The sequence below is a fragment of the Streptomyces sp. NPDC099050 genome (assembly GCF_044759865.1).
Taxonomy (GTDB): domain Bacteria; phylum Actinomycetota; class Actinomycetes; order Streptomycetales; family Streptomycetaceae; genus Streptomyces.
The window spans coordinates 1-55,932 of the sequence record NZ_JBIWAE010000022.1 but is presented as its reverse complement, the minus strand read 5'-3'; the positions used below and the strand labels follow the sequence as shown (position 1 = coordinate 55,932).

The window sequence follows — 55,932 nt, the reverse complement described above, 5'->3', positions numbered from 1 at the left end:
AGCCGGGCCCCGAGCCGGTGCGGCGGTGGTGCACGGCCTCCAGCCGGAGGTGCTGCCCGAAGACCTCCCGCCACGGTGCGAGCAGCTCGGCCGCCCGGTCCGGGCGGCCGTCGGCGAGCGCCCGTACCGGCTCGGAGGCCGGTCCCAGCAGTACGGTCAGCCCTTCGGCGTGCTGCTGGACCGCGGGCCAGGGGACGATCGGCTGCCCGCCGCCGGCCTGCTGCCGGGCGGCCCAGGCGGCGGTGATCAGCGCGCACAGGTTGGCCCAGCCCGCGCCGTCGCGGGCCAGCAGGGTGACCCGGGGCGCGGAGTCGGCGACGAAGGCACCGCCCCGGGCCGGGGCACGGTCCTTCGACGGCGCCGGGCCGGCCGGGTCGAGGAGCGGGACCGCGAGGTCCGCGCCGAACAGCGGCCGGATCCCGGCCTTCGCACAGGCCTGCGCGAACCGGACCGCGCCGGACACCGTGTCCCGGTCGGTCAGCGCCAGCTCCCGCAGGCCCTGCTCCGCCGCCCGCTCGGCCAGCCGTCCGGGCAGCGCCGCGCCGTAGCGCACCGAATAGCCGGAGGCGACATGCAGGTGCGCGAACATCGCGTCACCACCTCCAGCTCCTGATCAGCCCCCCGATCGTCGATGCCCGGCTCCCCGTCCGGTCTCTCCAGCGTAGACCGTATTCGATAGTCTGTTCGACATGCACGTCAAGGCATTACGCCAGGTGGAGCAGGCACTACAGACCGTTCCCGCCCGTTCCGCTTACCGTTGCGCAAGCTGCTCGCCGCTGCTCGCCGGGGTCGCGGTGGACGGGGCCGGATCACCAGCACCTGCCCGTCGAGGCGGCGAAAAGCGGGTGCCGGGTCATGGGCCGTGCGGGCAGGATGCCCTCATGTCCGATGGGAGGCAGTCGTGATCCAACCCGACGTCACGCTCAACGAGCTCGCCCAAGGGCTGCGCCCGACGCACACACCCGCGGTGCTGATCGTCCGCGGACCGATCCGGCACCAGCTGGCGAAGATCATCGCTCTCACCCCCCTCGACGAACGCCGCAAGGCGTTCCGGCTGTTGGTCGCCCTCCTGGGGATCGCCGACGAACGGCGCCGCGAACGCTTCTGCTCCGGCGGATGCGGCCACTGGTGGCACCAGCTGTCCGCAGCGGAATGAGACGGATCCGGAACCAGCACCGGTAGCGGTCGGCCGGTCGGTCGGTCGGTCGGTCGGGGAGGGGCGACGCGACCGCCGGTCGTCGGGCGTGCTCAGGTGGTGGCGGCGCCGAACCACTTCGGCAGGTGGGCGTCGAGGTCCCGCTGGCCCTCGCCGACCCATGCGACGTGGCCGTCCGGGCGCAACAGCACGGCGGGCACGTCCAGTTCCTCAGTGGTGTCCACGACGTGATCGATCCGGTCGGCCCACCCGGAGACGGAGAGCCGGCCGGTCTGGTCGAGCAGGAGTCCGCGGCCCGTGTGCATCAGCGCGTAGAGACGCCCACGCTTCAGTTCCACGTCCCGCAGCCTGCGGCCGAGCAGTTCGTGGCCCTCGCCGAAGTCGTAGCGGACCCCGACCGCGGTGATCAGCCCCGTCACGTACCGGTTCACCTCCTCGAAGTCCATCAGCTTCGCGAACAGCCCCCGCAGCGCGGTGGGACCCGCGTCGCTGCCCATCAGAGTGATCTGGGCGCGGGTGTTGTCCAGTACGGCGGCGCCCACCGGGTGGCGTTCGGAGTGGTAACTGTCGAGGAGGTCCCGCGGGGCCCAGCCGTTGACCGCGGCCGCGAGCTTCCAGCCGAGGTTGAAGGCGTCCTGCACACCGAGGTTGAGGCCCTGGCCGCCGGTCGGCGGGTGGATGTGCGCCGCGTCGCCGGCCAGCAGGACCCGGCCGACCCGGTAGCGCTCGGCCTGCCGGGTCGCGTCGCCGAAGCGGGACAGCCAGCGCGGCGAGTGCACGCCGAAGTCGGTTCCGCCGAAGGCCCGTAGCTGCTGCTTGAACTCCTCCAGGGTCGGTGCGCTGCGGTCCTCGGACACGCCGTCGGCCGGGACGATGATGCGGCACGCCCCGTCCTCGCCCGCGTGGACGCCGAAGCGGAGCTGGGTCTTGTTGACCTCCGCGACGACCGCGGCGATCGTCTCCGGATCCGCGGTCACCTCCATGTGGCCCAGCAAGGTCTCGACCGTGGCGAGTTCGCCGGGGAAGCCGACGCCGAGCAGTTTGCGCACCGCGCTGCGGCCGCCGTCGCACCCGACGAGGTAGCGCGAGCGCAGCCGTGTGCCGTCCGCCAGCTCGACGGTCACCCCGTCCTCGTCCTGCCTCAGGCCGACGGCTTCGCAGCCGCGCCGGATCTCGGTACCGACTTCGAGGGCGTGCTCGCCGAGCAGTCGCTCGGTGACGGGCTGCGGGATGGCGAGGCCGTACGGGTGCGCCGTGTCCAGCTGGTCCGGCCACGGCTTCATGATGCCGCCGAACAGGCCGCCGACCTGGAACTTCTCGCCGGCCGCGAGGAATCGGTCCAGCAGGCCACGCTGGTCCATCAGCTCCACGCTGCGCGTGTGCAGGCCCTGGCCGCGGGACTCTCCGCTCGGCTCGGCCAGCTTCTCCACCACGACGACGCCGACACCGTGCAGGCGCAACTCGGCAGCCAGCATCAAACCGGTCGGTCCACCGCCGACGACGATCACATCGGTCGTGTTGGTCGCGTCGGTCGTATTGGTCGCGTCTGTCGTGTCGGGTACTTCAGTCATCACGCAGTCACCGTTTCCGCAGGTCTCGCCGTAGGCCAGCGATTCTGCGTCACCACAAGGGCCTTGCCGCAAGCCCCCCGGTGCGCTATAAGTTGAGAGTGGCAAGGAGTGAGGAAACCTCCTTGCCATTCTGCGTTCCGGGAGAAATCGGCTGGCCAGCGGGTTCCCTCGTGGACCAGCATGGAGCGCATGAACGATCAAGGCGAGCGATGGACCCGGTCGACCATCTACCCCGACATGTGGGCGGACCCGGACGACGACCCCCGCAACAGTGGTGAGAACAGCTCCGAGGGCGAGCTCGCGACCCTGCGGGACTTCCTCTCGGACTACCGCCTGACCCTGCGGATGAAGTGCGAGGACCTCGATCCGGAGCAGCTCGCCCGCCGGTCGGTCCCACCGTCGACGATGTCGCTGCTCGGTCTGCTGCGGCACCTCGCCGAGGTGGAACGGGACTGGCAGAACTGGATCACCGACGGCGATCCGCTGCCGAACCTGTACGGCGAGCGCGACGGGGACTTCGACGGAGCCGTCGCCGAGCAGGCCGTGGTCGACGGCGCGTACGCCGATCTGGAGCGCGAGCAGGGTGCGACCGACGCCGCGTTGGCGGCGCATCCGGATCTGGGCGAGCGGCTGGGGAAGGACCGGATCTCGGTGCGCGAGCTGATGGTGCACCGGATCGAGGAGTACGCGCGGCACTGCGGGCACGCCGACCTGCTGCGCGAGTGCGTCGACGGGAGGGTCGGCCAGTGACCGGGGACGGCGGCCGGATCGGGAACGGGCCGGTCACGGACGGGCCCGTCCGGGGCGGCCGGGTCGGGAACGGGCCGCGGGCTGCTGGATAGGCTTTCGCCCCATGAGCGTCATGGGCTGTGGGGACGAGCGCGCCGGGGCGACGGCCCCTCCGCGGTCGCCTTCGGTGCGGTCAACCTGCTCCTGAGCTGCGTGCTGCTCTCGATGGCGATCGGCGTGGTGGTCCACCTGCTCGCTCTGCTCCCTCCGCCCGCCGTACCGATCCTGGCCCTCCTAGCCCTCTGAGGGGTGCTGGCGCAGCCCGTGTGACCATGGCTTCCTTCGTACATCAGCACCTCATGGGGGGACCATGCGCACCCGTACCACCACCGCCCCGGCCGGCCTCGCCGCCCTGCTCGCGGCAGCCCTCTTCCTGTCCGGCTGCTCGGCTTCGCCCGGTGGGAGCAAGCCCGGGAAGGGGGCGGGGACCGGCGCTTCGGCGCCGGCGTCCCCCGCGGCGGTGCCGGGCGGCGGGTACGAAGGGCCGCGGCCGCAGGACCAGAACCTGCTGGCCTGGACCGGGGATCCGAACGACGCGGGGCACGTCACCGCCCAGTCCGCGGCCGGGGTCGGCGGACGGGTCACCCTGGTCCGGATGGTGCTGCGCGAGCAGCTCACCTGGTCCAACATCTGGCTGGGGCTGGCCGGCATCGACCCGAACGCCCGGCTGTCCGACTGCTACCTCGGTGTGTACGACGCCCGGGGCACCCTGGTCGCGTCCACCGCCGACATCTCCCCGCAGCTGATGACGGACGCGATAGCCAAGCCGTTCCCCCTCGCCAAGCCGTTCACCGCGCCCCCCGGCACCTACTTCGTCGCCCTGCTCCTCAACGGCGACTGGGCCACGAACGCCCTCACCCTCAAGGCCACGGGCGCCGGGATCTCGGTGAACGCGGGCCTGAACCCGCCGAGCCTGCGCTACAGCACCGTCCTGACCGGTCAGAGCTCGCTCCCGGCCGCGGTGAACCTCGCCGAGCAGTCCACCAGCACGATCAACACCGGCTGGGCCAGCCAGTGGTACGCGATCTCCTGAACCGCCGTGAACGACCCGCTCCGAAGTCTGGTAGGAAAGTTTCCTGTTTGCTAGCATCCCGCTTCGGCGGCTCGGCGCGGTGCCCGTACTCATGGGCATGACGCGCTCAGCGAGAGCTCTGACCCGGCCGCCGTGACCACGCCCGACCCTGCCCGCACCCGGGCAGGGTCACTGGGTCTCGTACCGGTGCCAGCTCTCGCCACCCACCAGGCCAGGGAGTCAGGAATGCGCCTGAACACCCCCAGCACACCCCATGTTTCCGCATCCCCCCGCACGGTCGGCGTGGTCCTCGCCGCCGTACTCCTTCTCGTAGGCGGCCTGTTGCTCGCCTACCCCGAGCGGGCCGGCGCCGCCGCCGACCCGCTCATCTCGCGCGGCAAGACCGCCACCGCTTCCTCCAGCGAGAGTTCGGGCCTCGGCCCGCAGAACGCCTTCGACGGCAGCTCCACCACCCGGTGGGCCAGCGCCGAGGGCAAGGACCCGCAGTGGATCCGCGTCGACCTCGGCGCGAACTCCAACGTCACGCGGGTCGCGCTGCGTTGGGAGACCGCGTACGCCAAGACGTACCGGGTGGAGATCTCCGCCGACGGCGCCACCTGGACCCGGCTCGCCAACGAGACGGCCGGGAACGGCGGCAGCGACGACTGGACCGGCCTGTCCGGCAAGGGCCGCTACCTGCGCGTGTACGGAACCGCCCGCGGCACCGCCTACGGGTACTCCCTGTACGAGGTGGAGGTGTACGGCACCCCCGACGGGGGGACTCCCCCTCCGGGCGGCGCCTTCACGGTGGTCGCCGCCGGTGACATCGCCGCCCAGTGCACCGCCTCGGACAGCTCCTGCGCCCACCCCAAGACGGCGGCGCAGGCCCAGAGGATCAACCCGAAGTTCTATCTGACGATGGGCGACAACCAGTACGACGACGCCCGGATCTCGGACTACCGGAACTACTACGACACCTCCTGGGGCGCGTTCAAGGACAAGACCCGCCCGGTGCCGGGCAACCACGAGACCTACGACCCGGCCGGACCGCTCGCCGGCTACAAGGCCTACTTCGGGGCCGTCGCCTATCCCCAGGGCAAGAGCTACTACAGCTTCGACGAGGGCAACTGGCACTTCATCGCCCTCGACTCCAACTCCTTCGACCAGAAGGCCCAGATCGACTGGCTCAAGGCCGACCTCGCCGCGAACTCCAAGGGCTGCGTCGCCGCTTACTGGCACCACCCGCTGTACTCCTCGGGCGGTCACGGCAACGACCCGGTGAGCAGGCCGGTCTGGAACATCCTCTACGGCGCCAAGGCCGATCTCGTCCTCGGCGGGCACGACCACCACTACGAGCGGTTCGCCCCGCAGGACCCGAACGGGAAGGCCACCGCGGACGGCATCACCGAGATCGTCGGCGGCACGGGCGGCGCCGATCCCTACGACATCGAGGACGTCCAGCCCAACAGCCAGAAGCGGATCAGCGGTACCTACGGGGTCCTCAAGCTGGACTTCACCGACTCCGGCTACAGCTGGAGCTACGTCGCCACCGACGGGACCGTCAAGGACACCAGCCCGAAGTACACCTGCCACTGATGTACCTGGCCACCACGGGCCGCCGGGCCGCGCCGGCCCCGCCCCCCACCACGGGGGCGGGGCGGCGCGTCCCCGCCGCCGTCCTGGCGCTCGGTACGGTCAGTCTCGTCACCGATGTCTCCTCCGAGATGGTCAGCGCGGTGCTGCCGCTCTACCTCGTTCTCGGACTCGGCCTCTCCCCCCTCCAATTCGGCTTCCTCGACGGGCTGATGGGAGCAGCCGGCGCGGTCGTACGGCTGCTCGGCGGGCACCTCGCCGACCGCGGCCACCGGCACAAGCACGTCGCGGGGATCGGCTACGCCGTCTCGGCCTGCTCCCGGCTCGGCCTGCTGCTCGCGGGCGGGGCCACCGGCGGGATAGCGGCGGCCCTGGCCGCCGACCGGATCGGCAAGGGCATCCGTACGGCGCCCCGCGACGCCCTGATCACCCTCAGCAGCCCTCCCGAGGAGCTCGGCCGGTCCTTCGGCGTGCACCGGGCCATGGACACGACCGGCGCCCTGCTCGGCCCGCTCGCCGCCTTCGCCCTGCTCTGGGCGACCGCCGGTGCGTACGACGCGGTGTTCGTCGCCAGTTTCTGCGCCGGTCTGCTCGGCGTGCTGATCCTGGTCCTCCACGTTCCCGGCCACCACCGCCCGGCCGCGCCGGTCTCACCGGCCTCCCCGCCCGGCCCGGCTCCGGCCCGGGGCAAGGCCTTCGAGGCGCTGCGCGACCCCGCCTTCCGGCGGATCCTGTGGGCCGCCGCCCTGCTCGGCGGCGCCACCATCGGCGACGCCTTCGTTTACCTCCTGCTCCAGCGCCGACTGGGCCTGGACCCCCGCTGGTTCCCGCTGCTGCCGCTCGGCGCGGCCGCGGGCTATCTGCTCCTGGCCGTGCCGGTGGGCCGGATCGCCGACCGGGTCGGGCGCCGGCTGCCGTTCCTGTACGGACACCTCGCCCTGCTCGGTGCCTACCTCGTCCTGCTCGCCCCGGCCAGCGGGTCGGCCCCGCTGCTCCTCGTGGCCGTCCTCGCCCTGCTCGGGGTGTTCTACGCGGCCACCGACGGGGTGCTGATGGCCCTCGCCGGGCCGGCGCTGCCCGCCGGGGGCCGGGCGGGCGGGCTCGCCGTGCTCCAGACCGGCCAGGCCCTGGCCCGGATGCTCGCCGCGGCGGGCTTCGGCGCCGCGTGGACGGTGTGGGGGCCGCGCCCCGCGCTGTGGGGGGCCGCGGCGGTACTGCTCGCCGCGCTGGCGGGCGGCCGGGCGCTGCTGCCGCGCGACCCGGGAGCCCCGGTTCCCCGGGGAGCCCCCGGGGACACGGCCGCCCTGGCAGCCCCCGCGGAACCGGCAGGATCCCCCACCAGTGAGCGGAGCACCTCATGACCACACAGCTCACCGAGCCGGCGGCTCCCGCACGCCGGCTCGGCGCCCGGGCCCGTACCGCCGTCACGGTCGCCGCAGTCGTCCTCCTCGCGGGCTCCACCGCCGGGTACGCCCTGCACGCGGGGAACCGGCCGGCCGGCCAACAGGCCGTCGGCAACGCCTCATTCGCCCTCGCGGGTCCCGCCCTGTACTTCCGGGACGCCGCCACGGGCCGGGTGGCGCACCAGCCCCTCACCGCGACGTCGGGCGGCGCCGAGCGCACCGCGGGCGGCCCCGTCTGCGACCGGTTCCACGCCGCCGGGGGCACCGCCCTGTGTCTGCGCGCCGAGCCGGGGGTGCTCCCGAAGACGTACGCCGTCGTCCTGGACCGGCAACTGCGCGAAGTGAGCCGGACGACCGTGCCCGGGGTTCCGACCCGGGCCCGGGTGTCCGCGTCCGGGCAGATGCTCGCCTGGACGGTGTTCGCTACCGGGGACTCGTACTCCACCACCGGCTTCTCCACCCGGACGGCCGTACTCGACCTGCGCACCGGGTACTTGGTGAAGTCCCTGGAGGAGATGCCGCTCACCATGGACGGCGTCCGGTACCACTCCCCCGATGTGAACTACTGGGGCGTGAGCTTCGCCCGGGACGACAGCCGCTTCTACGCCACCGTCTCCACCAAGGGGCGTACGCACCTCGTCGAGGGGAACTTGTCCGACTGGTCGGCGAGGACGCTGCGGGAGAACGTGGAATGCCCGTCGCTGTCGCCCGACAACACCCGGGTCGCCTTCAAGAAGAAGGTGTCCGACGACCCCGCCGCACCCTGGCGGCTGTACGTCCTCGACCTGCGGACGATGACCGAGACCGCGCTCGCCGAGACCCGCGGCGTGGACGACCAGGCGGCCTGGACGGACGACGGGACGGTCGCCTACGCCCTGCCGGGCGCGGACGGTCGCGCGAGCGACGTCTGGACCGTCCCCGCCGACGGCACCGGAGCACCCAGGATGTCCGTCGCGGGCGGGTCGTCGCCGGTGGCGGTGGCCGACGCGGTGTCCGGCGCGGACGGGGCCCTGGCGAGCCGGCAGGCCGACACCGGTTCGGTCCACCAGCGCTGGCAGATCAGCTGACCCCGGGCGGCGGTCCGGTTTCCGGTCCGGTTTCCGGTCCGGCCGCTCTCGCCGAGGCCAGCCGGGCCCCGGTTCCGGTCAGGCGGATCCGCAGTTCCCGCACGGTGAGGGGCTCCACCCGGTGCACGCGCCGGACCCCCACCGTGTGGCCGGAGGCGATGAGCCGGCCGTCCGCCCAGACCTCGTGGGCGTCCACGCGCTGCCCCCGGGTGAGGTCCTCGCGCAGTTCCACGTGGTCCACGCGGACGGGCCGGCCGAAGTCCGCGAGGAGGTCGTTGCCCTCGGCCGTGAGGGTGGCGGAAACGGGATCGCCGAGGCGCCGCTCCAACTCCGCCGCGAACGCCAGGAGTCGGTCCCGGTCGGCGTCGTCGACCAGACCGCGCCGGTCGGGCGGGACGCCCAAGAGCAGGCCCGCGCCCAGCCCGACGGAGGAGTACCAGATCTCCAGGAGCTCCTCGCGGCTCTTGAGGCTGTCGTGGTTCCCGGGCTGCCAGAACCAGTCGCCCCGGATGGGGACGTCGCATTCGGGCGGCAGGTAGGCGGCGGAGTCGAGCTCGGCGCGCCCGTCGTCGTACAGGCTGATGCCCGTGGAGTGCGTGACGTAGCGGCAGGGGTCGGCCGCGAGCCCCTCCTCGTTGCCGACCCAGCGGATCGTGGGGCGGCCCATGTTGAAGACCATGGCGTCCGGCTGGTGCCGGTCGATCACGGCCATGACCGCGTCCCAGTCGTACGTACGCCCCTCGGAGCCGGCGCCGTCGAACCAGAGTTCGCACAACGGGCCGTAGCGGGTGCAGAGTTCGGTGAGCTGGCGGAGGTAGAAGGAGTCGTAGTCGGCGGGCTGCCCGTAGCAGTCCGCGTTGCGGTCCCAGGGCGCGAGGTACAGCCCGAGACCGAGGCCCGCCTCCCCGCAGGCCTCGGCCAGTTCGGCGACCACGTCGCCCGCTCCGTCCTTCCAGGGTGAGGAGGCCACGGAGTAGGCGGTGGTGTCGGTCGGCCAGAGACAGAAGCCGTCGTGGTGCTTGGCGGTCAGCACGACGTACTTCGCTCCGGCCTCGGCGGCGGTACGCACCCACTGGCGCGCGTCGAGCCGCGCCGGCCGGAAGGTGGCCGGGTCCAGGGTCCCGTCGCCCCACTCGACGCCGTTGAAGGTGTTGATGCCGAAGTGCAGGAAGATCCCGAATCCGGCCTCCTGCCACGCGAGTTGTCCCGGCGTGGGCACCAGGGGCGTCTCGGTGCGGCCGGCGAGGGGTGCTGAGGGACCGAGCGTCATGGTGGGCTTTCGTGGTTCGGCGGCAGGGGCGAGGGCCGCGGAGGCGAGGGCCGCGGAGGCGGGGGCGCTCAGGCCGAGTGGGCCAGGCTCGCCGGGTGGACGGCGTAGGCGAAGGGCATTCCTCGGGCGTACCGCTCCAACTCCTCGGCCGCGCAGGCCACGAGCCGTCCGAGCTCGTTGCCGAGGGATCCGGCGATGTGCGGAGTGAGCAGCACGTTCGGCAGGTCGTAGAGCGGTGACGCGGCCGGCAGGACGTCGGGGTGGGTGACGTCGAGGACGGCGTGCAGCCGGCCGGAGACCAGCTCCGCGGTGAGCGCCCCGGTGTCGACGAGCGTTCCGCGAGCGGTGTTGACGAGGGTCGCGCCGTCGCGCATGAGGGCGAGGCGGCGGGCGTCGACGAGGTGGCGGGTCTCGGCGGTCTCGGGCGCGTGCACGGTCACCACGTCGCTGCGGCCCATCAGTTCGTCGAGGTCGACGGGCTCGACCCCCAGGGCCCTGGCTTCGTCCCCGTCCAGGTACGGGTCGTGGACCAGTACGTGGGCGTCGTAGGAGTGCAGCATCTCGATGACCCTGCGGCCGATGCGCGAGGCGCCGATGATGCCGACGGTCCTGCCGTAGTTGCCGATCCCGGGGTACAGGGTGAGCGGGTTGAGCTGCGTGCGGGCCTCCCGGTAGGCCCGGGCGGTGGTGAGGACGCGCTTGTTGGCGAAGACGATCGCGGCGACGGTGAACTCGGCGACGGGCCGGGCGTTGGCCTCGGCGGCGCTGGTGACGGTCAGCCCGCGCCGCCAGGCCGCGTCCGTCATCAGCCCCTTCACGGTTCCGGCGGTGTGCACCACCGCGCGCAGGGACGAGAGGAGTTCGAGGGCCTGCTCGGTGAGGGGCGGGCAGCCCCAGCCGGTGAGCAGGACCTCCGCTTCGCGCAGCCGCGCGGGATCGGCGGAGGCGAAGTCGGTCACCAGGTGCGCGGGGTCCAGGAGCGCGGTGGCGGCGAGCCGGGTGAGGGCGGGCGCGTCGAGCAGGGCCGCCTTCGTCTCCGGGCTCATGACGAGGAGGGTGCGGGGCTTGCGGGGCCCGCCGGGTGCGTGGTTCGGGTCGGGATTGCCGGCCGGGTCGAGGCCGCGGGCCGGATCGGGGTCGCGGGCCGAATCGAGGTTCGTCACTTGACCGCTCCCGCCGAGAGTCCGGAGCGCCAGAACCGCTGCAGTCCGACGAAGGCGAGGGCGAGCGGGACCACGGCCACCAGAGATCCGGTGATCGCCAGGGAATAGAACTCCGGTCGCTCGAGAACGACTTGGTTCCAGCTGTAGATGCCGAGCACCGCCGGATACAGGTTCTGGTCGTTGAGCATGACCAGCGGACCGAAGAAGTTGTTCCAACTCCCGGTGAAGGAGAAGAGGAAGAGGGTGACGAAGCCCGGCATCAGCATCGGCAGGGAGATCGACCGAAAGACGCGCAGCTCGCTCGCTCCGTCGATGCGGGCGGCTTCGAGGACCTCACCGGGGACGTAGCCCTCGGAGAAGACCCGGGCCAGGTACACGCCGAAGGGGTTCACGAGCGCCGGGATGAGGACCGACCAGTAGGTGTTGACGATCCCGACCTCGGAGGCGAGGAGGTACTGCGGGAGGCTGATGATGACGGTGGGCACGAGCGTGCCCGTCAGGACCAGGCCGAAGAGCGCGCCCTTGCCGCGGAACTCGTACTTGTCGAAGCAGTAGCCGGCGGCGACGCTGATCAGCGAGGACGCCAGTGAGCCGACGACGGAGTAGAGAAGGCTGTTGAGCATCCAGCGGCCGAAGATGCCGTCGCCATACGTGAAGACGGCCCGGAGATTGTCGAAGAAGTGGAAATCTCCGAAGGCGAAGCCTGCCGTCCCGAAGAGGTCGGCATGGCTCTTGGTGGCGGCGATCAGCAGCCAGGTCAGCGGCATCAGGGTGTAGAGGACCGCCATCAAGAGCACGGCATTGACCGCGGCCTTGGAGGCCAGGGCGCCGGTCCGGCGCCGCCTCCCGGCCGGCTTCCGTTCGGCCTGCCGGGCGGCCGGGGCTCCGGGTGCGGGCGCCGGCGCGCCGCCGGGCGCGGTCTCGGCCCGGGCCGAGGGGGCGGTCTGGGTGCTCATGCCGAGTCACCTCGCTTTCCGATCCGGGTGACGACGTAGGAGAGGGTGCCGGCGACGAGGGCCACGATGAGCGAGGCGGAGGAGGCGAGGCCGTAGTCGTGCCGTTCGAAGGCCGCCTTGTAGATGAACATCATCGGGGACCAGTCCGAGCCCATCGAGCCGGCCCGCTTCGAGAGGAGCATCGGCTCGCCGAAGATCTGGACCACGCCGACACAGGTGAACAGGAGGGTGAGGAAGACGGCGGAGCGGATCATCGGCAGTTTGATCCGCAGGGCTATGCGCAGTTCACCCGCGCCGTCCATGACGCCCGCTTCGATGACCTCGCGGGGCACGGCCTGGAGCGCGGCGAAGAAAATGATCATGTTGTAGCCGATCCACTGCCAGGCCGCGACGTTCACCAGCGAGGGCAGGACGCTGCCCGGGGCGAAGAAGTCCCAGTGGCCGCCCGCCGCTTCGATCCAGTCCAGGACCGGGCTCAGGCCGGGGGTGTAGAGGTAGATCCAGACGATGGCCGCGATCAGTCCGGGCACGGCGTGCGGCATGAAGACGGCGAACTGTACGAGGCGCTTGGCCCTGGCCGCGGCCGAGTCGACGAGCAGGGCCAGGGCGAGCGCCGAGCCGATCATCACGGGGATGTAGACGGCGCAGTACGCGGCCACGTGCAGGAAGGAGGAGGTGAAGCCGTGGTCACCGAACGCCTTGGTGTAGTTCCCGAGCCCGCTGAAGACCCGTTCGGTGCCGCCGAATCCGAGACCGGAGGACTGCTCGGTGAAGAAGCTCATCCAGAGCGCGTACGCGACGGGCAGGATCAGGACCGCGGTGAAGAGCAGGAAGAACGGGCCGAGGAAGACCAGCACCGCCCTGCCCTGGCCTGGCCGGCCCCCGGGCGCGGTGCCGCGCGCTGAACGAGTGAGGGGTGCTGCCACCGGATCTCCTTGGTGGGTGCGCTACGGAGGAACGGACGGGAAGGGGATTCGGAAGGGGCTTCGGAAGGGGCTGCGGAAAGGGGCTGCGGAAAGGGCTCCGGAAGGAGACGGGGCGGGGCGCGCGGGGCCCGGGCGCCGGGAAGGCTTCGGGCCCCGCCGCGGCGCCCTACTTCACGAGGTTGAGCCCCCGGCCCTTGATGGCCTCCTCGGCGGCCTTCTGACCGGCCGCGAGTCCGTCGTTCAGGGTGCTCTTGAGGGCGGCGTCCTGGATGGCGGTGTTGGTGGCCGTCTGCACCGGGCCCCAGACCCATCCCGGGACGATGGTGTCGACCTGCGCTCCGGAGATCTCGTAGACCTTGTCGCCACCGAAGAAGCCCTTGTCGTCGAAGGACGCGGCGGCGATCGGACGGAGCTCGGGGCTGGCCGGCAGGCTGCTGCTCGGCGCCTTCAGGCTGCTGAGGCGGGCCTTGACGCCTTCGGGGCTGGTCGCCGCCCACGTGGCGAACTCCGCCGCTTCCTTGACGTGCTTGCTGCCCTTGGTGACGGCGTAGCTGGTGCCGCCGAACATGCCGGTGGCCGGGGTGCCCCAGTGCGGTAGCGGGGCGACGCCCCACTTGCCCGAGTCCTTGGCCAGAGTCGTCATCGTGCCGCCCGCGCTCCACGAGGCGCCGATGAAGCTGGCCATGACCCCGTCGGCCTTGGCCTTCGCGAACTCCGGGCCGTTGATCTTCAGGTTCATCACCAGGTCGTCCTTGACCAGGCCCTGCCAGTACGAGGCCACCTTCTGCGAGGGGGCGTCGTTGATGCCGACCTTCCAACCGTCGCCCTCGGTGCCGTACCACTTGGCACCGGCCTGCCAGGAGAGCGCCGCGAGCAGGGGCGCGTCGTCGTTGCCCCAGCCGCCGATGCGCACGTTCTTGTCGGAGGCCTTGATCTTCTCGGCGGCCGCCTTGTACTCGTCCCAGGTCTTGGGGACTTCGACGCCCGCGTTCTTGAAGAGGTCCTTGCGGTAGTAGAGGAGGTTGGGCGTGGCGTCGTACGGCACGGCCCAGGTCTTGCCGCCGAGGGTCACCCGGTCCTGGATGCCCTGGGGGAACTTCGCCTTCACGGTGGCGCCGGCCGGGGTGGTGATGTCCGCCAGATATCCCTGGCTGACGAACTCCGGGAGGGTCGGGTATTCGATGCCCGCGACGTCGGGAGCGTTCCCGGCCTTGATCGCGTTGCTGATCTTGGCGTACCCGTCCGGTCCGCCGGTGATGGCCGAGAAGGTGACCTTGATGTTCGGGTGGGACGCGTTGAACGCGTCCACCACCTGCTGGGCACCGCCGGTCCAGCCCCAGTAGGTCAGGTTGACCGGCTCTTTGGGGGCGGCGTCGGCCTTGGGCGCGGCGCCCTCGCTCCCACCGCAGGCAGTGGCGAACAGGGCCAGCGAGAAGGCGGCGAGGGCGGCGCGGGAGGTACGGGAAGTGAGCTTCACTGCTCTGCTCCTCAGGTGCGAGCCGTCGATGCGGCGAGGTGATGCACATCATTCGGCCAGAGGAGAAGCGAGTCAATAGAAAAGGAAAGCTTGAGAAAGAAAAACGAAGTAACGGTTAGGCCTCGCTCGAAGCGCGCACCCTGAGCTCCGGAAGGATGGCGATCCGCCGTCGGGGCCGACCCGGCTCGCGCAGCCTTCGTACGAGCAACTCCACCCCCGTGACCCCGACTTCGTGCTTCGAAGGCGCCACCGCACTCAGCGGCAGGTCCGCCAGGGAGGCCACCTCGTCGTCGTACGAGACCAGCGCGACATCGCCCGGCACGGACAGCGAGGCGCCGCGCAGCCGCTGCATCAGCACCATGGCCTCGTGGTCGGGATGGACCAGGGCGGCATCGACGCGACCCTCCCGCACCGCTTCCACGAAGGCCGCCATCACCTCTTCGTAGGCGGCCTCGCCCGCACCGTACTCCGCGAGGTCGAGGAAGAGCGCGTGCCCGGCGGCGTCGGGGCCCGCCTCGGCCATCGCCGCGTCGTAACCCTCCTTGATCCCCGGTGCGGTGGGGGTCCCGCCGCGCATCACGAGGGCGATCCTGCGGCGCCCCGTGTCCAGGAGGTGGCGCACCGCCAGCCTGGCTCCGTACCCGTGGTCCGTGCCGACGTGCTCGGCGGCGGAGGCCTGCTGTTCGGGGCGGCGCTCGATCAGGACGACGGGCACGCCGAGCTCCTCGTACCACTGGCCGCCCGGTTTGCCGTCGCCGGCGGAGGGCGCGAGCAGCAGCCCGTCTACGCCGTCCGCGACCATCCGCGCGGCCTGTGTCTTCTCGGTGTCCACGTCGTACGTGGACACGGCGAGGGTCAGCCGCACCCCGAGGGCGTCCGCCGCTTCCCGGGCACCCTTGATCACCTCGGGGTAGTAGTAGGCGGACGAGGGCACGATCAGCCCGAGGACCAGCGACCGGCCGGCTCCGGCTGCGGCCCCGGCTCCCTGAGCGGCTCCGGGAGCGGCCGAGCCGGCGCGGGCCGCCGCCGGCGCGGCGGTCACGGGGGCGGTCTCCGCCCAGTCCTCGGGCAGCATCGCGCCGCCGTGCACCCGCGCCAGCAGGCCTCGCTCCGCCAGGACTTCTACGTCCTTGCGCACCGTCACCACGGACACGCCGAGCTCCGCCGCGAAATCCGTGACGCGCATCGATCCCGCTTCGCGGACCCGTCGCAGGATCGCCTGCTGTCGTTCCTCTGCGTGCACGGTGGAGCTCCCCTCGACTGCGTCCCTGGTCATGGTCAGGGTAGCGCGCGCAAGCGAAAACTTCCGTTTCCTTTCGAACGAAAGGATTGCACAGTGGCCACGATCACCGGGACCCTGGCCGGCTGACCCGGCCGGTGACGCTATCCGGCGTCCGTGTCGCCGGCGCCACCGCAGTCGGGGTGGCCCCAGCGCGAGCCGAGCTTGCTGATCTTCTCCCCCGCCCCGTACTGCTTCCCGCACGGACAAGTGCCGGGGAACTTGGCCTTGATGGTCACCCCGCCCCGGCCTGCCGTACCGGCCCTGGCGCCCGTCGCACCCGTGCCCGCCGCGGCTGTTCCGCTCGTACGGCGGGCGGAGGCGCTGCGGGTCGAGGTGCTGCGGGCCGGGGTGCTGCGGGCCGGCGCCGGAACGGGCATGGACGCGTGCCCCAGCGCGGTACCGGCCGGCTCCTGGCTCACGGCCGCGTCGCTGGCCGCCTGGTCGGCGATGGCGTTCAGGTGGTCACCGTCCTCGCGGTGCGCGGGGACGTAGCGGAACTCCACGTCCCGGTCGGTCAGCAGGGCGTCGATGCTCTCGACGAGCTCGCGGTTGGCCACCGGCTTGCCCGCGGCGTTCTTCCAGCCGTTGCGCTTCCAGTTCGGGAGCCACTGGGTCACGGCCTTCATGGCGTACTGGGAGTCCATCCGCACCTGCACGGCCGTGCCGGGGGCCAGGGCCTCCAGCAGCCGCTGCAGAGCGGTGAGTTCACCCACGTTGTTGGTGGCCCGGCCGAGCGGCCCGGCCTCCCAGCGCTCGGGGTGCCCGTGGACGTCGGCGATGACCCAGGCCCAGGCGGCCGGCCCGGGATTTCCCTTGGCCGCCCCGTCGCAGGCGGCGATGATGCGATCAGACATCCCCCGATCATGCCTCACCGCGACCGCTGCCCGTGCCCACGGCCGCGGCGGCCGGTCCGGCTGCGGCTCCGGCCGCCGGTCAGGCTCCGGCCGCCGGTCAGGCTCCGATCCCGGCCCCCGCCCCCGCTCCGGCCCGTGCCGCGCCCGGCTCCTGCGACGCGTCCGGCCGTTCCCCGTCGTCCGGCCGCGGCAGCAGCCGGTCCAGGAAGGGCGGCAGCCACCGGTTGGCGCCCGGCCCATCAGGAACATCGCCGACGGGACCAGCACCAGCCGCACCACGGTGGCGTCCAGGATCACGCTGACCGCCAGGCCCACCGCGAGCATCTTCACCACAACCGTGGGCGAAGCCGCGAAGGACAGGAAGACCGCGGTCATGATGAGCGCCGCACTGGAGATGACCCGGCCGGTGGCCGCCAGGCCCGTACCGACGGCGAGGGTGTTGTCGCCGGTGCGGTGCCAGGAACCGGCGATGGCGGAGAGCAGGAAGATCTCGTAGTCCATCGACAGGCCGAAGACGTGTCAGGACTGACACGAAACACCTTGGCAGAAAATGGCATGACTGACAATTGTCAGTCCTGCCGATTGACGGGGGTGACGCCATCGCTAGGCTTCGACGGTGAACCACGATCCGGCCGCGCCCGTCTCCGCGCCCCCGCCCGACTTCGAGCCGGAGGCGGCTCCGTCCGAGCACGGCCGCGAGCACGGCCTGCGCGAGCGGAAGAAGGAGCGGACGCGCACCCTGCTGCGCGAGGGCGCCGCCGCACTGTTCGCCGAGCACGGTTTCGCGGGCACCACGGTCGCGGACATCGCCGCCTGCGCGAACGTCTCCGAGCGGACCTTCTTCCGCTACTTCGACAGCAAGGAAGCGCTGCTCCTGCCCGACAGCGTCGACCTGTTCGCGTACGTCGAGGCCGAGCTGGCCCGGCGCCCGCCGCACGAGGACCCGCTCGACGCGGTCTGCAACGCCCTGATCTCCGCGGTGGCCCCGTTCGCCGCGTCCAGCCTCACCGCCCTGACCCACTCCGTGGCCATCGCGGGTGACGAGCGCGTGGTGGCCGCCCAACTCGTGCAGCTCTTCGCCGAATTCGAGAACCGGCTCACGCTCATCGTGCTGAACCGGCTCCCCGCCGACACCCCCGAGGCCGATCTGCGGGCGGGGGTGATCGCGGGCGCCGCCCTGTCCGCCGTCCGCGCCGTCCTGCGCACCCAGCGCCGGCGCCGCGCGAACGGCACCCTCACCGACACCCCGCCCTCCGCCCTCCTGCTGGAGGCCTTCGGAATGCTGAAGCAGATCGGATCCGCCGCACCATGAAGCTCCGACGCACCCCCGTCCTCGTCGCCGTGGGCATGACCACCGCCCTGATCGGCACCTTCGTCGCCGACCTCGCGGTCGAGCACACCGCCCAGGACCGCATCGCACGGGCGGCGGGCTGCCGCCTCCAGGCCCGCGGACCCGTCACCGCGGAACTCTCCGGCGCCTTCGCCGGACTCCGCGCGCTGACCGGCCAGGTGGGCTCCGTACACCTGGCGGCCGAGGACGTACGACGCGCCGGCGTGGACATGGACGTGGACGTCAAGGCCGACCTGTACGACGTCACGCGCGACGGCGGCATGAGCGGCGGCCGGGCGACGGTCACCATCCCTTACGAAGCCCTGCAGAAGCGCCTGGCCGACTCGGGGGAAGCCGCCGCGGGCGTCGAGGGCCTGAAGGTGGGCGGCGACGCGAAGGGCCTCACCCTCACCGGGATCGTGGGCGGCCTGGGCCTCCCCGTCACGGTGCACGCGAGCACCAGCACCACGGCGAGCGGTCTCACGATCACCCCGGACACGGTCACCGTACTGGGCCGCGAACTGCCGATAGCCACCGTGAGCGGGCTGCCCGGAGCGGGCGGCCTGGCCGAGCGGCTCGCGCCCCGGACCGTGGAGGTCGGCGATCTGCCCGAAGGGGTCAGCTTCACCGGCGCCCGGACCACCGGCACCGGCCTCACCCTGGACGCCACCCTCGCGAAGTCCTTCACACCGGACGCCGCCGGAAGCAGCTGCAAGTCGGCGTAGCCAACCCCACCATTTCCGCTTAGCAAACGCCGCTATGTGCCCATTCTCCCTAGACGACCCCCGCATACTTAAACAGAATTGACTTTACGAATTCTTTAACTTTACCCTCCAGTCATGCGCAAATCCTCCGCCACCACTCACTCCGCCCTCGCCCTGGCCGGCCTGGCGCTCGCCGCCGCCGGCTGCTCCGCCGCCACGACCGACAAGGCCGTGGAGCAGGTCGACAAGGCGGTGAACGAGACCTATGAGGTCACCTACGAGGTCACCGGCAAGACCGTCGACTCCGTCTCCTTCCACGACGGAGGCGGCACGGCCACCGCGCCGAACCTCGTGACCGTCGAGCAGCCCGGCGCCACGTGGACGAAGACGGTCACGCTGCGCGGCATCATGCCCCCGGCGGTCTCCCCCAGCTCGGTCGACAACACCGCCGACCTCATCTGCAAGGTCATCTACAAGGGCAAGGTCATCAAGGAGGCCACGGGCGAGGCCGCCATGGCCGGCGGCTGCGTGGCCGTGTCTCCGATCACCAGCCCGTAGGGGATCCGCAGACGATCCGTAGGCGATGCGTAGGCGATGCGTGATCCGGCCACCGGGGCACTTCGTACCGCAACACGCTTGACCTCAACCGCCCTTGAGGTGTGACCATGATCCTCATGACCACGGAATCACCGTCCCGCGCGGCGGACATCGAAGCGATCGGCCGGCTCGTCGCCACCGTCGAGCACTCCCAGCGGACCAAGGACCCCGAGGAGTTCCTCGGCCTCTTCCACCCCGACGCGATCTGGACGACGGCACACGGCAAGGTGCTCATCGGTCTGGACGCGATCTCCGAGTTCACACGCAAGGTCCTGCCGGCGGCGAACTGGGACGGCCAGGTCACCTACGAGGTGGTCCACGTGCTCTTCATCCGCCCCGACGTCGCGGCCGTCAAGGTCCGCCAGCGCTACCTCTCCCCGGGCGAGGAGAGCGAGGGCGCCCCCCTGTACGTCATCTCGAAGCAGCCGGACGACCGCTGGCTGCTGACCGCCTGCCAGAACACCGGGGTGATCGTCGAAGGGCCCTGAGACGGGCCCCGCCCGAGACGGGCCCCGAGGGGACGCGCCTTAATCGGCTCGCGCACGGCGGTGGCGGACGGCGAGGATGGCCCGGCCAGTCCGACGTTCGAAGGACCTCCGATGAACAGCCCGCCGTACGCCCGTTCCGCCCGCGCCTCCCTGGACGGGCTGGTGACCGGCGATGCCTTCGGCGACAGCTGGTTCACGCTCTCCGGCGATAACGTCGAGGAGCAGTGGGCGGCCCGCACGCTCCGGCCCACCCCGTGGCGGTGGACGGACGACTCTGCCATGGCGTTCGTCCTCTTCGCCCATCTCACGGTTCACGGGGAGGTCCGGCCCGGCGCTCTGGCGCGTGAGTTCGCCGCCGAGTACGCCCGGGATTCGGGGCGCAAGTACGGAGCGTCCATGCACGAGGTGCTGGAACGGATCGGCGCGGGCGAGGACTGGCGGAGTGTCACCACCGGGCAGTTCGACGGCCAGGGTTCCTACGGCAACGGCGCCGCGATGCGGGTCGCGCCGCTCGGGGCCTGGTTCGGGGGCGATCCGGAGGAGGCCGCCGGCCAGGCCCGGCTGTCCGCGACGGCCACGCACGCCCACCCCGAGGCGGTCGCGGGAGCCGTCGCCGTGGCGGTGGCCGCCGCGCTGGCGGCGGCGAGCACGGGCCACGACGCCCCGGTCCGCGCGGAGTTCCTCCGGGAGGTCGCCGGGTACGTGCCGGACAGCGAGGTCGGCTCCGGGCTGCGGGTGGCCGCGGACCTCCCCGCCGGTACGCCGGTGGGCCGTGCCGCGTCCGTCCTGGGCTCGGGATGGCGGATCTCGGCCCCCGACACCGTGCCGTTCGCCCTGTGGTCCGCCGCGGGGCACTTGGACGACCTGCCGGAAGCCTTGTGGCAGACCGTCGGCGGCTGGGGCGACCGCGACACCACGTGCGCGATCGCGGGCGGGGTCGTCGCGGCGCGCACCGGCACCGGCGGCGTCCCGGCCTCCTGGCTCGCGGCGCGCGAAGCCGTTCCCGAGTGGAGCGGGTGGACGCCCTGGCCGGCTCCATGACCCCCTATCCCCTATCCCCCTATCCCCGTAGATCATGTGACTACTAGGCTGCGGCGATGGAGCGTGATCAGCATCTAGGTCAGGATCAGGGCCAGGACCGGGGCCAGGGCCGGGCGAACCATTACGACGGCTTCGCCGAGGCGTACGCGGCGGAGAACGAGAGCAGCCTCGTGAACGCCTTCTACGAGCGGCCCGCGATGCTGGCCCTCGCGGCGGACGTGGCCGGCCGCCGGATCCTGGACGCGGGGTGTGGCTCCGGCCCCCTCACCGCTGCCCTGCGCGATCGCGGTGCGGTCGTCACCGGCGTCGACTCCAGCGCCGGCATGCTGGCGCTGGCCAGGCGGCGGCTCGGTGACGACGCTGCCCTGCACCTGGTCGACCTGCGTGACCGCCTGCCGTTCGCCGACGGCGCCTTCGACGACGTGGTCGCGTCGCTGGTGCTGCACTACCTGGAGGACTGGGGCCCGACGCTGGCCGAGTTGCGGCGCGTCCTCAGGCCCGGCGGTCGTCTGATCGCGTCCGTGGACCACCCCTTCGTGGCCTACACGATCCAGGAGCCCCGCCCCGACTACTTCGCGGCCGGCAGCTACTCCTTCGACTGGACCTTCAACGGGACGTCCGTCCCGATGACGTTCTGGCGCAAGTCCCTGCACGCGATGACCGAGGCCTTCACCGCCGCCGGGTTCCGGCTCTCCGTCATCAGCGAACCGCAGCCGGACCCGGCTGCCCGTGAGCTGTTCCCCGACGGCTTCCACGACCTCGCGAGCACGCCCTGTTTCCTGTTCTTCGTCCTCGAGGTACCGCCGTCGGCCGCGGTGCGCTGATGCAGGGATCGCGTGCTCGCGCGTATCGCACGGATCGCGCGTATCGCCGACGTATCGAAAATCGCATACGCCCTCGCAACGGCCCACCGAGTCCCCTGAGAACATGAACCACAACGCATCCCCGCCGCCAACGCCCCGCCGCACGCGCCGGGTCGTGCTCCTCGGCCTGGCGGCCCTCGGCGTGGCGAGCGTCCTGTACGCCGCTCGGGGGATGCTCCTGATGGCTGCTCCGAGGTGCATGGCCGGGCAGTGGCACGGGTGCTTCGACACGTTCAACGGCGTGGTGCTCATGACCCTCGTCGCCGTGCCGCCGGCCCTGCTGGTGGTGTGGGCCCTGGCGCGCCGTCGGCGTGCCGCGGGCATCGCATCGGCGTGGCGGATCTCGCTGGCCGAGGTCGGCATGGTGCTCGGGACGCTGCCGTTCGTGTGGATGACCATGATGCCGGGGTCCGGGGCCGGGGTCGTCCCCGGCCGGTTCAGCCTGGTACCGCTGCGGGACCTGGTCACGATGGGGCCGCTCGGGATCGGCGGCAACCTGCTGGTCTTCGCTTCGCTGGGGTTCTTCGCCCCGATGCGGTGGGCGGCACTGGCCTCCGTGCCGAGGGTGCTGGCCCTCGGGGCGGGCTGCTCGGTCCTGATCGAAGTGGCGCAGTACGTCCTGCGACTGGACCGGGTCTCCTCCGTGGACGACGTCCTGGTCAACGCCACCGGCGCGGCCCTGGCCGCGCTCGCGTCGCGCCGCTGGTGGCGCACCGCCGCACCGGCGCCGTCGGACCGGCCCGAGCCCGTCCTGACTCCGGCGGGCTGACACCCGTACCCGATGCGCGCCGCGCGTACGACGCAGACGACGCGTACGCATACGCATACGCATACGCATACGCATACGACGGCGATATGTCCCGGTGTCTAGGCTTCGGGCATGCGCGTACTGATCGTCGAGGACGAGCCCTACCTGGCCGAGGCCGTCCGTGACGGCCTGCGGCTGGAAGCTATCGCCGCCGACATCGCCGGCGACGGCGACACCGCCCTGGAGTTGCTGGGCGTCAACTCCTACGACCTCGCGATCCTCGACCGCGATATCCCCGGCCCCTCCGGCGACGAGGTCGCGCGCCGCATCGTGGCCTCCGGCAGCGGCATCCCGATCCTCATGCTCACCGCTGCCGACCGGATCGACGACAAGGCGTCCGGGTTCGGGCTCGGCGCCGACGACTACCTCACCAAGCCGTTCGAGCTGCGGGAGCTGGTCCTGCGGCTGCGGGCGCTCGACCGCAGGCGCGCGTACGCCCGGCCCCCGGTCCGCGAGATCGCGGGCCTACGTCTCGACCCCTTCCGCCGGGAGGTCTTCCGCGACGGACGCTACGTCGCGCTCACCCGCAAGCAGTTCGCCGTGCTGGAGGTCCTCGTGGCCGCCGAGGGCGGGGTCGTCAGCGCCGAAGAACTGCTGGAACGGGCCTGGGACGAGAACGCGGATCCCCTCACCAATGCCGTGCGCATCACCGTCTCGGCCCTGCGCAAACGGCTCGGCGAGCCGTGGATCATCGCCACGGTGCCCGGCGTCGGCTACCGCATCGACACCCGGCCGGAGACCGGGAGCACATCGTGAACGGGGTCGCGCATCGGGTCGTGCACCAGGTCGTACATCGAGTGGCCAAGAGAGCCCCCGGCTGGAGCGTTCGCTCCAAACTCACCCTCAGCTACGCCGGATTCCTCATGGTCGCCGGCCTCCTGCTGCTCGCGGCGGTGTGGCTGTTCCTCCTGCGCTACGTCCCCGACCGCGCGCTCATCGTGTCCGCCGAGGTGCCCGCCAACGGCGTCTTCCCCATCCGGTCAAACCTCCTGCGCGTCTTCGCTCCGAGGGCGGCCGCGGTACTGGCGTTCCTGCTGGTGCTCGGCCTCGTGGGCGGCTGGATCCTCGCCGGGCGGATGCTCGCGCCCCTCACCCGGATCACGGATGCGGCGCGGACGGCCGAAAACCGGTCGCTGTCCCACCGGATCCACATGACGGGCCGCCAGGACGAATTCCGTGAACTCTCCGACGCGTTCGACTCGATGCTCGAACAGCTGGAGTTCCACGTGGCCGAGCAGCAGCGGTTCGCGGCGAACGCCTCCCACGAGCTGCGCACCCCCCTGGCCATCTCCCGGACGCTCCTCGACGTGGCCCGCAAGGACCCGACCCTCGACCGGGGCGAGCTCATCGAACGCCTGCACGTCGTGAACGCGCGGGCGATCGACCTCACCGAGGCCCTCCTGCTGCTCAGCCACGGCGACCGCGCGGACTTCGCGCGCGAGGGCGTCGACCTCTCCCTCCTCGCCGAGGAGGCCGCAGAAACCCTGCTCCCCCTCGCCGAGCAGCGCCGGATCACCCTCGACGTCACCGGCGGGACGGCCCGGACCGAAGGCTCCGCGGAACTCCTGCTGCGGATGGTGACGAACCTCGTCCAGAACGCCGTCGTCCACAACCTCCCCACCGGCGGGACCGTGACGGTCCACACCGAGGAGCACGACGGCACGAGCGTGCTGCGGGTCGAGAACACGGGCCCCCTGATCGCACCGGAACTGGTCCCGACGCTCACCGAACCCTTCCGCCGCGCGACGGAACGCGTACGCACCGACGAGCACGCCGGCGCCGGCCTCGGCCTGGCCATCGTGCACAGCATCGTCCGCGCCCACGCCGGCACCCTCGACCTCGCCCCCCGCCCGGCCGGCGGCCTCGCAGTAACGGTCCGCCTCCCGGGCACGCCCTAGCCGAGGCGGAGGAGTTTCGCGCCGAGGGACGGTTCGGACAGGTCCGTCTGGAGGGCCATGGGGACCGTGGGGGCGCCCGGGCCGGTGCCGATGGTCAGGGTCCCGATCTCGCTGCCGGCCGGCGCGTGCGTGGGGAGGCCGTCGCCGTCGATGGCCAGGCGCAGGTCGAGCCGCTGGCCCGGCACGGCGACGGCGGCCGTGTCGCGGGTGGCCACCACCGGGGTCCGGGTACCGAGCCCGTCGTCCACGTAGCCGACGACCTGGCCCTTCTTGACCGCGCCGGCCGAGGTCAGTGCCGTGCGGACGGCCTCGATGACCTTCTTGCTGTTCTTCTTGACCAGTTTCAGGCTGTTGGCGCCATCGGGGTCGGCGCCGGTGACGTGCTGGTCGAGCATCGTGCCGAGGATCAGCGGGGTCTTGTCGCCCACCGTCTTGTACGCCGCCCACATCAGCGCGCCGCCGGCCGCCGAACTGGAGCCGGTCTTGATGCCACTGACACTGAGTTCGTCGATGAGCAGGTCGCCGTTGTTGTTGATCAGCGGCTCACTCAGGCCGGGGACGGTCGCCTCGGGCAGCCTGACGATCGCCCGGAACGCGTCGGACTTCATGACCTCCTCGGCCAGTTTCAGCTGATCTGCGGCGGTGCTCACGGTCTTGGCGTCGAGCCCGCTCGGGTCGGTGTACGTGGTGGAGGTCATGCCGAGCGCCTTGGCCTCGGCGTTCATCTTCTCCACGAACGCAGCCTCGGAGTCGCTTCCGGTGTCCCAACGGGCTAGTAGGCGGGCGATGTTGTTCCCCGAGGGGATCATCAGCATCTTCAGCAAGTTCTGCTGGGAGAAGCGGGTGCCGGCCGTCAGCCCCGTGATGCGCGATTCGCTCTTAGAGGCGCCCTCCGTGACGGCCTTGGCGTCCACCTCGATCTGCGGGCCAGCCTCGTCCTTCTTCAGCGGGTGGCCCTTGAGGATCACGTAGGCCGTCATGACCTTGGCGACGCTGGCCGTGGGCACGGGCTTCTGCTCCCCGAACGTCCCTACGTCGCCCGCGCCGCCGATCCGTACGGCGGCCTGGCCCTTCTCCGGCCAGGGCACGTCGAAACGGCCGTCGAGGGTGACGGAGGCCGCGGCGCCCCCACTGGTGAGAACGGCGTCGGGGAGCGGCCGCAGTGCCTGTACGACGGCCAGTACGGCGACCAGCAGGAGCAGCGGCGGAACCCAGATCCGGACCCGGCGGGCCACCGTCCGGCCGGGGGTCGCGGGCGGCGGTGAGGTATTGGTGAGGTCCGCGAGCAGATCGAGCGCGGGCAGCGGCTGCTCGGTGGTCCCCTCGGGGATGGAGACGGTCCCCTGCCCGGGGGCGAAGCCCGGGCCCCTTCCCGACGCCGCATCCGTCGCATCCGTCGCCGGAGCGGTGGTGGTCCCCGGGGCAGGAGCGGTGCCCGGAGCCGGGGCCGTCCCCATCACGGAGCCACCACCCGGTGCCCTTGCCGCAGCCGGAACGCCTCCCGGCACCGGAACACCACCCGGAGCCGGAGCGGGGCCGGCGACCGGGGCCCTTCCCCCACTCGGAGCCCGTCCCGGAGCCGGGTTGGCCCCCTGCCCGGGGTCCACCCCCAGTGCCCCTCGCGGAGCCGGAGCCCCTGGCGCCGACGCCCACTTCGGCACCGATGCCGACGCCGAGGGGGCCTCGTCCAGCGGCTTGAGCGCGATGAACTTGCTCGTCTTCTCGGAGTCCGACTCAGGAGGGAGAACAGGACGACCGGCATCGGGACCGCCGCCCGCCACCGCGTCCGACCCCGTATCGGCCCCCGGCCACGAGACGCGCCCCTGGACAGCAGCGTCCCCAGACTCGGGCCCGGCGGCGGACTCAGTCTCAGGAGGGACGGCGAACGCGTGTCCGGCCTCGGCCGCAGGCTCTGCCCCGAGCCCGGCCGCTGATCCGGGAGCAGACACAGTCGCAGCTTCGGCAGAGGCGGGCCCGGACCCGCCCTCAACCGCAGGCCCTGCCCCGAGCCCGGGAGCCGGGGCCGGGGCCGGAGCAGGTCCGGGAGCCGGAGCAGACGCAGCCTCGGCCACAGCCGCAGGCCCAACCCCAAGTGCGGGAGCAGGATCCGGAGCGGGAGCGGGAGCAGATGCAGGCTCGGCCACAGCCGCAGGCCCAACCCCAAGTGCGGCAGCGGGATCCGGAGTCGGAGCGGGAGCAGTCTCAGCTTCGGCAGCAGACGCGGGCACAGCCCTGGCCGCAGGCCCAGGGCCAGGGCCAGGGCCAGCGCCAGGGGCGGGAGCGGAAGCCGACGCAGGTTCGGGTTCGGGTTCGGGTTCGGGTTCGACAGGAACCGCGAGCCCGGGCTTGACCTCGGCCGACAGCGCAGACGCGGGCGCGGTCTCAGCGTCGGCCACGGACGCGGCCACGGACCCGGGCGCCGGCCCGGAAAGGGCCGCAGGCGCCTCAGCGGGCGACGCCGTCTTCGCGGGCGCCGCCCCCGGCGCCCCCGCGGTGCGCGGGTCCAGCGTCGGCGCGGGCTCCCGGCCCGGCCGGGGGGCGGGAGTCGGTGTCTGCGCATCGTGCGGTCCCGGCGTCCTCGCCTGGTGCTCGTCCCTCGTCGCGCCGGGCGTCTCGCCCTCCACCGGTACCGCCGTCATGCCGTACACCGCCTTGCTCGTGCCGTTCTGGATCAGCCGTCAGTCTCCGTGCCCCGTATGCGCAGGTGATGCGCACTGGATGACCAATTGGTCACAATCCGCCCGGCCGGGCCCGGGCCGGAGCCGGGACCCGTCATCGAACGATCATCAAGCGATCACGTCCTCATCATGAGCGCCCCGTTGAATCGCCGTTCCCCCCCACGGGAAGCACCACCCGGAACCGGACACCGCTCATGCACCCCAGCACCCCCCGCCCCCCACCCCCGCCCCCACCCCCCGCCTCCGTCGAGGCGGCGCCTGCCCGCCGGCGGCGGCGCCGGGTTCCTCACCGCGACCGCGGCTTCCCTGCTGGCCGCCCGGCCCGGCGGCGCCGGAAGCGCCGAGGACGACCGCGGCCGGGGGCGGGACCGCCCACCGCGTCGGTCACCGCTCCCCCCGCCTCCGGATGGATGCCGGGGGTGGCGAAGGTCCCGCTGGAGCGCAACTTCGTCCACGGCGGCCGCGACGCGCAGCGCGGGCTCGTGCTCCATGTCCATGAGGGCGAGGGCTCTTTGTACGAGCGGTTCAACACCCCCGGGATCAAGGCCTCCTCGCACTTCTGGGTCTCCCGGGACGGGGAGACGGAGCAGTACGTGTCCGTACTGGACCGGGCCTGGGCCCAGGTGGAGGGCAACGGGGGGTGGGCCTCGGCCGAGACCTCCGGTTTCGCCACCCGGCCGCTCACCGAGGCGCAGGTCGAGGCCGTGTCCCGCATCTACGCCTGGGGCGCCGGCGCGCACGGCCGGCCGCCGGCCGTCAGCGAACGCCCGGACCAGCCGGGTCTGGGCGTCCACGCCATGGGTGGCGCCGCGTGGGGAGGCCACGCATGCCCTGGGCGGGCTCCGGTCCGGCCAGCGCGCCGAGATCATCCGCCGGGTGCGCGAGCGCCTGCCGCCCGGTGGGGAGCGAGGCGCGTCCGTCGACGTGTCCCTCCGGTGAACCTCCCGGCCGGGGCGACCCGGTTCGAGGAGCGGTGCGACGCGTCGATAGCCTGCGGCACCATGACACGCGCCTGGAAGTTGCCCCTGCTGCTCCTGCTCTGCGGCTCTGCCTTCGCGGCGGGGTCGGTGTTCACGGGCGGCCCCGCCACCGCCGTCGTGCTCCTGCTGATGTTTCTGGTACTCGCGGGCGTGCACTCGCCCCTCGTCTTCCCGAGGCCGGTCACCCTGCTGGAGGCACGGCGCCGCAGCGCGGCCGACGGCCGGCCGGTCGTCCTGTGGCGGCCCGGATGCCAGTACTGCATACGGCTGCGCGCAAGGCTCGGCCGCAGCGCCCGCCGGCTGCACTGGGTCGACATCTGGCGCGACCCGGCCGGGGCCGCGGCGGCGAGGGAGGCCAACGACGGCAACGAGACCGTACCCACGGTCATCGTGGCCGGCCGGCCCCACACCAACCCCGATCCCGCATGGGTGCGCGCCCAGCTCTCCCCGCCCGTCTGATCCGGGGTCAGGGGACGGGCCGGGAGGGCGGGTACAGGGCCAGCAGGGCCGAGCGGTGGGAGACCCAGCCCAGGAGGCGGAGCCGTTCCTCGTCCAGGACCGGGAGTCCGTCGCCCTCGCCGGCGGCGAGCAGCGGCAGTGCCTCCTGGAGGGACTGGCCGGCGAGCAGGGCCGGCGGGTGGTCCCGTAGCGTTTCGACGGGCGTGTTCTCGGAGAGGCCTCCGTGCAGGGCACGGGAGAGCGCGGGCGCGCCGACCGAACCCGCGTAGTGGCCGTGCCGGTCGACGAGCGGGAGGCGGCCGGCGCCCGCCTCGATCATCGCGGTGATCGCCTCGCGCAGGCCGGTGCCGGGCGCGAGCGCGGGCGGTGGCGGTCCCATGGCGGTCCGGACCTCGACCGCGGCCGGGCCGGTCAGGTCCAGGTCGACTCCGCGGCGGCGGAGTTTGGCCGTGTAGACGGTGTCCCGGCTGAGCGCGTGGCTGACTCCGGTGGCGACGGCGACGGCGGCCATCAGCGGCAGGATGATGCCGTACTCGCCGGTCAGTTCGTAGATGATGACGACGGCGGTGATCGGCGCGCGGGCCGATCCGGCGAAGACCGCGCCCATCCCGATGACGGCGTAGGTGGTGGCCGAGCCGGTCACTCCGGGTGCGAGGCCGTCCATCGTCTGCCCGAAGGCGCTGCCGAGCATGGCACCGATGAAGAGGCTGGGTGCGAAGACTCCCCCCGAGCCGCCGATCCCGATGGTGACGCTGCACGCGATGATCTTGCCGACGAGCAGGACGAACAGGAATCCGATCGCGTACCCGCCCACCGCGGCCTTGCCGAGGACCGGATAACCGACCCCGTACATCTCCGGCAGGGCCAGCAGGATCGCCCCCAGTACGATGCCGCCGGCTGCCGGGCGGAGCCATTCCGGGCGGCCGTGCCAGACGGCGTCGCAGAGGTCTTCCACCCCGTAGAGCACCTTGCTGAAGAGCACGCCCACGGCCCCGGCCGCCGCGCCGAGCAGGACGTACAGGGCGTACGCGGCCAGGTGGCCGGCGCTCACCGGCACCAGGTCCAGGAACCGCTGGTCGCCCAGGGCCGCGCGTCCGATCACGCTGGCGGTGACCGAGGCGACGGCCACCAGGCCGAAGGCGCGGGCCGTGAAATCGCGCAGGATCAGTTCCATCGCGAAGAAGACGCCGGCCAGGGGCGCGTTGAAGGTGGCGGCGATGCCACCGGCCGCGCCGCAGGCGACCAGCAGCCGCATCCGTTCCTCGCGCACGCGCAGGAGGGCTCCGGCGGTGGAGCCGAGGGCGGCCCCGATCTGGACGATGGGGCCTTCGCGGCCCACGGAGCCGCCGCCGCCGATGCACAGCGCGGACGCGAGCGATTTCACCACCGCGACCCGGGGCGGGATCCGGCCACCCTGGCGGGCGACCGCGTACATCACCTCGGGCACCCCGTGGCCGCGCGCCTCCTTGGCGTAGCGGTAGACCAGCGGTCCGTAGAGCGCTCCCGCGACCACGGGCGCGAGCAGTACGAAGTACGGTCCGAGCCAGGGCACGTACGGGTTGTCGGCGTGGCCGGCGGCGGAGTAGTCGTCGTGGCCGGACAGCGCCTTGGTGAAGACCTCGATGAGCCAGCGGAAGCCCACCGCGCCCAGTCCCGCTCCGGCGCCCACGAGGACCGCGGGCAGCAGCATCGCGGCCTGGGTGCGGTTCAGCGCGTCCCGTGCCGCGTCCGCCGAGAACGAGAACGAGAACGGACCCATCGTCACTCCTCAGGAACCGATCCACTGCCGATCGCGCGCCCCGGCCCCTGACCACGATCCCCCGGACCCCCCATCCAACGGGCCGCCTCCCGCCCGGGCCCGGAGGCGGGCCGCAGGTACACCCGCCCGGCGTAGGGCCTGCCGCGGGGACCGGGAACGGACGGTGCGCGGTGCCTGGCCGAAGGCCGACCCCCGCCCGTTCCCGGTCCCGTACAGTCCGTGCTGCCGCGGGCCCGGAGCGGGCGGAACCCGGCGGAACGCAGCCGGCCGGCGAACGGCCGGACGGACGAACAGGGGAACACCGATGGCCATCGAAGCCGGTCCCGTGGGCCGCGTCAGTCCCCCGGTCCCCGAGCTGGACCCCGCCGTCGTGGCGCGGTGGAGCGCGGGAGGGGGCCAGCTGGTCGAGCTGCTGGCCGAGGTCCGCGGACGGCTCGGCGGGGTCGGCGCGTTCCGGCTCGGGGGTCGCGAGAACGGGCCGAGCGATCGGCCGACCGTGCTGGTCACCGGGCCGGCGGCGGTCCAGCACGTGCTGGCCCTGCATCCGCAGCGCTACGTCAAGCGCTCGCACCGCGCCCGGCTGCTGGTCGGCGAGGGCGTGCTCTCCGCGACCGGCGAGGCGTGGAAGCGGCAACGGCGGCTCCTGCAGTCACAGTTCACCGGGACCGGGATGCGCCGCTACGAGCAGCGGATCGCCGGGGCCGCGCGGACGGCCGCCGCGCGCTGGGCCGCGTACGCCCGTACCGGGGAGGTCTTCGACGTCGGCGAGGAGATGCGGCGCTTCGCCCTCGACACCATCTGGCGCTCCCTGACCGGCCATCCGCTGGACGCGGACACCGACCGCGAACTGGGATCCGTCGCGGCCGTGGTGGCGGCGCTGCCGACGCTGCCCGCCGATTCCGCCGACGCCGGGGAGGCGGTCGCCGCCGATCTGGCCAGGATCGACGCCGTCGCCCACCACGCCATCGCCGCCGCCCGCCGGGGCTCCGCGGGTCCCGACGGTCCGGGGCTGCTCCACCTGCTGGTGGAGGCGTCCGCCGAGCGGCCCGAGTACACCGACCGGCTGATCCGCGACGAGCTGGTCACGCTGCTGGTCGCCGGGCACGAGACCACGGCCACCACGCTGACCTGGCTGTACTTGCTCCTCGACCGCCACCCGGAGGCCCGCGCATGGGCCCTGGCGGCGGGCCCCGAGGGCTCTGCCGAGCGCCGCGAGGCGATCCAGGCCCTGGTCAGCGAGACATTGCGGCTGTACCCGTCCGCCTGGATCCTGCCCCGGCACGCCGTCGAGGACGACGTCCTGGCGGGCTTCGCCGTCGAGGCGGGAACGGACGTGGTCGTCTGCCCCTACCTCGCGCACCGCGACCCGGTGCTGTGGCCCGATCCCGAGCGTTTCGACCCGCTGCGCTTCACCGTTCCCGGCGGGCGGCCGTCCGTCCCGGGCGGATACGTGCCCTTCGGCATCGGCCCCCGCGCCTGCCTCGGGCTGCAGTTCGCGCTGCGCGAGTCGACGGCACTGCTGGAACACCTGCTGCCGGCACACGAGCCGGCCTTCCGGTCCGTCCCGGACAAGGCCGCCTACAGCATCACGGTGCGTCCGGACGGTCCGACGCCGGCCACCCTCACGGCCCGCCCGCTCACCGCTAGCCCGCTCACAAGTCCCCCGGACCCAGGGCGCTGAGGAAACCCGCCACCGTGACCGGCACGGTGGCGGGACGTGCCGGTCGGGACCGGGGTCAGCGCCGGCGGGCCCGCCACCGCGTGCCGGCCAGGACGCCCGCGATGAGCAGCAGGCCCGCCGCGGCGGCACCCAGGCCGGGCCGGAGTCCTTCGGGGGTGTACGAGCACGCCATCCGGTCGGCGCCGCCGGATCCCAGGGGGATGCCGAGCAGGCCCTGGTACGAGACCGGGGCGCGGGACGGGCCGCCGTCGACCGAGCAGGTCCAGCCGGGGGACGCCGTGGTGGCCAGCACCGCGGTGCCGGTCGAGCCCTTGGGGAGCCGGGCCTCGACGGTGTGCCCGCCGGCCGTGACCTCGGTGGCCCCGCCGGACTTCAGACGGGTCACGGTCGCGTCGAAGGCGGCCTGGTCGAGGCAGCCGAGCGCGTCGGGCGGCAGGACCTGGCCGTCCTTGGGGGTGCGCACGGAGAAGGTGAAGCGGCCGTCGGCCCCCGCCTTGCCCAGTTCCTTGAGCGGAGCGCTGACCGCGGGAGGCCTGGCGGAGAAGCTGTCGCGGCGGCCGGTGCCCTCGGCCCGGGCGGTCGCGTTCAGGTCGGGTGCGTAGACGAAGGCGCGTGCGCCGGGGGTGCACTTCCCGGTGAAGGTGGCCCAGCTCTCCGGGCCCTCGCCCGTGCCCTTGGTCAGGGGGAAGCCCTTCCCGGGCGCCGGGGCGGGCGCGGCCGGAGCTCCGACGCGGGTGAGCGGGGGCACGGTGTAGACCTTGGCGCCGAGGGCGGCCTGGCGCCGGGCCCAGACGGAGCCTTCGGGGGCCCCGTAGGCCTGGTCGCTGCCGGTGGCACGCAAGGTGACCAGCGGCGGGGCGGGCAGGGTGCGCACGGTGACGCGGTCCGCGCCGGCCGGTTCGAGGACGGTGCCGACGCCGAGCAGGGCCCGCAGGACCGGGTCGTTCGCGGGCCACAGGTGACGGCCGCCCATCCCCTGTCCGAGGCCGAGTCCGCGCAGCGCGGTCGCGGTCTCCACGCTGACGTAGCTGCTGTAGTAGGAGCCGCCCTGGCCGCCGACCAGCATCGCGTCGTTGTTGGTGACGAAGATCCCGGGTCCGGCGTCGGCGCGGGTGGCGGGCCAGTTCCGGTGTGCCTCCAGGGCCTCCTGTGCGCTCCGGCCGAGCTCGGTCATCGTCTGGGGGCGGCTGGGCCCGCGTCGGCGGGGGTCGTTGGCGACGGCGTTGCCGTAGACGGTGTACGTGGTGCCGGCGAAGACGGAGAAGGCCAGCAGCAGCATGACCCCGATGCGCAGGGGGCGGCGCAGCCCGCGCGCGTAGAAGAGGAGCAGGACGGCGGTGACGGCGCCGCCGATCAGGACGCCCTTGAGGGCGTGCCGGTTGACCGCCGGGAAGTCGTAGGTGGCCGCGACGAGCAGGGCCAGCAGGCCGGCGCCGCCGAGCAGGGCCCGGGGCCGGGGCATGTGGGCGAGGCAGATCCAGGCGGCCATCGCCAGCATGCCGCTGAACACGAAGGACTCGCGGAAGGGGGCGCCGTGCGGGAGGGCCCCGCCCTGCCAGAGCTTGGCGGTCGGGACGAAGACGAAGGAGAGCCCGGTCAGCGCGATGAGCGAGAGCCAGGCGAGGCGTTCACGGACGTGCACCTTCGACTGGAAGGGCAGGGTCAGGACGAGGAGGAGGACGAGCACCCCGGCGTAGACGTTCGGCGCCGGCGTCAGGGGGTGGGTCCCCGGTATGAGCATCGACAGGAAGGTCAGCGGGTCGGTCTTCACGCTGACCACGTACAGCTCGGTGGGCTGGGCCCGCTTGTTGGCGAGGGCGCACACCAGGATGGCGGGGGCGGCGAGGAGCAGTCCGGTGCCGGCCATGGTGGCGGCCCGCCACAGCGCCCGGCCGCGGGTGCGCCGGTCGGTGTCGGCGAGCAGGAGCCGCACGAGGAAGACGAGCGCGGTGGCCATGGTGGCCATGGCGGCGGTGTAGAAGTTGGCGTACCAGCACAGGGCGAACAGGAGGCTGCCGAGGACCCAGCGGCGACCGGTCAGACACCAGTCGGCGGCTATCCCCAGCATCGGTATCGCGACCAGGCCCCAGGTCCACATCGGGACGATGGTGCCCTCGGCGACTCCCCAGCCGCAGACGGCGTAGCCGACGGCGATCAGGGAGCGCAGCCAGGGCGAGCCGGGGCGCAGGCGCCCCAGGTACACGGTCATCAGCGCGGCGGCGAGGCCGATGCTGCAGAGGCTGACGAGGTAGGCGGAGAGTTCCGCGTGCTCCCGGGGCAGAAGGCCGGCCAGCAGGGAGAACGGATTGCCGAGATAGGTGAAGAAGTCGCCGAGGAATCCGACCCCGTACCCGCTCTGCCAGTTGAAGAGGAGGTCGCCCTGGGCCTTGCCGTGCAGGAGGTCCCAGAGGTGGGTGTGGAACGGGACGTACTGGTGGCGCAGGTCGTTGGTGGCGCGCGGGATCTCACCGAAGGGGTACACGCCGCGCGCTGCCAGGCCGGCGCTGTAGGCCCCCATGGATATGAGTGCGGCGACGAGAGCGGAGAGGAATGCGATATTCCGCTTCACCCCGCCGACCTGGACCTCAACCTCTCTGCGACGTCCCGTCGAGAGGGGTTTTCCAGCGGGCGGCAGCGAAGTGGCGGTCATATGTGGCAAACCCTCGTGCGTGATTTATCGGCCACAGTCAGGCCGCCGATCCACGCACCCTATGTACACCGCCGAAAAATTCATGCATCCGATGCGGCAAATATGATCGCAATCACGGGAAGGTACGGTCCAAGCAGCATAAAAAGTGGACAATTAGCCACATTGCACTCACCCCGTCTTGTGGGAGCTCCCGGCCCGGACAGGATGCCGGAACCACCTGATCCCGTAGGCTCGGCGGATGGCAAAGTACTTCGACGTACACCCCGAAAACCCCCAGCCCCGCGCCATCGGCAGCATCGCCGACGGCATCCGCGCGGGTGGGCTCGTCGCCTACCCGACGGACTCCTGCTACGCGCTGGGCGCCCAGCTGGGCAACCGTGACGGGGTGGACCGGATCCGGTCCATCCGGCAGCTCGACGACCGCCACCACTTCACCCTGGTGTGCGAGAACTTCGCGCAGCTCGGCCAGTTCGTCATCATCGACAACGACGTCTTCCGCGCGATCAAGGCGTCCACCCCCGGCAGCTACACCTTCATCCTCCCGGCGACGAAGGAAGTACCGCGCCAGCTCCAGCACCCGAAGAAGAAGACGGTCGGCGTGCGCATCCCCGACCACGTCGTGGTCCAGGCGCTGCTGGCCGAGCTCGGCGAGCCGATGCTGTCGAGCACGCTGCTCCTGCCCGACGAGGCGGAGCCGATGACGCAGGGCTGGGAGATCAAGGACCGCCTCGACCACGTCGTCGACATGGTGGTCGACTCGGGCGAGTGCGGGACGCTGCCGACGACGGTCATCGACTTCTCCAGCGGCGAGGCCGAGATCGTCCGGCGGGGCGCGGGGGACACCACCCGCTTCGAGTGACGGCGCTGCGAGGGACGGCTCTGCGAGGGACGGCTCTGCGAGGGACGGCGCACGCCCGGCGGGCAGGCCGGGCCTGCCCGCCGGTACGGCTCCATGGGGACGGCGTGCGCCGGGACCGTGCGTCAGGTCCGCGGTCGGGCCCGCACGTCAGAACCGCGTGTCAGGACTGCCTGCCGGTGGGCGGGTACAGGACGGGCTTGAGGCCGTAGTCGAGCTCGGAGCCGTCCACGAGGAGCGCTTCCACCGTTCGGGTGACCGGATCGATGTCCGCCACCATCCCGTCCCCCGCGTAGCGGGGGTAGCCGGAGGCGCCGTTCTGGCCGGTCCGTGCGACGACGGCCGAGCGGACGGCGTCATCGGCCGACCCCTCCACCACGTGTTCGGGCACCAGCAGGATCTCGAAGCTCTGCGGTTCGGTACTCATCCCCCGACGCTAACCGGGTCCCGCGGATCACGCCGTGCGACGCCGCCGTCGATGAGCTGCCCGACCTGGCCGACCTGGCCCGGGGGCTCGTCTACGAGCGCCGCCCGCCGTCCCCCGGCGCCGCGGCCGGCTCGTCGGAGGCTGCCGAGGGGTGGCGCAGCAGACCGCGCGCCCACCGTTCGTTCAGGCCCGCGAGGAAGCCGATGGCTCCCCAGAAGAACCAGGTCCTGACCAGGGCCCCGTGCCCGTCGGCGGAGAGCGGGCCGGGCCCGCACAGTTCGGCGGGGGTGGCCGGCGGGGTGAGGAGGGTGAGGATCCCGCCGGCGACGAGGAGGTAGACCGCGGTGGCCAGGAACCAGCCGACCACCACCCGGTACCAGCCCTCCTGGCGCAGCGCCCGGGACAGCTGGACCGGATCGGCGGCCGGGCCGCCGGCCCCGCCGGGGCTGTCGCGGATGAGCTGCCGGGGATCGCGCAGCCGCACGATGACGCTGAAGACCGCGCCCATCGCGCCGCCGGCGAAGCACACCAGGGCTCCCGCGAGGGCGAGCCGCTCCTGGCAGCCGAGGCCCACGCCGAAGAGCCCGGGCACCCACTCCCCCAGCGCGAAGACCACGAGCAGGATCACAGGGCTGATCACGATCCCGCAGGTCAGTCCGGTGTTCAGGCCGCGCGCCCCGGCGGTGGCCGTATCGGCCTCCAGCCGCGTCCCGGCCAGCGCGACGGCCGTCTCCAGCCGGGCCACGTCCGCCCCCTGGGCCACGGCGCGCAGGGCCCGGAGCAGCTCGTCCGTGACGGCGACGCGCGTGCGCCGCTCGAAGGCCCGCTGTGCGGCCGTGTGCAGGCCGTCGAGGCGGAGCATCAGCTCCGGTTCGGCACACCACAGTTCCCGCAGCCGCTCCGGATCGATGCCGGGCACTTCTTCCAGTGCCCGTATCTCCCCGTCGGCCGCGCCGTCGAACCACTCGCGCGCATCGCGCAGCATCGGCTTCCCCTCTTCGCACAGCAGTTGTACCCGCCTTCGCCGCGCGAGGATAGCCGCAGGCCCGGCGGAGCACCGCCGTCAGTCCGCGGGACCGGCCTTGCGGGGGGTCGCGCCGCTCCCGAACGCGCGGAAGAGGGCGTGGAGCAGGACCGCGGTGAGCGTGCCCGTCACCACCCCGCTGCCGAGGACCGTCCGGGCCCAGGTGGGGAACCCCTGATAGAGGTCGGGGGCCACCACCGGAAGCAGTCCGGCCGTGAGGGCCAGCGCGATCACGGTGGAACCCCGGCCGGCGCCGGGCGCCGTCCGCCCGAGCATGTCGACGCCCATCACCGCGATGATCCCGTAGATCACCAGGGCGGAACCGCCCACGACGGGCGCGGGGACGGCGGCGAGCAGCCGGGAGACGGGTGCCAGCAGACCGACGGCGATGAGGAGCACTCCGGCGCCGGCGGTCACGAAGCGGCTGCGGACCCCGGTGAGGCGCCCGATGCCGATGTTCTCGGCGCTCGTGACCATCAGCGAGGTGCCGAACAGCCCGCCGAACACGGAGATCAGGGCGTCGGCCCGGGCCACCCGGGGCACATCGCGTCCCGGGTCGCTCGGGCGGCCCACGGTCTCACTGTTCAGGACGGTCTGCCCGGTGATCTCCGCGAGGGTGGTCAGGCTGAAGACGAGCAGGGGCAGTGCGGCGAGCACGTCGAAGTGCGGTGCGCCGTACGGGAGGAGGTGCGGCAGGGTCAGTCCCCCGCCGGCTCCGCCCACGGGCGCGAAGTGGCCGAGGCCGGTCGTGAGCGCGATGAGGGTGCCCGCGCCCATGCCGAGGAGCACGGCGGTCTGCCGCCAGATCCCGCGCAGCGCCATGAGGAACAGCACGGTGCAGCCGATGGTGGCGCCGGTCAGGACGACGGCCGAGGGCGCGGCGTATCCGGGGCTCCCGGGGCGTCCGGTGACCAGCTGGGCGGCGACCCGGATCATGGCGATCCCGATGAGCAGCACGGTGACGCCCATGACCAGGGGCGGGAAGAGCCGTACGACCTTGGCGTAGAAGGGGAGCACGGCGAAGAGCAGCGCGGCGGCGAGGAGCACCGAGCCGGTCGCGGTCGCGGGGCCGTGGTCCTTGGCTATCTGGAGGAAGAGGGCGGTGGCCGCCCCGCCGGGGAGCATGACGAACGGCAGCCGGGCGCCGAACCGCCAGATCCCGAGGGACTGCAGCAGGGTGCCGGCTCCGCAGAGCACGAGGGTGGCGCTGAGCAGGGAGGCGGTGTGCGCGGCGCTGAGGCCGAGGGCCTGGCCGGTCAGGAAGGTGGTGGAGACGGGCGCGGCCACCATGGCCAGTACGTGCTGCGCGGACAGTGGTGCCAGCCGGCGCAGCGGCAGCCGCTCGTCGACGGGACTCACGCCGTTCACGGGGCTCACCGGCGCCTCCGGCTCGGGCAGCGCGCGGGCGGCGCTCATCGGGCGGCCCCTCTGTTCAGCCAGGGCAGCTCTTCCGCGGTGTACCGGTAGGCGCGGAAGACCGCGTTGGGTTCGGAGGGGAACAGGCCGCGGACCTCGGACTCCTGGTAGGCGCCGAAGTGGGGGACGACGTACTCCCAGCAGAGGTAGCCCTCGGGGGTCACCTCGAAGAGGCGGCCGGACGGGGAGTCGGTGACGAGGGTGTTGCCGCCGGCGAGGCGCTGGGCGCTGCCCATGAACGGGGCGAAGAAGGCCTCGCGGGCGGGGTCGTGGTACTCCCAGACGACCTTGCCCGAGGAGCGGTCGATCTCGATGACGCGGGAGTAGGGGACGTCCGATCCGGGCCGGAAGACGCCGTTGTCGAACACCAGCACCCGGCCGTCGGCGAGTTCGGTGGGGGCGTGCTGCTGCGAGACGACTCCGGGCTCGGTGCGCCAGAGGATCTCGCCGGTCTCCCGGCTGATGACGACCACGGCGGAGACGCTGCGCAGGCTGGCGAGGACGTTCCCGTCGGCGAGCGGTACGACGCTGTTGATGAGCGGCCAGTGCTCGCGCGCGTAGTCGGGGTGCAGGGCGTACTCGGCCCGGTCGAGGTGTTCGGCCGCGCTCCACGACCAGCGTACGGAGCCGTCGGCGTCGACCTCGGTGATGGTGTCGGCCCACACCGTGCCGTCGGCCGCCTCGGAGCCGGGCACTCCGCCGAGCACGCCCGCCGCGTCCGCGCCCCGCAGGGGTTCGAGCGCGGTGTAGAGCACGCGGCCGCCGCCGAGGTGGTGGGCGTCGTGGTGCTGGAGCGGATCGCGGTGTTCGCGCAGGACGGTGCCGTCCGGGGCGGCTTCGAGCATCACGCCGCCGCGGTACTTGTGCCACATCGGGAAGAGCGCCTCCTCGCCGGGGAGCACGCCGCTGTAGGCCAGGTTCCCGTTGGCGAGGATCCGGGCGTGCCGGCCGGGGCGGTAGGGCAGCCGCCACTCGTGGACCACTTCGCCGTGGATGTCGATCAGGTACACCTCGCCGGTGCCGGTGAGCGGGGCGTAGAGGGTGTACCCGCCTTCCGAGGCGGCGGGGTCGAGGGCGATGAGACCGGTGCCGCGGCGGCGGCGGAAGTTCTGGTCGACCGGGGGCATGCGGTTGTCCTCCTGCGGAGCGTGAAACTTTGTTAGATGAGAGCAATCTCCTTTGAAGTTAGCGGCGCATTGTTGCGGCACTGTGAAGGGAGTGCGAAGCCCGCGGCGAGGTGCGGGAAGATGATCGTCAGAGGCGCGGCACGACGAGCGGGGAGCGGGGTGCGGGGTGGACGGCCAGGTGGAAGACGAGACGTCCGGGCGGCGGATCGGTGCGGGCATCCGCAGACGGCGCAGGGCTCTGGACCTCACCCTCGCCGAAGTGGCCGCGCGCAGCGGGCTGTCCTCGCCCTTCCTCAGCCAGATCGAGAACGACCGGGCCCGCCCCAGCATGCGTTCGCTCCAGCGGGTGGCCGACGCCCTGGCCACCACGGCCGTGCAGCTGCTGGCCGCCGGGGAGACCCCGCGCCGGGTGGACATCGTGCGGGCCGACGCCGATCCCGGACTCGAATCCGGGATCGGTTCCGGGATCGGTTCCGGGGTCGGTTCCGTGCTCGAATCCGGTGTCGAATCCGGGCAGGGTCTCGGGGTCGGTGCCGGGACGGATGCGACGGCCCGCGTCCGTCCCCTCGTACGCGGCCAGCACCAGATGCACGCCCTGGAGTTCACCGGGGACCACGATGCCGAGCGCGCCTTCCGGCACCGCAACGACGAGCTGATGTACGTGGCCGACGGCGCCGCCGAGGTCGAGGCCGACGGGCGGACCCACCGCCTGGGCCGCGGCGACACGCTGTACCTCACCGGCGGGGTGGAGCACCGCTGGCGGGCCGTGGAGGCGGGCACCCGGGTGCTGCTCGTCGCCGTCGCCGATCACGTCGAGGCCGTCGTGGACCCTCTCGGCTGACGCGGGACCGGGACCCGTCGGCTCCCGAGGGCTGACCTCCGGGAGCCGACGGCTCCCGGAGGTCAGCCCTCGGCGCGGGCCTTGCGCAGGGACCGGTGCACGGACCAGGCCACCGAGACCAGGGGCACCGCCACCACGGCCCCCACGATCCCGGCGGCGATGGCTCCCGCGACCACCGACAGGGCCACCACCAGCGGGTGCAGGCGCACCGCCCAGCTCATCACCAGGGGATGCAGCAGGTGCCCTTCGATCTGGCCGATGACCACGATGAGCGCGACCACCAGGGCTGCCACGAGCGGCCCCTTGGTGGCGAGGGCGACGACGGCGGCCACGCCGAGGGCCACCGGGGAGCCGATGAGCGGGACGAAGGCTGCGACGAACTCCAGCAGGGCGAGCGGGACGGCCAGCGGGACGCCCAGGAGGTAGAGCGCGATGCCCACCAGGACGGCGTTGGTCGCGGCCACGAGCACGATGCCGTGGGTGTAGCCGGTGAAGGTCCGCCACGCCGCGCGTCCGGCGACGGCCACCCGGTCCCGTACGCCCACCGGCAGTTGTCCGCAGAACCAGCTCCAGTGCCGGTCGCCCGAGTGGATGAAGAAGACGGAGCAGAACAGCGCCAGGGCCACCACGGTGAACACCGCCACGACCCGGCCCGCACCGCTGAGCGCCGTGCTCAGCAGGGTGGAGCGGTGGCTGGAGAGGTAGTCGCCGATCTTCGACTGGACATCGCTCAGGGCGTGCGCGTCGAGCCGCAGCGGCGCACCCTGGAGCCAGCTCTGGATGCGGTCCAGCCCGACCTTGAACTCGCGCACCAGCGTCGGCCATTCCCCCGCGACGGCCTCGCCGACCAGCGCGAGGGCGCCGAGCACCAGGACCAGACTGCCGATCAGGGAGCAGGCCACGGCGAGTCCGCGGGGCATCACCCGGGCCAGCAGCCCGGCCGGCGGGCGCAGCATGGCCGCCGCGACCAGGCCGAGGAAGAGGGCCAGGGCGATCTCGTGGAACCGTCCCAGGACGGCGAAGACCGCGTACGCCGCCGCGCCGACGACCAGCAGCCGCCAGGCGTAGCCGGCCGCGGTTCGCAGGGCCGGGGCGACCGGGACCGCCGCCCGTGCGACGGCCGGGGATCCCGTGCGCCCCGGGGTACGGGACCGGCCGGGCCGGCCTCCACCCAGGGGCCGGCCGCCGGGCGGCAGCCGGCGGGCGGGCCGCGTCACGAGTCGCCTGGTCATGTGCGGCCGCACCTCCGGGGTGTGTTGGTCCCCTCGGGCTATCACCCGGGTGGCGGCGGCCCGGTGCGCCGCGCAGCGCGTTCGCCCGAAGGCCTGATCCGCACTGGGCCGAAGGAGCGGGCACGGCCGTTGCCCCTCCTTCGGCGAGTGCGCTGGTCACAGGGGGTTTCCCGGGCCGGACCGGCGACGGGCGACGGGAAACCCGTCGACCCCGGACCCCGCCGGGGACAGGCTCTTGGTGTCAGCACGGAGCAAGACCCGAGGGGACATCCACCATGCGCAAGATGATCCGCGGCGCCGCCGCGTTCGCCACCGCCGCGGCCGCCGTCGTCGCCCTGAGCGGAGCCGCCGGAGCCTCCGGCGCCCAGCCGGCCGACACGTGGGCCGGGTGCCCGGACGGGGCGGTCTGCATCTACCCGCAGAACCAGAACCCGGCCGTCAGCCCGAGCCACGTCTTCTACAGCTACGGAGCGCACAACCTCAGCAACCAGTTCGGCAACCACTGGGTCCTCAACAACCAGTACGGCGGGGCCACCGCACGTCTGTGCAAGGGCTCGGGCGGGGTCAACTGCGGCAACGCCATCGCCCAGGGCACCGGGGTCTACGCCGATCTCGGCCCGATCAACTCGATCACCCTCAACCGCTAGGGCCTGGCGTCACACTCGCGCCGTCACCCGACGGACAGCCGCGCGGCGAGAGCGCGTGCCGGGCGTCGCACGGCAGGCGGGAGTTTGGCTACAGGCCCTGGGCGAACGGGTGGGTCCGCCCGTTCGCTCCTCGCAAGGACGTTCCGGAGACCGGCCCGCGGCCGGGCTCCGGAACGCCGCCGTTTCACGCCACACCGCACGCTTGGCCGGTCGGCCGTCCGACCCCCGCGCTAGCCTGGGCACCTGCCTCTCACAGCCTGGGCGCACATTGCCATGGGGGACCTCTTGGGGGATCCGGACCGCGCGAGCGGGACCGCGGCGGCCTTTCCCGCCCAGTTGAGAAGGCTGCGCGTGCAGCGCGGCCTGTCGCTGGGCGAGCTCGCCCGCCGGACGCACTACAGCAAGGGCTACCTCAGCAAGATCGAGACCGGTGCGAAGCCGGTCACCCTCGACGTGGCCCGCAGTTGCGACCGGGCCCTGGGGGCCGAGGGCGAACTGCTGGGGCTGGTACCGGAGCTCGCCCCCGGCATCGACGGGTCCGGGCCGCCCCCGGCGGGATCGCGCGCCGGGGCGGCCGGTCCGCCCGGCCCGCCCCACCAGCGCGGTCCGCAGGCGGACGGCGCGTGCCCCTACCGCGGTCTGTCGGCGTTCACCCCGCAGGACGCCCGGTGGTTCTTCGGCCGGGAGCGGGCCACGTCCGCCCTCGTCGAGCGGGTCCACGACCGGCTCGGCCAGGGCCCGCTGCTCCTCGTCGCCCGATCGGGCGCGGGCAAGTCCTCCCTGCTCAGCGCGGGTCTGGTGCCGGCGCTGCGGAGCGGCGGCTTCCCGGTGGCGGGGGCCGACGGCTGGCCGGTCGTCAGGTTCACCCCCACCGCGCACCCCTTGCGGGAACTGCTCGACGCCACCGTGAAGGTGATGGGGGGCGATCTCGGCGTCAACCCGGCGCAGTTGAGGGCCCATCCGGAACTGCTGCTCGAATCGGTCCACCGGCTGACGGACGGCGCCGGCCCCCTCCCCGGCGCGGAGGGGCTCGAGCTCGAGCTCGGGCCCGCGACCGTGCGGCCGGTGCTGCTGGTCGACCAGTTCGAAGAGCTGTTCACCCTCTGCTCCGACGAGGAGGAGCGCCGGGCCTTCGTCCGGGTGCTCCTCGCCCTGGCCTCGCCGCCGGCCGCTTCCCCGGCTCCTTCCCCGGCTCCTCCCCCGGCCGCGCCGCCCGGGACCGGGTACGACCCCGCCGTCGTCGTGCTCGGTGTGCGGGCCGACTTCTCCGGGGAGTGCCTGGACCTGCCGGAGCTGGCTGCCGTGTTCAGCGACGGGCTGTTCGTCCTGCCCCCGATGTCCGTGGCGGAGCTGCGGGAATCGATCACGCGCCCGGCGGAGCTCGCCGGGCTCGTCCTGGAACCGGGGCTGGTCCCGTTGCTGCTGCGGGACGCGGACGTACGGGACCCCGTACGGGACCCCCTGCGAGCATCCGCCGACGGGGATCCCGGTGCCGGGAATCCCGTGGCGCGCCCCGGCGGCGGTCCGGACGCCTGGCCCGGCGAGGTTCCCTCCAGCGCCCTGCCCCTGATGTCCCACGCACTGATGGCCACCTGGCAGCGGCGGGAGGGAGCCACGCTGACCGTCGCGGGCTACGAGTACGCCGGCGGCATCCAGGGCGCCGTGGCCCGCAGCGCCGAGCAGGTGTTCGCCCGGCTGGACCCGGCCGGGCAGCGGACGGTCCGGCGGCTCCTCGTACGGCTGGTGCACATCGCCGACGGGACGGGGCCGACCCGGCGCCGGATGAGCCGCACCACCCTGCTGGAGGGGCAGGCCGACACCGCGCGGGCCGCGGCCGCCCTCGACGCCTTCGTCCGGGCCCGGCTGATCAGCTCGGACAGCGACACCGTCGAGATCACCCACGAGGCCCTGCTGCACGCCTGGCCCCGGCTGCGCGGCTGGATCCACGCCGACCGGGCCGGGCTGCTGGTCCACCAGCACCTGGCCCAGGCCGCCGACGAATGGGTGCGCGAGGCCCGCGACCCTTCCGTGCTCTACCGCGGCAGCCGCCTCGCCGCCGCCCGCACCTGGGCCGACGAACTGGACGGCCGCAGCCGGCTGAACCCCCGGGAGGCGGCCTTCCTCGACGCGGGCCGTGCCGCCGAGGAGGCCCGCCGGCGTCAGGAACGGCTCCGGGTCCGCCTGCACCAGCGGATGCTGGCCACGCTCGTCGTCCTGCTCCTGCTGGCGCTGACCGCCGGCGGGGTGGCGTACCAGCAGCGCGCGGGGGCGCTCGCCCAGGAGCGGACCGCCCGTTCCCAGGCCCTGGCGGCCCGGTCGCTGTCCCTGTCCGCCGGCCAGCCCGAGGCCTCCATGCTGCTCGCCGGGGAGGCCTACCGGGCCGAAGCGACGCCCGAGGCGCGCGGCGCCCTGCTCAGTACCCAGTCCCAGCCCTTCCTGGCCCGGCTCGGCGGGCACGGCGGGCCGGTCAACGCGGTGGCCTTCACACCGGGCGGCCGGCTGCTGGCGACGGCCGGCTCCGACGGGAAGGTGCTGCTGCGGCGGGTGGCCGACCGGAGCACCGTCGCCGCCTTCACCACGCCCGGCCGGGTGCGCACGGTCGCCTTCAGCCCCGACGGGCGGACCCTGGCGGCCGGTTCCACCGACGGCCCGGTCCGGCTCTGGCCCGTCGGCGTGGGCGGTGGCTCGGGCGGTGGCTCGGGCGGTGGCCCGGGCGGCGGCGCGGGCGGCGGCTCCGTGTCGGTGCTGCCCCCGAGCACGGCGGGAGCCCGGGCGGTGGCCTTCGCCCCCGACGGGGGCACCCTCGCCGTCGCGACCGCCGAAGGGACCGTCCAGTTGCGGGACACGGCCGGGGAGCACCGCGTGCGCGCCGTCCTGACCGGGCACACCGCGCGGGTCAACACCCTGGCGTACGCCCCGGACGGCCGGAGCCTCGTATCGGCCGGCGCCGACGGAACCGTACGGCTGTGGGACACGCGGCGGGCGGAGCCGGCCGGCGTTCTGGAGGGGCACACCGGGGAGGTGCTGGGCGCGGCCTTCGCGCCGGACGGCCGTACGGTCGCCACCGGCGGGGTCGACCGTACGGTGCGCTTGTGGGACGTCGGCGGGCGGAGCGCGTCCGCGACGCTGGCCGGGCACAGCGACGACGTCAACTCCGTGGCCTACACCCCGGACGGCACCACCGTCATCAGCGGCGGCGGGGACGGCACCACCCGGCTGTGGGACGTCCGCGGCGGCCGGCTGACGGCCACGCTCGCCGGCCACACCGACTACGTGCTCGCCGTCTCCGTGGATCCGGCGGGGTCGGTGCTCGCCACCGCCGCGTTCGACCAGTCCGTCGTGCTCTGGGACCTGCGGGGACCGGTACTGACGACGCGTCCGTTCACCGAGGTGTGGCACGCCGATTACAGCCCCGACGGGAAGCTCCTGGCGACGGCGGACGCCGATCACACGGTGCTGCTGTGGGACGTGCCCCAACGGCGGGTTCTGGCCACTTTCTCGGGGCACGCCGAGACGGTGTTCTCGGTGGCCTTCGCCCCCGACGGACGCACCCTCGCCTCCGCCGGAGCCGACGGCACCGTACGCCTCTGGGACACCACCGCGCGCACTCCCCTCGCCACCCTCACCGGACACACCGGGACCGTGTTCTCGGTGGCCTTCGCCCCCGACGGACGCACCCTCGCCTCCGCCGGAGCCGACGGCACCGTACGCCTCTGGGACACCACCGCGCGCAGTCCGCTCGCCACCCTCACCGGACACACCGACTTCGCCAACGACGTGGTCTTCAGCCCCGACGGGCGGACCCTGGCCAGCGCCGGGGACGATCTGACCGTCCGGCTGTGGGACGTGGCCGGACGCCGCCCGCTCGCCGCGCTCAGCGGTCACGCGGGAGCGGTACGGGCCGTCGCCTTCGCCCCGGACGGGCGGACCCTGGCGAGCAGCGGCAACGACGGCACCGTACGGCTGTGGGACGCGGAGCAGCGGCGCGTCACGGCGGTACTGACCGGGCACACGGGATCGGCGCGGGCCGTCGCCTTCTCCCCCGACGGGCGGACCCTGGCGAGCAGCGGCAACGACCGTACGGTGCGGCTGTGGGACGTGCCCGGACACCGGCTGCGGGCCGCGCTGTCGGGTTACACCAACGCGGTGTGGGGGGTCGTCTTCTCCCCCGACGGGCGGACCCTGGCGAGCAGCAGCAACGACGGCACCGTACGGCTGTGGGACCCGGACCCCGGCGCCCGGCTGGCGGCCATCTGCCGGACGGTGGGCCGACCGGGACCGCGGGAGCGGCAGTCTCCGCCGCCCGGTCCGCCCGCCGGGGCGGCCCGCCGGTGCTAAGCCGTCCGGGGTCTCCTCCGGGTTTCCTCCGGGGTTTCCCGTTGCCCGTTCAGGTGGTGCCTCGTCCGGCTCTCGACGGGGCGCGGCGGGGGCCGACAGGCTGGTCGCGAGTGCGGTGACGCCGGCCAAGTACCGGTCGGACGGCCGCGCTTCGCCACCACCGCGCCCCGTGAAACGAGGTCTCCCATCGTGTCCCCTCTCGCACCTCGCCCCTCATCTCCCCTCGTGCTGCGCCGAAAAGGTCTCATCGGAACGCTCCTCGCGCTCCTGGCCGTGCTCCTCTGCACCCCCGCCGCCCCGGCCGCCGCCGAGGGCGATTGCCGGGTCCTGGCCCCCGGGGCATCGGCCGCGGCCGAGCGCGCCGTCGCCGCCGGCTGCGAACAGGTGGGAAAGGGGGTCTGGTACACCTGGGGCGGTGGTCACGGCCCGGGGCCCGGTGCCACGTACGGGCAGGTGGACCCCACCGATCCGGCGAGCGAGCACGATCCCGAACGGCTCGGCTTCGACTGCTCGGGGTTCGTCCGCCACGCGTACGCGCAGGCCACCGGCTCGGACCCGCTCGACGGGGTGGCCAGTGCGCAGTACTACACGCACCGGGCGGCCGCCCGCTTCACGGCCGCCCAGGGGCTCGCGCCGCTGCTCCCCGGCGACCTGCTGGTGTGGGGGACCTCCCGCGACCTGCACCACATCGCCCTCTACCTCGGGGCGGGGAAGGTCGCGGAGGCCCGGCAGTCGGGCACCAAGCTGATGGTCAGTGAGCTCACCGAGGCCCGGCTGTCGAACGGCTATTACGGGGCGGTCCGCGTGGACACCGGCCCGGTCACGGGACACGTGTTCCAGACCTGGGGCACCGGTGTCTGGACCAAGGAGCAGCCCGCGACGGGGGCCGCGCGCGTCTACGCCTTCCCCGGGCCGACGACCATCCGCGTCGGATGCCAGAAGCACGCCGAGTCGGTGACCTCGGACGGCTACACCAATGACGCCTGGTCCTACCTTCCGGACTATCGGGCGTGGATGACGAATATTTACGTCCGCGGGGCGGCTTGGCTGGAAAACGTGCCTACCTGCCGTTGATCATCCGTAAGGTCGGAAACGAACCGCAAACCCCCCAAGCCGGCCGACCCGGCCCATTTCGAGGAGCAACGTGCGCCCGTCTGCGTACCCGTCGTACCCGTCCACCCTTCCGTCCCTCCCCCGCGCGCGGCGTCTGGCCGTCGGCGCCGCCCTGCTCGCCGTCGTGGCCGGCGGTACGCTGCCCGCCACCGCCGCCCACGCGGCGACCGCGCCCGGTTCCGCCGCCCAGGCTCCCGTCCAGCCGGCCGCCGCGCCCGATCTGGAGGCGCTGACGCAGGCGTTGCGCAATACGACGGCGGCCGGGGCCCCCGGGGCGATGGCCCGATTCACCGGTCCGGACGGGGTCCGGACCCGGGTGGAGGGCGTACGGGACCGGAGCACGGGCGCGGCGATGGACACGCGGGCCCGCTTCCGCATCGGCAGCGTCACCAAGACGTTCTCCTCGGTGGTCCTCCTCCAGCTCGTGGACGAGGGGCGGATCGAGCTGGACCGGCCGGTCAACTCCTACCTTCCGGGCCTGCTGCCCGACGACCGGATCACGGTGCGCCACCTGCTCACCCACCGCAGCGGTCTGGCGGACTACACCAACGCGATGTTCGAGCACACCGTGCCCGGCTTCGAGGCGGTCCGGAACAAGGTGTTCACGTACCAGGAGCTCGTCGGCCTCTCGCTCGCCGAGCCGAGGACCACCGAGCCCGGGGTGGCGTACAAGTACTCGAACACCAACTTCGTCGTGGTGGGGATGCTGATCGAGAAGGCCACCGGCAAGCCCGTGGCCAAGGAGTACGAGCGGCGCATCATCAAGCCCCTCAAGCTGAAGCACACCTCCTACGTCCACCCCGGCACGGCCATCAAGGGCCTGCACGCCAACGGCTACCTCCACCCGGACGAGGCCGGCGCGCCGCTGGTCGACTCCACCGAACAGACCGTCTCCTGGGCGCAGTCCGCGGGCGCGATGATCTCCAGCGCGGCCGACCTCAGCACCTTCATGTCCTCCCTGCTCGGCGGGAAGCTGCTGCGCCCGGGCACGCTGGACGCCATGCTCACCGTGACGCCCACCGACGCCACGAACACCCGGTTCTACGGGCTGGGCCTGCGCCGCTACAACCTCTCGTGCGGTGCGCAGGTCTACGGGCACACGGGCACCGTGCAGGGCTTCTACACCTACGCGTTCACCACCCGGGACGGCAAGAGCTCCCTCTCCGCCATGGCGAACACCTCCAACCGCGGCCAGGCCAACACCGCCCTCGGCGGCACCCTGGAGGCCGCCTTCTGCGGCAAGGCACCGGTCGCCGGCAAGGCCACCGCGCGCGGCTTCGCCTTCGCCCCGGCCGCCGCGGAGGCGGACCTGCCCGAGAACCGCTGACGGCGATTCCCGGACACCGGGAGGCTCCCGCCCCTTGGCCTGGGGGCGGGAGCCGGGAAAGCTGAACTCCGCATTCCCGCACGGGCGTTGCCCGTGTGACCGATGAGGAGGACACGATGGCCGACGTACCGCCCGTGAAGCGTTCCCGCAGGGGGCCGGGCCGGCGGGCCCGCAGGATGCTCGCCGCCACGGCGGGGGCCGCGACGCTGGTCCTCGCCGTCCCGGGGGTCGCGTACGCGGCTCCGCCCCCGGCCCTGCCCGGCAACGCGGACGGGCTGGAGCAGAGCTTCCAGCCGGCCTACGACTACGACCGCGACGGCTGCTACTCCAGCCCGGCCATCGGCCCGGACGGCACCCTCAACGGGGGCCTGAAGATGGGCGGCGACGTCAACGGCCAGTGCCGCGACCTCTCCGACCTCAACAACACCAACGGCTACTCCCGCGCGAAGTGCAACAACGGCTGGTGCGCCGTCATGTACGCGCTCTACTTCGAGAAGGACCAGGTCTCGCTCGGCCCCGGCAGCGCCGGGCACCGGCACGACTGGGAGCACGTCGTGGTGTGGATCCAGAACAACCAGGTCGGCTACGTCTCCACCTCGGAGCACGGGAACTTCAAGGTGCACGCCGCCTCGCAGATCCGCTTCGACGGCACCCACCCGAAGATCGTCTACCACAAGGACGGCTGGAGCACGCACTGCTTCCGCGCCGCGAACTCCAACGACGAGCCGCCGGAGAACCACAAGGGGACCTGGCAGTACCCGACGCTGGTCGGCTGGAACGGCTACCCCGCCGGGCTGCGCGACAAGCTGAGCCAGGCCGATTTCGGCAGCGCCCTGCTCGGGATCAAGGACGGCCAGTTCAACGGCCACCTGGCGAAGGCCAAGCCGGCCGGAATCCCCTTCGACCCCAACGCGTGACGGCCGCCTGACCCGGGCGCTGGTCATGGCCGCGCGCCCCGCATTCACCCACCTGCGCCACCGCCGTGGTGGTCGTGCTCCAGGGTCCGGTGACGGTCCGGTTCGTCCCGCTGCTGTTCGGATCGACGGTCCTGATCGTGCTGACCGGGTACGCGTCCTGACCGGGTAGGCGTCCTCCCGCGGGCGGCGTTCGAGATGCGCTCCCGGTGTACTGCTGGTTCGCTGAGAGCCGCCCGGCGTCCCCCCACAGCGCCCAGGAGTGATCATGAGTGCAGGCGAATCCCACGGCCGGTCCCGGCAGCTGCGCGACAAGGCGCAGGAGCTCGACGAGGCCGCCACCCGCTCGACCGACCCCGACGAGAGCCGGCGGCTGCGGGACAAGGCGCGCCGGCTGCTCGAGCAGAGCGAGCAGGAGCGCGTCATCGACGACCCGGGCATGGACCTGCGGTAGCCCCGGCCGGCAGGCCGGGGCTCGACCCGAGGACCACGAGGACTACGGGGACCACGAGGACTACAGGAACTACGGGGCCACGGCCGCCGCGGGGGCCTCGTCGAGCTCCCACGCGTGGCGCTTGAACTCGCGGACGAAGTCGGCGTGGTCCTCCCACTGGCGGGCGATGCCGCGCAGCACGTCCCAGTGGTGCTCCACCGCCTGGTCGATGACCCGGCGGACCGCCGGCTCGGCCGTCTCCCGCTGCGCGATGAGGCCCTTCGCCACCGAGGCCTCCAGCGCGGCGTTGCGCAGGGCGCGCAGGGCGCGGGAGGTGTCGTCCATCCCGAAGCCGTTCTCGCTGCCCGTCTCCTCGGCGAAGAGCGGGGTGAGCCGCGCCTCGATGAAGGCGGTGATCCGCTCGAAGTGGCGTACGTCCATCGGGGGCTCCATCTCGGGTCGCTGCACTGTCCGGCGCGAACCGGGCCCGCACCGGCGATCATTATCCCGCAGCCGCACACCCGATCCGTTCCGGGGGGCGGCCACTAATCTGGCCGCATGAACGAGCTGGAGGAGCCGGACGAGCCGGAGGAGCCGGAGGAGCTGAACGGCGTCGAGGTCATCGCGTTCGCCGACGGCGCGGCCTTCGAGGGCTGGCTGGCCGGGCACCACACCCGGCACGAGGGCGTGTGGGTCAAGCTGGCGAAGAAGGCGTCCGGGATCGCTTCGGTCTCCTCGGACGAGCTGGTCGACATCGGGCTCTGCTACGGCTGGATCTCCGGGCAGCGCCGGTCCCTGGACGAGCGGTTCTACCTGCAGAAATACGTGCCCCGCAGACCCCGGAGCCTGTGGTCGCAGGTCAATGTCGACAAGGTGACCGAGCTGACGGCCCTGGGCCGGATGCGCGAACCGGGGCTCGCCGAGGTGCGCAAGGCGCAGCAGGACGGCCGCTGGTCGGGGGCCTACGCCTCCCAGCGGACGGCGGAGGTGCCGCCCGACCTCGCCGCGGCCCTGGCCGGGGATCCGGCCGCCCGGGCGGCCTTCGAGGCCCTGGACCGGACCGGGCGCTACCTCGTCGCCCTGCCCCTCCTCCAGGCCCTCACCCCGGAGACCCGGCGGGCCCGCCTGGAACAGGCCGTACGCCTGCTGGCGCGGGGCGCCGCCGGCTGACCCGGCCCGGCCCGGCCTGTTAATCCTTTGTTGGGGAACCGGTGGCCCGGCTAGGTTCGCCCGAGCCGTCCGGGGTGTTCCGGACCGGCACCGTCGACGAGGAGGTGTGGAGCACATGCGCACGAGTGCCCGGCAGGTCAGCCCGCGTACGGACCTTTCCCGCCTCCTCACGACGGAGACACCTTGTCGCTCCGCATCACCCCACTGACCGACCCCGCTCAGGGGGCGCACAGCCGACGCCTCGCATGGCTGGCGTCCGACGCCGGCTCCGTCCCCGTCGGGACGGCCTTCCTGCGCCTGTTCGACGGCGGACAGGAGCACCTGGCCGAGCTGACCCTCCACGTCCATCCCGCGCAGCGACACGAGGGCGTCGGCTCCAGTCTCCTCGACGCCGACGTGGACCCCACCGCCCTCGCCGGGCTCATCGAGCGTCCGCACCCCGGCTACCGGCTGGAGTCATGGCGGGGAACCGTCCCCGAGGTCCTCGCCCGGACGTTCGCCGCCTCACGCCGCGCCATGGACGGGACGACGGGCCGGACCTGGCATCACCGGGTCCGGCCCGTCGGCACTTTCCCAGCGGGCCGGCCGCCGGGGCTACCAGCGGACCGGGAGGCGGCTCACGCCGTGCATCAGGCTGCCCGGCAGCCAGGCCGGCGGGCCGGCCGCCGGGTCCTCGGCCAGGTCGGGGAAGCGCTCGAGCAGGGAGCGGATGGCGATGCGGCCCTCCATGCGGGCCAGCGGCGCGCCGATGCAGAAGTGGATTCCGTGGCCGAAGGCCAGGTGGGCCTGCGGGGTGCGGCCGATGTCGAAGGTCCCGGGGTCCGCGAAGCGGGCGGGGTCGCGGTCGGCGCCGCCCAGGGAGACGAACACGCTGGCCCCGGCCGGGATGACGGTGCCGCCCAGGTCGAGGGGTTCGCGGGCGTAGCGGTACGTGGTGTGCTGCACGGGGCCGTCGTAGCGGAGCATCTCCTCGACCGCTCCGTCGAGCAGTCCGTCGAAGTCCTCGCGCAGCGCGGCCAGTTGCGCCGGATGGGCGAGCAGGGCCCGTACCCCGTTGGAGATGAGGTTGACGGTGGTCTCGTGGCCCGCGACCAGCAGCAGGAAGGCCATCCCGATCACCTCGTCGGAGGACAGGGAGTCCCCGTCCTCGTCGCTGGCGCGGATCAGCGCGCTGAGCAGGTCTTCGCCGGGGTCCTTGGACTTGGCCCCGATGAGTTCCACCAGATACGCCCCCATCTCCCGGTTCGCGGTGCTGTTCGCGTCAACCGAGGTGGGGGAGACGATCTCGTTGGACCAGTAGCGGAACCTGGCCCGGTCGAGATCGGGGACGCCGAGCAGCTCGCAGATGACGGTCATCGGCAGCGGGAACGCCAGCGTTTCGATCAGGTCGCCGGCGCGCTCCGGTCCGGTGGCCATCGCGTCGAGCAGTTCGTCGGTGATCTGCTGGATCCGGGCCCGCATGCCCTCCATCCGGCGCGCGGTGAACTCCCTCGAGACCAGGCGCCTCAGCCGGGTGTGGTGGGGCGGGTCGGATTCCAGCATGTTGGAGTTCACGGCGCTGAGCTGGGCGTCCCGGAAGTTGCCCGAAGTGCGCCAGTCCTTCGACAGGGCCGGGTGGTTGAGCGCACGGCGCGCCTCTTCGTGCCCGACGATCATCCAGCTCGGTGCGGGGTCGCCGACGTTGAGGACGATCCGGTGCACGGGCCCTTCCGTACGCATCCTCTCGTAGAACGCGTACGGGTCGGCATCGAACTCTTCCGCGCTGGCGCTGATGTCCACTACTGGCATCGGACCACGGTACGCCCCCCGTTCGGGACCGGCGAGGGCGGTTTCCGGACACTCCGGGGCAAGACTCCGATCACGGTAGTCTGCGGCCTTCGCCATACGAAAGAGTGGGGACGGCCATGACGACCGCATGCGAGGTAGTCCGGACGACGGTGGACATCGTCACTCGGGACGGCACCGCCGATGCCTATCTGGCCCGGCCCGACGGCGAAGGCCCGTACCCGGGGGTGCTCTTGTACGTGAACGCCCTCGGGATCCGTCCGCACATCAAGTCGGTGGCGGACCGGATCGCGGCGGCCGGCCACGTGGTCCTGATGCCCAACCTCTTCTACCGCCACGGGCGCGCACCGGTGTTCGAGCTTCCGGAGTTCGTGGACTTCGACCGGCAGCCGGAGCTCTCCGACCGGGTCGGCCCGGCCCTGCGATCGCTGACCGCCGAGCTGGCGATGCGCGACGCGGAGGCCTATCTGGAGCGGCTCGCGGGCCTCCCGGACGTGGCCGCCGGACCGGTGGCGATCACGGGGTACTGCCTGGGCGCCCGGCTGGCCCTGCTCACGGCGGGCACGTATCCCGAACGGGTGGCCGCCGCGGCCGGTTTCCACGGCGGGTTCCTGGCCACGGACGCGGCGGACAGCCCGCACCTGGTGGCCCACCGGGTCAACGCCGAGCTGTACTTCGGCCACGCGGACCAGGACCCGACGCTGCCGGCCGAGGAGATCGACCGACTGGGGAAGGCCCTGGCGGCGGCGGGCGTCCGCCACCGGGCCGAGGTGTACGAGGGTGCGGCGCACGGCTACACCCTGGCCGACACGAACTCCTACGACGCGGACGCGGACGAGCGGCACTGGGCCGCGCTCTTCGCGCTGCTGGACCGGACCTTCTGAGCCCCGCGGGCCGCCCCGGGCGAGCGGACTACTCGACGACGAGCTCGACCGGAATGTTGCCGCGCGTGGCCCGGGAGTAGGGGCAGACCTCGTGGGCCTGCTTGACCAGCAGCGCGCCGGTCTCCCCCATCAGCGCCTCGGGGAGTTCCACGCGCAGGACCACGGCCAGACCGAAGCCCGCACCGTCCTTGCCGATGGAGACCTCCGAGGTCACCGAGATCTCGCTGGTGTCGACCTTGGCCTGGCGGCCGACCAGCCCGAGGGCGCTGGCGAAGCACGCGGCGTATCCGGCCGCGAAGAGCTGCTCGGGGTTGGTGCCCAGGCCGCTGCCGCCGAGGGCCGGCGGCATGGCGAGCGCCAGGTCGATCTGGCCGTCGGAGCTGACGGCGCGGCCCTCGCGGCCGTTGGCGGTGGCGACAGCGGTGTAGATCGCGTCCATCTCGGGGGTCCTCTCAAAAGGGCGGAGGCGGGGCCGTCGGCCGACGGCCTCGCCCCATCAATATGGCACACAATTAAGTTGTGCACAATTCAGTTGCCGTCACGGCACCCCGGGTACACTGGCCCGCATGACCGAGCGACCGGCCGACGCCCTCCCCGACCAGGACTTCCTGCGCCTCGACAGCCAGATCTGCTTCGCGCTGGGCGCGGCGAACCGCGCCTTCGGCGGGCTCTACCGGGTCGTCCTGAAGGACCTCGGGCTGACCTACCCCCAGTACCTGGTGATGCTGGTGCTGTGGGAGCACGGCGAGATGCCGGTCAAACAGCTCGGGCAGCACCTGCGGCTCGACTCGGGCACGCTCTCCCCCCTCCTCAAGCGCCTGGAGGCGGCCGGCCTGCTCGCACGCGAGCGCAGCGCCGCGGACGAGCGGTCCGTGTACGTACGGCCCACCGAGGCCGGTACGGCCCTGCGCGCGCGGGCCGTCGAGGTGCCCCGGCGCATCGCGGCCGCGACCGGCTTCGAGCTCGGCGAGATCAAGGAGCTTCAGGACCGCCTGCGGCGGCTCACCGCCGCCCTGGACGCGGCGGCCGGGCCGGAGTAGGCCGTACGGCCCCCGCGGCGGAAGATCCGTCCGGGCGCCACAGCGGGTGCTCGCGACGCGCCCAGTCGGCGGCCACCGATCCCGTCCGCATGCCGCGCCTGGCCTCCGGGTCGCGGACGGCCATCATGACGTGACCCGCGACGGCCACCGTCATGGCGGTGGCCAGCCAGTCGTGGACGAAGGTGGCCCCGGTCCGCCAGGTCAGCGGGGCCAGCCCGGTGAACCACATCAGCAGACCGGTGCCGAGCATCACGAGGGCGGCGCCGGCGCTCCAGCTCGCGTAGAGCTTCTGCCCGGCGTTGAACTTGCCCGCCGGGCGGCCGGCCGGCCGGTGGTCGCGGCGCAGGGCGGAGCGCAGCCAGGTGCGGTCGTGCGGGCCGAAGCGGTTCAGCCGGCCCAGGTCGCCGCGCAAGGCCCGGGAGCCGAGCCCCAGCAGGACGGGCGCCGGGATCAGCAGTCCGGACCACTCGTGGACGGTGACCACCAGGCGGCGGCGGCCGACGAGTTCGGCGAGGGGCGGCAGGTAGAGGCAGGCCGCGCTCGCCAGGCACACCCCGGTCAGGGTGGCGGTGGCCAGGTGGACCAGCCGGACGGCGGGGCCGAACCGGCGCACGCGGGCGGGGTGCCCGGCCATCGACTCCTCCTGTCCGGCCTGTCCGGCCGGGAGTTCAGACGGTCGGGGCATCGTCGCGTCCGTTCGACTTGCCGACCCAGGCGTCGACGTCGTAGCCCAGTTCCTCCCAGTAGCCGGGCTGGACATCCCTGGTGAGGGTGATGCCCGACAGCCATTTCGCCGACTTGTAGAAGTACGTGACTCCTCCCCCTCATAAATGAGGGGGCTTCTCGCTATGCCGGGTTGGCGTCGCGACGGACCAGCCCGGCCCGTAGAACGTTGAGTGCCCC

49 protein-coding genes and 3 pseudogenes (1 of these 52 only partly in view) are annotated in these 55,932 nt (G+C 72.8%); 29 read left to right on the top strand and 23 right to left on the bottom strand.

From position 1 onward, the window contains the following. Positions 1-589: the start of a DNA polymerase III subunit alpha gene (locus ACIQV3_RS30805; protein WP_403717648.1), read on the bottom strand. It extends 2,819 nt beyond the left edge of the window; the window shows 589 of its 3,408 coding nt (coding positions 1-589); the start codon lies at positions 587-589; its stop codon lies beyond the left edge, outside the window. Between the two features lie 312 nt (positions 590-901). On the opposite strand from ACIQV3_RS30805, the gene ACIQV3_RS30800 reads away from it, so the two are divergent. Next, entirely contained in the window at positions 902-1,156 is a 255-nt protein-coding gene (locus ACIQV3_RS30800; protein WP_403717643.1) for a DUF5958 family protein, read from the top strand. Between the two features lie 92 nt (positions 1,157-1,248). Here ACIQV3_RS30800 and rox read toward each other — a convergent pair whose 3' ends face one another. Continuing rightward, positions 1,249-2,727 (bottom strand): rifampin monooxygenase, encoded by a 1,479-nt coding sequence (gene rox, locus ACIQV3_RS30795; RefSeq protein WP_403717640.1) that lies wholly within the window; start codon positions 2,725-2,727, stop codon positions 1,249-1,251. 189 nt (positions 2,728-2,916) lie between these two features. Here rox and ACIQV3_RS30790 point away from each other — a divergent pair, with 189 nt between their 5' ends. From ACIQV3_RS30790 to ACIQV3_RS30770, 5 genes are all read left to right on the top strand, one after another. Further along, a complete protein-coding gene (locus ACIQV3_RS30790; RefSeq protein ID WP_403717638.1) occupies positions 2,917-3,477 on the top strand; it encodes a DinB family protein in 561 nt (186 codons plus the stop codon). Positions 3,478-3,826: 349 nt separating this feature from the next. Then, the gene (locus tag ACIQV3_RS30785; RefSeq protein WP_403717635.1) at positions 3,827-4,549 is read left to right on the top strand and encodes a hypothetical protein; all 723 of its coding nucleotides are present in this window, start codon (positions 3,827-3,829) and stop codon (positions 4,547-4,549) included. 225 nt (positions 4,550-4,774) lie between these two features. Then, the gene (locus ACIQV3_RS30780) at positions 4,775-6,124 is read left to right on the top strand and encodes a discoidin domain-containing protein (protein ID WP_403717633.1); all 1,350 of its coding nucleotides are present in this window, start codon (positions 4,775-4,777) and stop codon (positions 6,122-6,124) included. Further along, positions 6,124-7,482 (top strand): MFS transporter, encoded by a 1,359-nt coding sequence (locus tag ACIQV3_RS30775; protein WP_403717631.1) that lies wholly within the window; start codon positions 6,124-6,126, stop codon positions 7,480-7,482. The genes ACIQV3_RS30780 and ACIQV3_RS30775 overlap by 1 nt, the downstream gene beginning before the upstream one ends. After that, on the top strand, positions 7,479-8,591 hold the full coding sequence (locus tag ACIQV3_RS30770) for a TolB family protein (protein ID WP_403717629.1): 1,113 nt from the start codon (positions 7,479-7,481) through the stop codon (positions 8,589-8,591). Before ACIQV3_RS30775 ends, ACIQV3_RS30770 begins: the two co-directional genes overlap by 4 nt. Here the strand turns inward: ACIQV3_RS30770 and ACIQV3_RS30765 are convergent. The 8 genes and pseudogenes from ACIQV3_RS30765 to ACIQV3_RS30730 all read right to left on the bottom strand — a co-directional run. Next, positions 8,584-9,861, bottom strand: coding sequence for an alpha-L-fucosidase (locus tag ACIQV3_RS30765; protein WP_403717627.1), 1,278 nt, complete (start codon positions 9,859-9,861; stop codon positions 8,584-8,586). The two genes, ACIQV3_RS30770 and ACIQV3_RS30765, sit on opposite strands and share 8 nt — an antisense overlap. 68 nt (positions 9,862-9,929) lie before the next feature. Beyond that, positions 9,930-10,907, bottom strand: a complete 978-nt coding sequence (locus ACIQV3_RS30760) for a hydroxyacid dehydrogenase (protein WP_403717846.1) — start codon at positions 10,905-10,907, stop codon at positions 9,930-9,932. A 113-nt stretch (positions 10,908-11,020) separates the two neighbouring features. Beyond that, on the bottom strand, positions 11,021-11,980 hold the full coding sequence (locus ACIQV3_RS30755; RefSeq protein WP_403717625.1) for a carbohydrate ABC transporter permease: 960 nt from the start codon (positions 11,978-11,980) through the stop codon (positions 11,021-11,023). Continuing rightward, positions 11,977-12,906 carry a carbohydrate ABC transporter permease gene (locus tag ACIQV3_RS30750; RefSeq protein ID WP_403717623.1) on the bottom strand — a complete coding sequence of 310 codons (930 nt, stop codon included), beginning with the start codon at positions 12,904-12,906 and terminating at the stop codon, positions 11,977-11,979. Before ACIQV3_RS30750 ends, ACIQV3_RS30755 begins: the two co-directional genes overlap by 4 nt. A 166-nt stretch (positions 12,907-13,072) precedes the next feature. Next, positions 13,073-14,383, bottom strand: a complete 1,311-nt coding sequence (locus ACIQV3_RS30745; RefSeq protein WP_403717620.1) for an ABC transporter substrate-binding protein — start codon at positions 14,381-14,383, stop codon at positions 13,073-13,075. A gap of 115 nt (positions 14,384-14,498) precedes the next feature. Next, entirely contained in the window at positions 14,499-15,659 is a 1,161-nt protein-coding gene (locus ACIQV3_RS30740; protein WP_403717618.1) for a substrate-binding domain-containing protein, read from the bottom strand. 107 nt (positions 15,660-15,766) lie between these two features. Further along, positions 15,767-16,519: a ribonuclease H gene (locus tag ACIQV3_RS30735; protein ID WP_403717844.1), complete on the bottom strand. Its 753-nt coding sequence runs from the start codon at positions 16,517-16,519 to the stop codon at positions 15,767-15,769. Between the two features lie 240 nt (positions 16,520-16,759). After that, a pseudogene (locus tag ACIQV3_RS30730) lies at positions 16,760-17,026 on the bottom strand (MMPL family transporter); the annotation flags it as partial. 109 nt (positions 17,027-17,135) lie between these two features. Between ACIQV3_RS30730 and ACIQV3_RS30725 the strand changes: the two are divergent. From ACIQV3_RS30725 to ACIQV3_RS30685, 9 genes are all read left to right on the top strand, one after another. After that, positions 17,136-17,831 (top strand): TetR/AcrR family transcriptional regulator, encoded by a 696-nt coding sequence (locus ACIQV3_RS30725; RefSeq protein ID WP_403717616.1) that lies wholly within the window; start codon positions 17,136-17,138, stop codon positions 17,829-17,831. Next, the gene (locus tag ACIQV3_RS30720) at positions 17,828-18,574 is read left to right on the top strand and encodes a DUF2993 domain-containing protein (RefSeq protein ID WP_403717614.1); all 747 of its coding nucleotides are present in this window, start codon (positions 17,828-17,830) and stop codon (positions 18,572-18,574) included. The genes ACIQV3_RS30725 and ACIQV3_RS30720 overlap by 4 nt, the downstream gene beginning before the upstream one ends. Before the next feature lie 114 nt (positions 18,575-18,688). After that, complete coding sequence (locus ACIQV3_RS30715; protein WP_403717612.1) at positions 18,689-19,111, top strand: hypothetical protein; 423 nt, start codon at positions 18,689-18,691, stop codon at positions 19,109-19,111. Positions 19,112-19,218: 107 nt separating this feature from the next. Continuing rightward, positions 19,219-19,638 carry an SgcJ/EcaC family oxidoreductase gene (locus ACIQV3_RS30710; protein ID WP_403717610.1) on the top strand — a complete coding sequence of 140 codons (420 nt, stop codon included), beginning with the start codon at positions 19,219-19,221 and terminating at the stop codon, positions 19,636-19,638. 111 nt (positions 19,639-19,749) lie between these two features. Further along, positions 19,750-20,679, top strand: coding sequence for an ADP-ribosylglycohydrolase family protein (locus ACIQV3_RS30705; protein ID WP_403717608.1), 930 nt, complete (start codon positions 19,750-19,752; stop codon positions 20,677-20,679). Between the two features lie 56 nt (positions 20,680-20,735). Beyond that, positions 20,736-21,503 (top strand): class I SAM-dependent methyltransferase, encoded by a 768-nt coding sequence (locus ACIQV3_RS30700; protein WP_403717606.1) that lies wholly within the window; start codon positions 20,736-20,738, stop codon positions 21,501-21,503. A 103-nt stretch (positions 21,504-21,606) separates the two neighbouring features. After that, the gene (locus ACIQV3_RS30695) at positions 21,607-22,311 is read left to right on the top strand and encodes a VanZ family protein (RefSeq protein ID WP_403717603.1); all 705 of its coding nucleotides are present in this window, start codon (positions 21,607-21,609) and stop codon (positions 22,309-22,311) included. A gap of 111 nt (positions 22,312-22,422) precedes the next feature. Further along, entirely contained in the window at positions 22,423-23,106 is a 684-nt protein-coding gene (locus ACIQV3_RS30690; RefSeq protein WP_403717601.1) for a response regulator transcription factor, read from the top strand. A 107-nt stretch (positions 23,107-23,213) separates the two neighbouring features. Continuing rightward, positions 23,214-24,248: a sensor histidine kinase gene (locus ACIQV3_RS30685; RefSeq protein ID WP_403717841.1), complete on the top strand. Its 1,035-nt coding sequence runs from the start codon at positions 23,214-23,216 to the stop codon at positions 24,246-24,248. Here the strand turns inward: ACIQV3_RS30685 and ACIQV3_RS30680 are convergent. Further along, the gene (locus ACIQV3_RS30680; RefSeq protein ID WP_403717598.1) at positions 24,245-25,705 is read right to left on the bottom strand and encodes a D-alanyl-D-alanine carboxypeptidase family protein; all 1,461 of its coding nucleotides are present in this window, start codon (positions 25,703-25,705) and stop codon (positions 24,245-24,247) included. The two genes, ACIQV3_RS30685 and ACIQV3_RS30680, sit on opposite strands and share 4 nt — an antisense overlap. 1,415 nt (positions 25,706-27,120) lie before the next feature. On the opposite strand from ACIQV3_RS30680, the pseudogene ACIQV3_RS30675 reads away from it, so the two are divergent. Continuing rightward, positions 27,121-27,750: pseudogene (locus ACIQV3_RS30675) on the top strand (N-acetylmuramoyl-L-alanine amidase); the annotation flags it as partial. Between the two features lie 177 nt (positions 27,751-27,927). Next, positions 27,928-28,365, top strand: coding sequence for a glutaredoxin domain-containing protein (locus ACIQV3_RS30670; RefSeq protein ID WP_403717839.1), 438 nt, complete (start codon positions 27,928-27,930; stop codon positions 28,363-28,365). A 7-nt stretch (positions 28,366-28,372) separates the two neighbouring features. Here the strand turns inward: ACIQV3_RS30670 and ACIQV3_RS30665 are convergent, their stop codons facing one another. Next, a complete protein-coding gene (locus ACIQV3_RS30665; RefSeq protein WP_403717837.1) occupies positions 28,373-30,055 on the bottom strand; it encodes a chloride channel protein in 1,683 nt (560 codons plus the stop codon). A 373-nt stretch (positions 30,056-30,428) separates the two neighbouring features. Between ACIQV3_RS30665 and ACIQV3_RS30660 the strand changes: the two genes are divergently transcribed. Continuing rightward, the gene (locus ACIQV3_RS30660; protein WP_403717595.1) at positions 30,429-31,805 is read left to right on the top strand and encodes a cytochrome P450; all 1,377 of its coding nucleotides are present in this window, start codon (positions 30,429-30,431) and stop codon (positions 31,803-31,805) included. 55 nt (positions 31,806-31,860) lie between these two features. On the opposite strand, the gene ACIQV3_RS30655 is transcribed toward ACIQV3_RS30660, so the two are convergent. Continuing rightward, a complete protein-coding gene (locus ACIQV3_RS30655) occupies positions 31,861-34,323 on the bottom strand; it encodes a YfhO family protein (protein ID WP_403717592.1) in 2,463 nt (820 codons plus the stop codon). Between the two features lie 370 nt (positions 34,324-34,693). On the opposite strand from ACIQV3_RS30655, the gene ACIQV3_RS30650 reads away from it, so the two are divergent. Next, complete coding sequence (locus ACIQV3_RS30650; RefSeq protein WP_327302518.1) at positions 34,694-35,314, top strand: L-threonylcarbamoyladenylate synthase; 621 nt, start codon at positions 34,694-34,696, stop codon at positions 35,312-35,314. Positions 35,315-35,474: 160 nt separating this feature from the next. On the opposite strand, the gene ACIQV3_RS30645 is transcribed toward ACIQV3_RS30650, so the two are convergent. The 4 genes from ACIQV3_RS30645 to ACIQV3_RS30630 all read right to left on the bottom strand — a co-directional run bounded on the left by ACIQV3_RS30645 (position 35,475) and on the right by ACIQV3_RS30630 (position 39,305). Beyond that, the gene (locus tag ACIQV3_RS30645; protein WP_403717589.1) at positions 35,475-35,738 is read right to left on the bottom strand and encodes a hypothetical protein; all 264 of its coding nucleotides are present in this window, start codon (positions 35,736-35,738) and stop codon (positions 35,475-35,477) included. 91 nt (positions 35,739-35,829) lie between these two features. Next, complete coding sequence (locus tag ACIQV3_RS30640) at positions 35,830-36,723, bottom strand: hypothetical protein (protein ID WP_403717587.1); 894 nt, start codon at positions 36,721-36,723, stop codon at positions 35,830-35,832. Positions 36,724-36,801: 78 nt separating this feature from the next. Then, positions 36,802-38,178, bottom strand: coding sequence for a uracil-xanthine permease family protein (locus ACIQV3_RS30635; protein WP_403717585.1), 1,377 nt, complete (start codon positions 38,176-38,178; stop codon positions 36,802-36,804). Further along, positions 38,175-39,305, bottom strand: a complete 1,131-nt coding sequence (locus ACIQV3_RS30630) for an aryl-sulfate sulfotransferase (RefSeq protein ID WP_403717583.1) — start codon at positions 39,303-39,305, stop codon at positions 38,175-38,177. The genes ACIQV3_RS30635 and ACIQV3_RS30630 overlap by 4 nt, the downstream gene beginning before the upstream one ends. 178 nt (positions 39,306-39,483) lie before the next feature. Here ACIQV3_RS30630 and ACIQV3_RS30625 point away from each other — a divergent pair, with 178 nt between their 5' ends. Continuing rightward, positions 39,484-40,146, top strand: a complete 663-nt coding sequence (locus ACIQV3_RS30625; RefSeq protein ID WP_403717580.1) for a helix-turn-helix domain-containing protein — start codon at positions 39,484-39,486, stop codon at positions 40,144-40,146. A 62-nt stretch (positions 40,147-40,208) separates the two neighbouring features. On the opposite strand, the gene ACIQV3_RS30620 is transcribed toward ACIQV3_RS30625, so the two are convergent. After that, positions 40,209-41,378, bottom strand: a complete 1,170-nt coding sequence (locus tag ACIQV3_RS30620; RefSeq protein ID WP_403717578.1) for an AI-2E family transporter — start codon at positions 41,376-41,378, stop codon at positions 40,209-40,211. Between the two features lie 275 nt (positions 41,379-41,653). Here ACIQV3_RS30620 and ACIQV3_RS30615 point away from each other — a divergent pair, with 275 nt between their 5' ends. From ACIQV3_RS30615 to ACIQV3_RS30590, 6 genes are all read left to right on the top strand, one after another. Beyond that, entirely contained in the window at positions 41,654-42,025 is a 372-nt protein-coding gene (locus ACIQV3_RS30615) for a hypothetical protein (RefSeq protein WP_403717576.1), read from the top strand. Between the two features lie 273 nt (positions 42,026-42,298). Then, positions 42,299-46,363: a helix-turn-helix domain-containing protein gene (locus ACIQV3_RS30610; RefSeq protein WP_403717574.1), complete on the top strand. Its 4,065-nt coding sequence runs from the start codon at positions 42,299-42,301 to the stop codon at positions 46,361-46,363. A 225-nt stretch (positions 46,364-46,588) separates the two neighbouring features. Continuing rightward, positions 46,589-47,437, top strand: a complete 849-nt coding sequence (locus ACIQV3_RS30605) for a C40 family peptidase (protein WP_403717572.1) — start codon at positions 46,589-46,591, stop codon at positions 47,435-47,437. 151 nt (positions 47,438-47,588) lie between these two features. After that, on the top strand, positions 47,589-48,803 hold the full coding sequence (locus tag ACIQV3_RS30600) for a serine hydrolase domain-containing protein (RefSeq protein ID WP_403717835.1): 1,215 nt from the start codon (positions 47,589-47,591) through the stop codon (positions 48,801-48,803). A 116-nt stretch (positions 48,804-48,919) separates the two neighbouring features. Then, entirely contained in the window at positions 48,920-49,720 is an 801-nt protein-coding gene (locus ACIQV3_RS30595) for an NPP1 family protein (protein ID WP_403717569.1), read from the top strand. Positions 49,721-49,985: 265 nt separating this feature from the next. Next, on the top strand, positions 49,986-50,171 hold the full coding sequence (locus ACIQV3_RS30590) for a DUF6381 family protein (RefSeq protein WP_403717567.1): 186 nt from the start codon (positions 49,986-49,988) through the stop codon (positions 50,169-50,171). Between the two features lie 69 nt (positions 50,172-50,240). Here ACIQV3_RS30590 and ACIQV3_RS30585 read toward each other — a convergent pair whose 3' ends face one another. Next, positions 50,241-50,591, bottom strand: coding sequence for a hypothetical protein (locus ACIQV3_RS30585; protein WP_403717566.1), 351 nt, complete (start codon positions 50,589-50,591; stop codon positions 50,241-50,243). Positions 50,592-50,708: 117 nt separating this feature from the next. Here ACIQV3_RS30585 and ACIQV3_RS30580 point away from each other — a divergent pair, with 117 nt between their 5' ends. Further along, positions 50,709-51,320 (top strand): YdeI family protein, encoded by a 612-nt coding sequence (locus ACIQV3_RS30580; protein WP_403717564.1) that lies wholly within the window; start codon positions 50,709-50,711, stop codon positions 51,318-51,320. Positions 51,321-51,914: 594 nt separating this feature from the next. Here ACIQV3_RS30580 and ACIQV3_RS30575 read toward each other — a convergent pair. Further along, the gene (locus tag ACIQV3_RS30575; RefSeq protein ID WP_403717562.1) at positions 51,915-53,108 is read right to left on the bottom strand and encodes a cytochrome P450; all 1,194 of its coding nucleotides are present in this window, start codon (positions 53,106-53,108) and stop codon (positions 51,915-51,917) included. A gap of 116 nt (positions 53,109-53,224) precedes the next feature. On the opposite strand from ACIQV3_RS30575, the gene ACIQV3_RS30570 reads away from it, so the two are divergent. Then, a complete protein-coding gene (locus tag ACIQV3_RS30570) occupies positions 53,225-53,989 on the top strand; it encodes a dienelactone hydrolase family protein (protein ID WP_403717560.1) in 765 nt (254 codons plus the stop codon). Positions 53,990-54,017: 28 nt separating this feature from the next. On the opposite strand, the gene ACIQV3_RS30565 is transcribed toward ACIQV3_RS30570, so the two are convergent. Further along, positions 54,018-54,428 (bottom strand): organic hydroperoxide resistance protein, encoded by a 411-nt coding sequence (locus ACIQV3_RS30565; RefSeq protein WP_403717558.1) that lies wholly within the window; start codon positions 54,426-54,428, stop codon positions 54,018-54,020. 127 nt (positions 54,429-54,555) lie between these two features. Here ACIQV3_RS30565 and ACIQV3_RS30560 point away from each other — a divergent pair, with 127 nt between their 5' ends. Beyond that, on the top strand, positions 54,556-55,029 hold the full coding sequence (locus ACIQV3_RS30560) for a MarR family winged helix-turn-helix transcriptional regulator (RefSeq protein ID WP_403717556.1): 474 nt from the start codon (positions 54,556-54,558) through the stop codon (positions 55,027-55,029). On the opposite strand, the gene ACIQV3_RS30555 is transcribed toward ACIQV3_RS30560, so the two are convergent. Together ACIQV3_RS30555 and ACIQV3_RS30550 are read right to left on the bottom strand one after the other, a co-directional pair. Next, a complete protein-coding gene (locus ACIQV3_RS30555) occupies positions 54,992-55,663 on the bottom strand; it encodes a cytochrome b/b6 domain-containing protein (RefSeq protein ID WP_403717832.1) in 672 nt (223 codons plus the stop codon). The two genes, ACIQV3_RS30560 and ACIQV3_RS30555, sit on opposite strands and share 38 nt — an antisense overlap. A 34-nt stretch (positions 55,664-55,697) precedes the next feature. Continuing rightward, positions 55,698-55,838 (bottom strand): annotated as a pseudogene (locus ACIQV3_RS30550) (oxidoreductase); the annotation flags it as partial. Positions 55,839-55,932: the final 94 nt, after the last annotated feature.

Excerpts from the sequence above, each read along its gene's own strand:
- ACIQV3_RS30735 (WP_403717844.1), bottom strand. The coding sequence starts at position 16,519 with ATGTCTGATCGCATCATCGCCGCCTGCGACGGGGCGGCCAAGGGAAAT.
- ACIQV3_RS30690 (WP_403717601.1), top strand. The coding sequence starts at position 22,423 with ATGCGCGTACTGATCGTCGAGGACGAGCCCTACCTGGCCGAGGCCGTC.
- ACIQV3_RS30650 (WP_327302518.1), top strand. The coding sequence starts at position 34,694 with ATGGCAAAGTACTTCGACGTACACCCCGAAAACCCCCAGCCCCGCGCC.
- ACIQV3_RS30655 (WP_403717592.1), bottom strand. The coding sequence starts at position 34,323 with ATGGGGGCCTACAGCGCCGGCCTGGCAGCGCGCGGCGTGTACCCCTTC.
- ACIQV3_RS30620 (WP_403717578.1), bottom strand. The coding sequence starts at position 41,378 with ATGACCAGGCGACTCGTGACGCGGCCCGCCCGCCGGCTGCCGCCCGGC.
- ACIQV3_RS30645 (WP_403717589.1), bottom strand. The coding sequence starts at position 35,738 with ATGAGTACCGAACCGCAGAGCTTCGAGATCCTGCTGGTGCCCGAACAC.
- ACIQV3_RS30660 (WP_403717595.1), top strand. The coding sequence starts at position 30,429 with ATGGCCATCGAAGCCGGTCCCGTGGGCCGCGTCAGTCCCCCGGTCCCC.
- ACIQV3_RS30740 (WP_403717618.1), bottom strand. The coding sequence starts at position 15,659 with ATGACCAGGGACGCAGTCGAGGGGAGCTCCACCGTGCACGCAGAGGAA.
- ACIQV3_RS30705 (WP_403717608.1), top strand. The coding sequence starts at position 19,750 with ATGAACAGCCCGCCGTACGCCCGTTCCGCCCGCGCCTCCCTGGACGGG.
- ACIQV3_RS30665 (WP_403717837.1), bottom strand. The coding sequence starts at position 30,055 with ATGCTGCTGCCCGCGGTCCTCGTGGGCGCCGGAGCGGGACTGGGCGCG.
- ACIQV3_RS30760 (WP_403717846.1), bottom strand. The coding sequence starts at position 10,907 with ATGAGCCCGGAGACGAAGGCGGCCCTGCTCGACGCGCCCGCCCTCACC.
- ACIQV3_RS30580 (WP_403717564.1), top strand. The coding sequence starts at position 50,709 with ATGAACGAGCTGGAGGAGCCGGACGAGCCGGAGGAGCCGGAGGAGCTG.
- ACIQV3_RS30695 (WP_403717603.1), top strand. The coding sequence starts at position 21,607 with ATGAACCACAACGCATCCCCGCCGCCAACGCCCCGCCGCACGCGCCGG.
- ACIQV3_RS30610 (WP_403717574.1), top strand. The coding sequence starts at position 42,299 with ATGGGGGACCTCTTGGGGGATCCGGACCGCGCGAGCGGGACCGCGGCG.
- ACIQV3_RS30555 (WP_403717832.1), bottom strand. The coding sequence starts at position 55,663 with ATGGCCGGGCACCCCGCCCGCGTGCGCCGGTTCGGCCCCGCCGTCCGG.
- rox (WP_403717640.1), bottom strand. The coding sequence starts at position 2,727 with ATGACTGAAGTACCCGACACGACAGACGCGACCAATACGACCGACGCG.
- ACIQV3_RS30615 (WP_403717576.1), top strand. The coding sequence starts at position 41,654 with ATGCGCAAGATGATCCGCGGCGCCGCCGCGTTCGCCACCGCCGCGGCC.
- ACIQV3_RS30770 (WP_403717629.1), top strand. The coding sequence starts at position 7,479 with ATGACCACACAGCTCACCGAGCCGGCGGCTCCCGCACGCCGGCTCGGC.
- ACIQV3_RS30710 (WP_403717610.1), top strand. The coding sequence starts at position 19,219 with ATGATCCTCATGACCACGGAATCACCGTCCCGCGCGGCGGACATCGAA.
- ACIQV3_RS30685 (WP_403717841.1), top strand. The coding sequence starts at position 23,214 with ATGGTCGCCGGCCTCCTGCTGCTCGCGGCGGTGTGGCTGTTCCTCCTG.
- ACIQV3_RS30670 (WP_403717839.1), top strand. The coding sequence starts at position 27,928 with ATGACACGCGCCTGGAAGTTGCCCCTGCTGCTCCTGCTCTGCGGCTCT.
- ACIQV3_RS30595 (WP_403717569.1), top strand. The coding sequence starts at position 48,920 with ATGGCCGACGTACCGCCCGTGAAGCGTTCCCGCAGGGGGCCGGGCCGG.
- ACIQV3_RS30585 (WP_403717566.1), bottom strand. The coding sequence starts at position 50,591 with ATGGACGTACGCCACTTCGAGCGGATCACCGCCTTCATCGAGGCGCGG.
- ACIQV3_RS30630 (WP_403717583.1), bottom strand. The coding sequence starts at position 39,305 with ATGCCCCCGGTCGACCAGAACTTCCGCCGCCGCCGCGGCACCGGTCTC.
- ACIQV3_RS30765 (WP_403717627.1), bottom strand. The coding sequence starts at position 9,861 with ATGACGCTCGGTCCCTCAGCACCCCTCGCCGGCCGCACCGAGACGCCC.
- ACIQV3_RS30700 (WP_403717606.1), top strand. The coding sequence starts at position 20,736 with ATGGAGCGTGATCAGCATCTAGGTCAGGATCAGGGCCAGGACCGGGGC.
- ACIQV3_RS30715 (WP_403717612.1), top strand. The coding sequence starts at position 18,689 with ATGCGCAAATCCTCCGCCACCACTCACTCCGCCCTCGCCCTGGCCGGC.
- ACIQV3_RS30785 (WP_403717635.1), top strand. The coding sequence starts at position 3,827 with ATGCGCACCCGTACCACCACCGCCCCGGCCGGCCTCGCCGCCCTGCTC.
- ACIQV3_RS30560 (WP_403717556.1), top strand. The coding sequence starts at position 54,556 with ATGACCGAGCGACCGGCCGACGCCCTCCCCGACCAGGACTTCCTGCGC.
- ACIQV3_RS30565 (WP_403717558.1), bottom strand. The coding sequence starts at position 54,428 with ATGGACGCGATCTACACCGCTGTCGCCACCGCCAACGGCCGCGAGGGC.
- ACIQV3_RS30755 (WP_403717625.1), bottom strand. The coding sequence starts at position 11,980 with ATGAGCACCCAGACCGCCCCCTCGGCCCGGGCCGAGACCGCGCCCGGC.
- ACIQV3_RS30780 (WP_403717633.1), top strand. The coding sequence starts at position 4,775 with ATGCGCCTGAACACCCCCAGCACACCCCATGTTTCCGCATCCCCCCGC.
- ACIQV3_RS30590 (WP_403717567.1), top strand. The coding sequence starts at position 49,986 with ATGAGTGCAGGCGAATCCCACGGCCGGTCCCGGCAGCTGCGCGACAAG.
- ACIQV3_RS30720 (WP_403717614.1), top strand. The coding sequence starts at position 17,828 with ATGAAGCTCCGACGCACCCCCGTCCTCGTCGCCGTGGGCATGACCACC.
- ACIQV3_RS30575 (WP_403717562.1), bottom strand. The coding sequence starts at position 53,108 with ATGCCAGTAGTGGACATCAGCGCCAGCGCGGAAGAGTTCGATGCCGAC.
- ACIQV3_RS30570 (WP_403717560.1), top strand. The coding sequence starts at position 53,225 with ATGACGACCGCATGCGAGGTAGTCCGGACGACGGTGGACATCGTCACT.
- ACIQV3_RS30640 (WP_403717587.1), bottom strand. The coding sequence starts at position 36,723 with ATGCTGCGCGATGCGCGCGAGTGGTTCGACGGCGCGGCCGACGGGGAG.
- ACIQV3_RS30635 (WP_403717585.1), bottom strand. The coding sequence starts at position 38,178 with ATGAGCGCCGCCCGCGCGCTGCCCGAGCCGGAGGCGCCGGTGAGCCCC.
- ACIQV3_RS30775 (WP_403717631.1), top strand. The coding sequence starts at position 6,124 with ATGTACCTGGCCACCACGGGCCGCCGGGCCGCGCCGGCCCCGCCCCCC.
- ACIQV3_RS30680 (WP_403717598.1), bottom strand. The coding sequence starts at position 25,705 with ATGGGGACGGCCCCGGCTCCGGGCACCGCTCCTGCCCCGGGGACCACC.
- ACIQV3_RS30790 (WP_403717638.1), top strand. The coding sequence starts at position 2,917 with ATGAACGATCAAGGCGAGCGATGGACCCGGTCGACCATCTACCCCGAC.